This is a genomic window from Mesorhizobium sp. P2_E7, assembly GCF_056403855.1.
The window spans coordinates 1-56,391 of sequence record NZ_JBFUER010000008.1 but is presented as its reverse complement, the minus strand read 5'-3'; the positions used below and the strand labels follow the sequence as shown (position 1 = coordinate 56,391).

The following is a 56,391-nucleotide window of genomic DNA, read 5'->3' as shown; positions in this document are numbered from 1 at the left end:
ATTTCACGAATTCGACCGGGATCTCGGTCTCGGTGATCTCGATCGGCGTGTTCTTGAGATAGGCGGCATCGGCGCCCGATCCGTTGGTCCCGTCGCGATGCGGCATCGCGCCGCCGCCCCCCACCACGGGGTTCACCGCCGCGATGACGGTCCGGCTGGTGCGCTCGTCCGTGGTCATGACGTTGACGATGCAGTTGTTGCCGGCAGGTGCCGCGGGCAGGCGCTCCGGCACCGCTTGCGAAAAGGCGCCGAAAATGACCGACCGCAACCGGGCGCAGGTGAGCGAGCGCATGCCCACGGCAGCGGGGAATACCGGATTCAGCACCGAACCCTTGGGTGCGATACAGGTAAACGGCCGGGTGAGGCCCGTATTGAGCAGGATCTTCGGATTGAGCGTGTACAGCACGTAATAGACGCCCACCAGCAGCATGGTGTGTCGCGGGTCGCCGCCTGAAGGTACGTTGAGCGAGGAGCCGAGTTGCGGATCGGAGCCGGTGAAGTCGAGCACCGCCTCGTCACCCTCGATCGTCAGCGTCAGCTTCAGCCTGCAGGGATTGGCCTCGACCGAATCCTCGTCGGCATAATCTGCGAACTGCCATGTGCCGTCGGGCATGGCGCGCAGCACGTCACGCGCCTGCGCCTCCGCATGGTCGAGAAGCGCGGAAACGCCCTCGATGAAGCCGGCCTTGCCGAACTTCTTCACCATCGCCTGGATCTTGCGCTCGCCGGTGTTGAGCGCGCCGACCAGCGCCTTGATGTCGCCGATGTTGAGGTCGGGCTTGCGCACATTGGTGCTCATGATCCGCAGGATCGTTTCATCGAAGACGCCCTCGTTCACCAGCTTCATGGGCGGAAAGCGGATGCCTTCCTGATGGATTTCGGTCAGCGCCCGGCTGAGCGAAGCCGGCACCGCGCCACCCATGTCGGTGTTATGGATGTGCCCTCCGGTCCAGGCGACGATCTCGCCGTCGACGAAGACCGGCTTCCACAGATGCGTGTCGGGCGCGTGCGTGGCGACGTGGCCGGAATAGGGATCGTTGGTGAACGCAACGTCGCCCGGCCTGTAGTCGTCGACCATCGCGATCGCGCGGTGATATGAAAGCCCCGGATACCAGGTGGCGCCGAGTTCCATCGGCACGGCGAAGGTCGCGCCTGAACGGTCCATCAGCATCACCGTAAAATCCTGCGTCTCCTTGACGAAGGCGGAGTGCGCGGTGCGGTGCAGCGTATGGGCCATGTTCTCGGCCGCCGCGCGGGCGTGGTTCGCCAGAACCTGAAGGTTTGTCCGGTCAAACATGGCTTTACTCCGGGAAGGTCAGCAAAAGGTTGAGGTGACGGTCGACCCTTGCCTGCGCTCCCGCGGGAATAGCGAAGGTGGTGTCTTCCTGCACGACCACGGCAGGACCGTGGAACGTGCTGCCGGATGCGAGGGCCTGCCGCTCGTAGAGGTCGACGGTCTCGACGCTCAGGCCGGTGTAGACCGGGGGCCGACGCGCTGGGATGGCCGAGCCGCCGATCTCGTCGATCTCCGGGAAGGAGAGCTTCGGCCCCGCGCCTACGGCGGATAGCCGGACATTCACAAGTTCTATCTCGCCGTCCGGGTCGTGGAAATCGTAGAGCTGCTGATGGGTGAGGTGGAAGGCCTGTGCGATGGCGGCCGCATTCCCGTCCGTCAGCCATTCCGGCTGAAGGGCGACCTCGATCTCATAACTTTGTCCGACATAGCGCATGTCGCAGGAGAGGTTGAGCTCCGCCTCCCCGTCATGACCTTGCTCCGCAAGCCAGTCGCGCCCCTCTTGCGCAAGGGTCTCGAAAGTCTCGCGAATTCCGGGGAGCGACGTGCCCGACAGGGGGCTGAAGATGGTGCGAATGAAGTCTCCGCGCAGATCAGCCACCAGCCCGCCCAGCGCCGACACCACGCCAGGGCGGCGGGGCGCAATGACGCGCCTCATCCCGAGTTCGCGGGCAAGGAAGGCGCCGAGCATGGGGCCGCCGCCGCCGAAGGGCATCAGCGTGAAATCGCGCAAGTCGACGCCGGCGCGCGAGGCGAGTTTCTCGACCTCGACGAACATTTCCGACACCGCGATGTCGAGGATCGCCTGCGCGGTCTGCTCGATCGGGCGGCCGAGCCGGGCGGCAAGGTCGCCGACCGCGCTAAGCGCCAGTCCGGTATCGATCCTGAGCTGGCCGTATGCCATCTCGCTGTGGCCAAGCCATCCGCACGCCACCATGGCGTCCGTCACCGTCGCCCGCTCGCCACCGCGGCCGTAGCATGCCGGTCCTGGCGTCGAACCTGCCGACTCCGGCCCGACGCGCAACACCCCTTGCGCGTCGACACTGGCGATCGAGCCGCCGCCGACGCCGATCGAGCTCACCGACACGGAAGGGATATGCAGTGGAAATTCGCCGATCAGTTCGCCGGTTCCGAATTGCGCCTCGCCGCCGATGATCAGCGCGAAGTCGGCCGATGTCCCGCCAATGTCGAGAGTAAGAATCTTGTCTTCGCCTGCCTGGCGCGCCAGCCACGAGGCGCCGATGACGCCAGAGGCCGTTCCCGACAAGAGCATGTTCACGCAGGCACGCTTGCCTTCGGCAGCGTTCATCAGCCCACCGTTCGACTTCGTCAGCATCGGGCGGGCCGGCACGCCGCGGTCCTTTAGCCGCTCTTCCAGCGCCGTCAGGTAGCCCGAGACGCGCGGATGGACATAGCCGTTGAGAATGGCGGTCGAGCTGCGCTCGTATTCGCGGATGACCGGCCACACCTCAGCCGAGGAGAAGACGAAGAGGTCTGGCGCGAGACGCGCGATCGTCGCCTTGACGGCGGCCTCCTGCGCGGCATTGCGCCATGAATGGAGGAAGGAGACGATGATCCCCTGCGCCCCATTCGTTTTCGCCGCCGCCACCGCCCTGGCCACCGCCGCCATGTCCGGTGCCTTGGATTCGCTTCCATCGGCACGCATGCGAACCGGAATGCCGAACACCATGTCGCGAGAGATCAGCGGGTCCGGGCGCGAGCAGAACAGTGAATACATGTCCGGCATTCGCAGCCGTGCGAGTTCGATCACGTCCTCGAAGCCCGCATTGGTGAACAGCGCCAGCGGCGCGCCCTTGCGCTGGATGATCGTGTTGATGCCGACGGTGGTGCCGTGCACGAAGCGCGTCATGAGCGTAGGATCAAAACCTTCGCGTTCGGCCAGAAGGGTGAGGCCGGTCATCAGCTCGGCACCTGGATCTTCCGGCGTCGTCAGCACTTTCAGCGAGGCGACCCGACCGGAACGGGCTTCGAGCGCGCAGAAATCGATGAATGTCCCGCCAATATCGACGCCGACCTTCCAGTCGGCCCCGTTTTGCGCTGCATCCGCCGCGATGGCACTGTCCATGATGCGTCCCTTCCTGTCTGCCACACGCAAAACTGGCATGACCGGCTGGTGCGGGTCCAAGACGTATGATGAGCAAAGACATAAGTCTTGCTTATGCGTTCGCGCGATGCTCATCCAGGACGGCGGAACAGGCGGCGCGGATTTCGTCGCGCATCATCTCATCGGCCCGCGAAAGAGCCCGTGTGCGCGAGGTCAGCAGAGCGATCGGAAATTCCGGCCCCGCGGCGAGCGGCCTGACGGCAAGCCCGGCAAACTGGTGCCACGGCAACAGCGCATCGACCAGCGCGATGCCCAAGCCAGCCTGGACGAAGCCGACGGCGGAGATGGATACGTCGATCTCGAGCGACGGCGAAAGCACCACGCCCTGTGCGCGGGCCGCATGGGCCAGTTCGTCGGCGGGACGGGTGTTGCCACGATAGGATATCAACTCCTCGCCGGCGAGATCGGCGAGCGTCAGCTCGGTTTTCCCGACCAAAGCATGCCCTGCGGGCAGCAGGCATGAGAAGCCGACGCTGCCGATCACTTCCGCCTCGACATCGGGAGGCAGGCGGTCGTCCATGGCCACGCCGAGGCTGGCATCACCAGCGCGCAGCATGTCGATGATGGCGGAGATCGGCGCGCTATGAGCACGCAACATTATGTTGGGATGCTGGACCCGGAATTCGGTGAACGCACGCGGCAAGATAGCCATGGCCGGCGGCGGTGAAGCCGCGACCCGCACCAGCCCGGTCCGGCCCAGGCGCAGGTCGGTGGTCTTGCGGCGCAGGCCCTCCAGCCCCGCAGACAGCCTCTCGGCATCAGGGAAGATCTCGAGCGCCTCCGGGGTCGGTCGTAACCGACCCTTCACCCGCTCGAACAGGGTGAAGCCGAGTTCGTCTTCGGTGTGGAGCAGGATCTGGCTGAGCGCGGGCTGGGAGATGTTCAGCATCCGCGCCGCAGCGGTCACGGTACCCGCGCGCATGACGGCGATGAACACTTCGAGCTGCCGGGCCCGCATAGCCACTCCATAGGTAAAGCTTATGGCTTCTGTCCAAACCCATCTTTGACGCAATGCCGGGGCACCGACAAGATGGATACATCCAAGGATCAGCTGCTCTACGCTAAGGAACGACTATGGATGTGATCGTGCTGGGCGGCGGCCTGATGGGGACGGCTTCGGCCTATTTCCTCGCCAGGCGCGGGGCGCGCGTGACGCTTATCGAGCGCAACCGGATCGGCACCGGAGCAACGGTCGCTTCCTTTGGCAACATCCGGCGTACGGGGCGCCATCTCTCCCAGCTTCCGCTGGCCCACCGCTCGCTCAGGCTGTGGGGCGAGGCCGAGAAGATGCTTGGCCGCGACGTGGAATTCCGCGCTACCGGCCATATCAGGCTGATCTTCGATGAAGATAGCCTCGCCGACATGCGGGCCTACGCCAAGGCGGCGCGCCCCGAGGGGCTTGAACTGGAGGAACTCGGTCCACGCGAGATTCGTGCCCGCTTTCCCGGCCTCGGTCCCGAAGCGATCGCGGCGTCGTTCTCTCCGCACGATGGCAGCGGCAATCCGCGGCTGATCGCGCCTGCCTTTGCCGAGGCAGCCCGCAAGCTCGGTGCGAAGATCATCGAAAGAGCGGAGGTCGAGAAGATCACTCACACGGGCTCCGGTTTCCTTGTCACGAGCTCGAAAGGCAAATTCGCCGCCGGCTGCCTGCTCAATACCGCCGGAGCCTGGGGCGCGCGCATCGCCGCGCAGTTTGGCGAAGAGGTCCCGCTGGACGCCTGTGGCCCGCAGATGGGCGTGACCGAGCCGCTACCGCATCGGATCCTGCCAGTGGTCGGCATCTGGACGCGCGACAAGGACTATGGCGCTTATCTGCGCCAGGTCGAGCGCGGCAACATCGTCTTCGGCGGAGCGGCCGAAAGAGTAGCGGTGGAGCTTGACCCAGGCCACGCGGCCGCCGACCCTATGCGCCTGCCCATGCAACTGCGCGCCGTGGCGCGGCTGCTGCCGGCGATCGCGCAGGCTACGGTCATCCGCACATGGTCCGGTTGCGAGGGCTATGTCAAGGACATGCTGCCGGTCATGGGGCGCTCGGCGACGACGCCAGGCCTGTTCCACGCCTTCGGCTTTAGCGGACACGGCTTCCAGCTCGGTCCAGGTGTTGGCGACGCCATGGCCGAACTCATCATGACCGACCGTTGCGAAACTCCGCTCGATGACTTCAGGGTCGATCGCTTCGCCCGCGCCGCCTGAAGGAGCAACTTCCGACATCCGCGCAACGACGGCTCCTCTGGCCGCCAAAGGCGGGATCGTCGGTCTCGCCGGCGCCTTCGAGTATGAGGATCTCAAGCGGGCGTTGCCCGCTTCGCCGGGTTTGCCTCATTCGAACGCCTTCACATCAGCATTCCATCGGACACCTTGGAGACAATACAACACAGGCGACAAGGCAAGCTGCAGAACAATCAGAACCGGGCCGTCAGTGCGAGCTTGATCGCCGTTGGGGTGTCCACGCGCTTGTCACCTCACCGACAGCTGCTTTCAGGCCGTCGACAAACATATCGAGCTCGTCCTTGCGCATGTAGATATGGGGCGAAACACGCAGTCCCGCGACATCCTCGACGCTGCGATACTTGACATGAATCTGGTACTGCTCCCGCAGGACTTTCTCGAGTTGACGCGAATCCACGCCGTCGATGGAAAACAACGCCACGGCGCCAGGCGGTGTGGCATTGGGGGGCGTTTGCAGGCGAAACCCTGGAATGTCGCGCGCACGCTCGATCCAGTAGAGTGTGAGTTCGTTGAGGCGCTGCTGGACCCTCCCGACGCCGATCCGGCGATGCAGACGAATCGCGGGCGCGATGCCCGCCTGGATGGCGGAGTTGTAAGTGCCGAGATTCCAGTGATCGAACTTGTCGATTCGCAGCGGCGGTGTGTCGAATGGCGCGAGCAGCGGCCATGTCTCATCGATCAGACCTTCCCTGACGACCAGCATTCCGTTGCCCACCGGCGCCCCAAGCCATTTGTGCAGGCTCGTCACGAAGATGTCGCAGCCGAGCTTGCGGAAACTTAGCGGCATCTGGGCGAAGGTCTGCGCTCCGTCGACCACGGTGACGATGCCGTGCGCGCGCGCCAGGGCGCACAGGCGCTCGACCGGCAGGAGCCTGCCGTTCCAGTGGTACATGTGCGTCAGTAACATCACCCGGGTGCGCGGCGTAATCGCCCCGGCATAGGCCGCAACGATCACCGCGTCATCATCAAGGAGGCCGAATTGGCAGGTAATCGGCACAATGCCCTCGCGCTGCTGGCGTTGGAGCCAGCCGGCGCGCGCGGAGGGATAATCCCAGGGCGACATCACTACCTGGTCGCCCGGTTGAAGCGGTATGCCGAAAATTGCCGTCGACAGACCTTCCGAGGAATTGCGATTGAGCGCGATTTCGGTGGGTGAGCAGTCTATGAGTTGCGCGAGCTCCGCCTTGATGTCCGGCAGCGCGGCGTCGAGCTTGCTCCACATATTGACGTCGGGATTGCGGCTGACGAACCGATAGGCTTCAATCACTGCCTGCTCGACCTCGAGAGGCGGCGGACTGACTGCGGCATTGTTGAGGTTCAGCAGCGGCTCCTGTCGCGGATAGGCGGCGCGCACTTCCTGCCAAAACGCCTCAGGAGCGCCAGCAGCGGGAACATCCTCTGCAATGAGGCTCATATCCTTCTTCGATCCCTTGCGACCTGCGATGCCCTGCCTGTCAACGGTACGAGACAAGCCGACGGGTCAGTGTTCGACACCATATCCGCCGGCCTGCCCGATGGATGCCAATGTGGCTTCAATTTGATAGCGATTGTGCTGAAAGCCTGACGCGTTTCAGCACATTTCGCCGTGCTCTCAATTGCGCATTTGGACCTCGTTCAGCTGCAGCGTAAACGCTGACGCGCTGTCGCAATGAGTCGCCTGAGGTAGAGTCGGGCAATGCCAGAAACGAAAAGCTCTGACTAACAGGCCGGTGTCCAACGCCAAGGGCGCGTTACACGGACCGAGGTCGCAGGCAGCTTCACTGACAATGACATAGCCAGACACCATCCTGCCGTCAGCGCCATACCGTTCTGGCATCCACATAATGCTTACTATGCGCTTCCCATCTGCCGACAGGGTTCTCAATTCGCGCTCAAGATAGGCAGGGCCGTCTGAGGCGGTCGTTACATGATGCCTTTTCACCATTGGATTCTCTCATGGTTGTCGGAAGCCGTCTGCTTGGGCCGGCGCCGCAGGCAATCGCAAGATCACAGTTGTTCCTGACCCGACTGCGCTGTCGATTTCGACACTTCCGTCGTGCTGCTCGGCAAAATGCTTCACCATCGGCAAACCGATTCCGCCCAACCCTGGGCACTTGGTGGTGAAGAACGGATCAAAGGCACGGGCCATGGTCTCTTGGGTCATGCCGATACCGGTGTCTGTGACGCGGAGTTCGACAAGGGCGCCATGGCCATTATCCGCCAATGCGGCGTCTATCGAGATCGAGCCGCCGTCGGGCATCGCGTCGCGCGCATTGAACGCAAGATTCAGGATCGCGTTCTGGAGGCCCAAACGGCCACATATCGCGAGAGGCAAACCGGATTCGATACGGACCTCGAGGCGGATCTGCAGTTCCCATGCGCTTCGGATGAGAGTTTCAACCTCAGCCAGACAGCTCCTCAGATCCGTGTGTTCGATTTCTTTTGGAGCCTCCAAGGCTCTGGCCATTGTATCTCGGACGAGCGCGCCAGCGCGCTGCAGCGCCGTTCTGGCACTTGCGATCACGGGCTCAAGGTCCGGAGCCGTTGAGACGCTTGAGTCTCGCGCGACGCGATTCACCGCGGATGACGCGACCTGGATGAGATTGCCCAGATCATGAACGATGCCGGCGGTCGGCTGCTCCGTGCGACGCGCGTTGGATGCGCTGTCGGGATTCCGACGAAAGTCATTGTCGCCTGCCGTGCCTGGTCTTGCTTTTGCGCGTGACAATTGGCGTCCCCTGAGTGCGTAGCTGATCTGGTCCTGCCAAACGCTAAGTGCGAGGGGTACGCGCGGTCGATTGGATCGAGGATCAGGACGGCATATCCAGCGGACCAGGGTGGCCTTGTCGCAAGCCTACCGGGATGCGTTTTCTTATGTGCGGGAGGGTCGACCACTTACCCGAGAGCCCGGTCAACCAATCCACACGCATCTAGCCCTCCTCCTATCGCCCTATAGGACTCCCGATCTTTAGGCTCATCGGTCCTAGACCTTCGCATCGAACGACAGATGCTTCCGTTCGATAGTTTGGCCGGCAGCTCCGTCGCATTGTCTACAGCGATGAAAGGCCAATCGCCAACTCAATCCATGGAACGCGAACGAGGAGTTTCGACATGAAAATCGTGGTTATCGGCGGCACCGGACTGATCGGGTCGAAGACGGTCGAGAGGCTGCGCAAGAAGGGCCATGACGTGCTTGCAGCGTCGCCGAATTCGGGCGTCAATACGATTACCGGCGAGGGCCTGACAGAGGCGCTGGCAGGAGCACAAATTGTAATCGACCTGGCGAATTCGCCTTCATTCGAAGACAAGGCCGTTCTGGAGTTTTTCGAGACCTCCGGCCGAAACCTGCTTGCAGCAGAAAAAGCTGCTGGCGTGAAACACCACATTGCGCTTTCGGTCGTCGGTACCGAACGGCTGCCAAAGAGCGGCTATCTGCGCGCCAAGGTGGCCCAGGAAAAACTGATCAAGAGCTCCGGCATCCCCTACACCATCGTTCATTCGACGCAGTTCTTCGAGTTTCTGGGCGGCATCGCCCAGTCGTCGATGGTCGGCGATGCCGTCCATCTGCCGGCAGTCTCCTTTCAGCCGATCGCTTCCGATGACGTCGCCGATGTCATGGCGGATGTAGCGCTTGCACCTCCGGTCAACGGCACGATCGACATCGCCGGGCCTGAGCGGGTGCGTTTCAATGAGTTTGTCGCGCGGTTCCTGAAAGCGACGAACGATCCGCGCCAGGTGATTGCCGATCCTCGCGCACTCTACTTCGGTACGGAGCTGGAAGACGGGTCGCTGGTTCCTGCCGGCAACGCACGCATCGGCGCCATCCGTTTCGAGCAGTGGCTCCCCCACGCTTCGCTCCAGCGCCACTGATCCGCACCCGCGACGATCCGACCTCGTCCTGGATTGGCGAGGCCCTGCGCCCAAACGCGAAGGAGCACGTGATGAGCAACAACGTTCCCACCCCTGCCGAAACGACGCGGCGCGATGTTCTGCTGGGCACGATGGCCGCCGCCGTTGCAGCCGGTCTGCCCAGCGCAGCGCTCGCGAAGGTTGAGCGGGGGAAGAAACTTCTCTCTTCCACCTCAAGCAAAGGATCCACGACCATGAGCACGATCACCACCAAGGATGGCACCGAAATCTACTACAAGGATTGGGGTCCCAAAGACGCTCAACCGATCGTTTTCCACCATGGCTGGCCACTGAGCGGCGATGATTGGGATACGCAGATGCTCTTTTTTCTCGGCAAGGGCTACCGGGTCATCGCCCATGACCGGCGCGGCCATGGCCGCTCGGCCCAGGTCAGCGAAGGTCACGACATGGATCACTACGCCGAAGATGCCGCCGCGGCATTCGAGCACCTCGACTTGAAAAATGCCGTTCATGTCGGCCACTCCACCGGCGGCGGCGAAGCCGCTCACTATGTAGCGCACCATGGTCAGCGCCAAGGCCGCGTTGCAAAGCTCGTGCTTATCGGCGCCGTGCCGCCGATAATGCTGAAGACGCCTGCCAACCCAGGCGGCCTGCCAATCGAGGTTTTCGACGGGTTGCGTAAATCGCTCGCCGACAGTCGTGCGCAGTTCTATTCGGATTTCGCCGGTGGTCCCTTTTACGGGTTCAACCGGCCCGATGTTAAGCCAATCCCAGCCGTGATCCAGAACTGGTGGCGGCAGGCGATGATGGGCAGCGCCAAGGCACAGTATCAAGGAATCAAGGCCTTTTCGGAGACCGATTTCACCGAGGATCTGAAGGCCATCGACGTGCCGACGCTCGTCATGCATGGTGACGATGACCAGATCGTTCCGATCGCCGACTCGGCACTGCTGTCATCGAAGCTTCTGAAAAAGGCGACGCTCAAGGTCTACGAGAAATTCCCACACGGCATGTGCACCACCCATGCTGATGCGGTGAACCCCGACCTGCTAGCCTTCATCAAGTCATAGGCTCGCGCCGCTTCCCCCCCCCGCGAGAGCCCGATCGCCGGTCGTCCCTCCCCGGCCGGCGATCCCCATCCACCCCCAAACCGGAGCCAAGACAATGATCAAGACGATCCTCTGCACCGCTGCAATCGCAACCAGTCTCGCAATGGGCTCTGCACTCGCCCATGATTCCCACGGCGACAAGGCCACGCTGATTTACGACCACACGCTGCCCAATGTGCCGGGCAAGAGCATGCGCGCCGTGCTCGTCGAGTACGAACCGGGCGGCACGTCGGCAGGACATACGCATCCAAAATCGGCCTTCATCTTTGCGACGGTTCTCGAGGGCGGTATCCGTAGCCAGGTCAATGGCGGGCCGGTCACGACATATCGCGCCGGCGAGAGCTTTTCCGAATTTCCGGGCGACGTCCATGGCGTCAGCGAAAATGCCAGTACGACCGAACCCGCCAAGCTTCTGGCTGTGTTCGTCGTCGATACCAGTGAAACCGAGCTAACCACATACAACGACGACTGAGGTCGAACATCGCACGGATCGGTTTGAACATAGAGGATGGCAGCAATGCTTGTCGACAAACTGCATGCCTTGACTTCACCGCGCCTTGCGGTGATCGACGTCAACGCCACTGTGCAAGCGGCCGCCTTCTCGCTTTCCAGGCCCTGCATCGGCCTTGTCGTGGTCTGCAATGCTAACGGCGGCGCCGAAGGTGTGCTGAGCAAATCCGACCTCGTCCGCCATCTCGTCAGTTCGGCGTCGTCAGTGCCGCCAGTTTCAGCTCTGATGAGCAGGCAAATCGTTTCGTGCACGCCGCAGGATGATCTGCATCAGGTGTGGCAGACAATGGCTGCCACCAACCTCCAGAACATGCCCGTGGTCGACACAGGCGCCAGGCCTGTCGGTATTCTCGACATACGCGACGCGATGAAAGTTCTGTTCGAGCGGGAGGAGATCCAAGAGCAAATACTCTCCGATTACGTTGCCGGTGTCGGCTATCGCTAACCGAGATCGCCAACCTTCGGCGCAACGAACACCAAGGCCTGCGAGAAGAGAAACCCTTAATCGACATCATGGAGTCTCATATGACCAAGCGTCTGAATTTCCTGGCCCGCAAGAACGGTGGCATCGAGGGGCTCGTCGCCGTCGAGAGCTGGCTTGCCAGCAGCTTCGACCCAAAGTTGCTCGAGCTCGTCAAGTTGCGGGTCTCGCAAATGAACGGCTGCGCGCATTGCCTGCATATGCACCGGCAAGACGCCATCAAGCTGGGCGAGACCGACGACCGGCTGCTGCTGCTCGACGCCTGGCGCGAGTCTGCGCTCTACACGGAACGCGAGCGAGCCGCACTGGCCTGGGCAGAGGCCCTCACCCGCATCGCCGAGACCCATGCGCCTGACGCGATCTACGAGGAAGCTCGCAACGCTTTTTCGGAAGATGAACTCGTCGCGCTCTCGATCGGCGTGGCTACGATCAACGCCTGGAACAGGCTGGCGATCGGCTTTCGCCTGCAGCATCCCGCGGATCGTATGCGCGCCGCCGCCTGAAGCCGGCGACGACACGGCCCAGCGAAACCGTCGGAATGCGTTGAGGAGACAATTCGACATGAACGGAACCACCAGCCGGATACTTGCAGGGGTCTCGGTACCCGACACCCCGCTCGTGCAGCAGGCTCTCGAATACGCGCGCAGAGAATGCGAAGACTATCTGTTCAATCACGTCGTCCGCTCTTGGTTGTTCGCAGCACGGCTCGGCCAGTTGCGCAACATCGACCACGACGCGGAAGTCGTCGCGGTTGGGACCTTGTTGCATGACATCACGCTCAATGAGCATTTTGACGGTCCGCGCCGTTTCGAGGTCGAAGGTGCGGATCTGGCCAGGGCCTTCTCACGACAAAGCGGTGTCGACGAGCGCCGGGCCCAGCTCATCTGGGACAGCGTGGCCCTCAATTCGACCCCGTCGATCGGCCTCTACAAGGAGGCGGAGGTAGCCCTTTGTACTGCCGGCATCTGCCTGGATGTTGTCGGTCTCAAGTACGAGACCATCCCTGAGGCTGAAATCGCCAGGATTGTAGGTGAATTCCCGCGGCTCGAGATGAAGCGGCGCATGACGAAGTGCTTCTGTCACATCGCCCAGACGCACCCGGAAACGACCTACGACAACTTCGCCCGGGACTTTGGCGAACGCTTCGTGCCAGGATACCGGGCACCTTCTTCCGTCGACTTCGTGGCGAGCGCGCCCTTTGAAGAATAACCACCTCCAAGCGCCGGACTTGTCCTCTTTCATTCGTCGCACTCGACGAATTCGGCTTCAGCTCGTCGCCCCTCGCCGGCGACGAGTTGCTGCGCCAGGCGCGCTGGTTGACCCCATTGGGCGGCGTGGGGAGTGGGTCACGCCAAAGTCTTGGTCGAGCCCGTATCGCGCACCGCAGCTGGCAGCGTTTCCCATGCCCGGATCAGCTCGCCGATGGACGCGACCTCCATCTTGCGCATCACATTGCCGCGGTGGAGCTTGACGGTGATCTCGCTGATACCAAGGTCGAATGCGATCTGTTTGTTGACTCGCCCCTGCGCGACTTCGCGCAGGACCTGACGTTCGCGTGGCGTCAGCGTCTCAAGCCGTTCGACATTACGCTTGACGACCACTGCAGCCGCCCGCCGAGCGGCGTCCATCGCAATCCCTGCAACCACCGCGTCAAGCAGGGTTTGGTCGCGTGCTGGCTTTGTGAGAAAGTCGACAGCGCCGGCCTTCATCGCCTGGACAGTCATCGGAATATCGCCATGCCCGGTCAGGAAGATGATCGGTTTGGGGTTGCCGCTTTTTGCCAGGCGATCCTGCAGATCGAGACCGCTCGCTCCCGGCATGCGCACATCGAGGACCAAGCAGCCTGGGACGTCCAATACGTCGGCGTCGAGGAATTCGCGGGTCGAGGCGAAACAGATCGACTGGAAGCCTGCCGACAGGATCAACTCGGACAGCGCCTCGCGTACCGACGCATCGTCATCGACAATGATGACGAGCGGCTGCTCCGTGTCCCGCTGCTGCGATAACGGTGCCGATCTCCGCGCAAGCGGCTGCTCACTCATGATCATCCTCCATTTTTTGATTGCGCAAGGAGTCGCCGACCGCAGCAAGCAGGGCCTGGGCATCGAAGGGCTTGCGGAAAAATCCGCTGATGCCCTGCGCGCGGTGCTGATCGGCTATCTCGTGGCGGCCTGTGATCAGGAACACCGGCAGCTCCGGACGCGTCCTCCTCACCAGGTCACGAAGTTCAAAACCGTTCATGCCAAGCATCCCGATGTCGGTGATGAGCACGTCCAGGCCCGACAGGCCGCTGATAAGCAACTGTCGCGCCGATGAGAAGCTGCGGGCCACATAGCCGGCGGACTCCAGAAGTTCCTCCAGCGACTCGAGCAGTCGTGGATCGTCGTCGACAACCGCCACAACAGGCCTGATGTTGCTCACGCTCAGTTCCTTCCTGCCCTGCGCGAGTGGGTGATCGGTATTTCCAATCGCTCCGCGATACGAACGAGATCGGCGAGCGACGCCGCCACCATTTTCTGCATGACATTCCTTCTGTGGATTTCCAGCGTGACCTCGCTGATCCCCAGTTCGGCGGCGGCCTGCTTATTGAGCAAGCCACTCACCACCAGCGGCAGCACGTCGCGTTCGCGCGGCGTCAGGTCGAGATACCGTTGCCTCAGCACGCCAAGCTCGGCACGCTCTGACCTACTTGCCTGATCCTGGGCAATCGCGGCATGGATTGCGGCCATGAGGTCCGCATCACTGAAAGGCTTCGTCAGGAAGTCCACGGCGCCGCGCTTGATCGCCCGCACGGATGACGGGATGTCGCCGTGCCCTGTTATGAAAACGATCGGCGGATGGTCCCCTTCGGCGATCTGCCTCTGCAGTTCGAGGCCGTTGATATCCGGCAATTCGACATCGAGGATGAGGCAGGCCGGCACGTCCGGCTTGTCCATGCCAACATAGTCGCCGGCCGATGCGAACGCGATAGCGTGGATGTCGTGTGACGCCAGGAGTTCGCCGAGCGCCTCGCGAATGCGTTCATCGTCATCGACGATGTAGACAATATGGTCTTCAGTCGTCATGGCGCCGCTTCCGCTGTAACCGGCAACGTGAAGAGGAATGTCGCTCCGTGCGGTTCGTTCGTCTCCACCCATAGCCGGCCGCCATGGGACTCGACAATCGAACGGCAGATCGCCAGCCCCATGCCCATCCCGTGCCCTTTCGTCGTGAAGAACGGCTCGAATATTCTCTCTGGAAACTCGACGCCCTGCCCGCGATCGCTGATCTCCGTCTGGACCACATCGCCCAGTCGGCGCACGCGGACCCCAAGAACTCTGTCGCTCGCAACAGAGTCCATCGCATCCATACCGTTGCGTATGAGATTGACCAGGACCTGCTGGATCTGAACGCGATCGAGTGCCAGAAGCGGAAGATCGCGTTCGATGCCCGTATTGATGCGGACACGATGCCGCCCCGCCTCCTCCGCCATGAGATCCAGCGCCTCGGCAATGACGCTAGACAGCGTTGTGTCGGTCCTCCGAGTTTCTATGGATTGTTTGAACAAGGCGCGGATGTGGCTGACGACATCCGCCGCCGAGTTGGCGTCCCGGATGATGCGCTCCACCGTTTTCTGCGCCCGCTCGATATTTGGGGGGTTGGCCGTGAGCCAACGCTGGCATGCATGCGAGTTCGCCACAACGGCCGCCAAGGGCTGGTTCACCTCGTGCGCGATCGACGCGGAGAGCTCGGCCAGGCTGGCCGCCTGCGTCTGACGCGCAAGGTTCTCCTGGGCAAGGCGCAGTTGTTCCTGCACCCGAACCTCACTGTCGATGTCCAGGCAGATCACGTTCCACTGCACAACAGCGCCTTCGGCGTTGCGCATCGGCGCGGCACGTGTCTCAACCCAGCGATATTCGCCATCGAAGCGCCGCAGACGATGCCTGCGCGCATAAGGTTCGCCGGTGGACAGCGAATGGGCATATCTCTCCTTGACGCCCGCCACATCGTCGGGATGAACGCCGGCGTCGAGTGTGCCGGTCAGCCGGGACTTTCCTGTCCCGTCCAATTCCTCAAGATTGTATCCGAGAAATTCGCGGAGCTGCTGACTGCGATAAACCGGCTCGCCATCCGGCGCGGCGCAATCGATCATCGCCGGCAGTGTTTCGACGAGCTGCCAGAGGAAGCGTTCTCTCTCGCGCAACGCCTCCTGTGAAGTCACATGATCGTGGATATCAACATTGGCGCCGTACCACCGGATAATGCGGCCGCTCTCGTCGCGAAGTGGATCCGCGTGCCCCTCTGTCCAGCGGTATGAGCCATCCCATCGGCGGTTGCGAAACTTCAGTTCGAACGGTTCACCCGTGCTGAAGGAATGGGTCAAGGCAGCAAGCAACGCGGCCCTGTCATCCGGATGGACGATGGTTTGAATAGCACTCGGCAATCCGCCTCCAGCCTCAAAATCCTCCAGCTTCAGACCGATATAGTCCACCATGGTTTTGTTGATGTAGGCTGGCTCTCCGCCGGGCGTGACGCACCACATCTGAACCGGCACGGTGTCAATGAGCTGCTGCAGCTGCCGCTCGCTACGACGCAGCGCCTCCTCGACGAGCAGCTGATCGTGGATGTCATGCGTGAGCCCGTACCACTCGACGATGCGTCCGGTCTCATCTCGCAGCGGCTCCGCGCTGCCCTCCACCCAGCGGTAGACGCCATCCGCACGCCGCAGGCGATACTTCTTGGAGAAACGCTCGCCCGTAACGAAGCAATGCTTGAGCGCCTCCGCCAGGCCTGCAGCATCATCGGGATGAACAGCCGTCTCTATGACAGCTGCCAGCCGGGTCATCCCCGGCTTGTCTGAATCTCCTATGTCCAGACCGAGAAAATTCATTAGGCGCTTGTTGAAGAAGGTCGGCTCGCCCTCCGAACTCAGCCGCCAAAGCAGGCTCGGGACCATATCCACGAGTTGCGCGAGCTCCCGCTCCCGGTCGCGCAATGCTTCCTGCGCGCGCACCTCATCGTCGATGTCCATGGCAGCTACGTACCATTGCACGATCGTTCCTGCTTGATTCCGCAGCGGCTCCGCGCGGCCCTCCATCCAGCGGTACACGCCGTCTGCGCGGCGTCGGCGATACTTCATGGTGTAGGGTTCCCCGGTAGCGAGGGCGTGGCCAAGAACCTCCCTCATGCGGGGTCCATCTTCAGGATGGACGGTTGCCGCTATCATGGCTGCCACGCGGCTCATCCCTGGCCTATCCAGATCCGCAACGTCACCCAGGCCGATAGATTCCAGCGTGCGCTTGCTGAAGAAGGTCGGCTCGCCGTCAGGCGCCATGCGGCCAATGTTAACCGGGACCATGTCGACCAACAGTGACAGCTCCCGCTCACGCTCACGCAACGCTGCTTGCGCGCGCACCTCGTCGTCGATGTCGAGGGAAACGCCGTACCATTCGGCAACCGCACCGTCCTCATCACGCCGTGGTTCTACCCGGCATTCCGCCCACCGGTAGTCGCCGTCCTTCTCGCGCCAACGAAACCGCATCGTGGAGGCGTTGCCGGTTGCGAAGCAGTTCCCCAGCGTCCGCTGCACCTCGGGAGCGTCCTCCGGATGAGTTAGTTCCTGCACCAATGTCTCGATACGCGGGGACTGGAGAGGATCGAAGGTCGGGATAACGGCGCGGAAATGGTCCTGGTATCGCTTGTTGAAGTACAATGGCTCGCCTGTTGCCGTCGCGCTCCACACGCGGACCGGGAGTGCATCGATCATCCGCTGAAGTTGGCGCTCGCTTTGCCGCAATGTGCGCAGCGCCAGCTGATGCTGCCTGGATATGACGGCAACGATGAGCGCCGAGAATGCCGAAATGGCCAGAAACAACTGCAGCATGATGTGCTTCTGCTTCAGCGATTCGGGATCGCCGGCAAATTGGCTGGCGCCGGATATCGTGAATACCGCCGTTATCAGCGCGAGGAGGACCAAGGCGACCGCAGCGCCCTTGAACTCGAAGCGCACCGCGACCCAAAGAAGAGGTGGCATGATTATGTAGGCGAAGGGCAGGTAGCCGCTAAGTGAAAGAGTGGCTACGCCAAGAAAGATCGATCCCAGGACGCAGACTTCCATCCAACGCGCCCTTGAGAGCTGAGTCACGTCACGCCAATTCTGGAACACGACCAGCGCCATTGGCGCCACGATCAGGACCCCTGTGGCGTCACCGATCCAGAATAGCGGCCAAGCCGCCGTGAAGGTTTGCGATTGCATACCAAACCACGCAAGAGTGGCGCTTCCGACCGTCGCGCTTACGACAGGCGCGATCCCGGCGGCCAACACCACGAATGCGAGAACTTCCTGCAAGGTTTCCAGCCGGACCGGCCGCTTGCAGGTCAGGTTCACGAGCCATGCGCCAACCACCGCTTCAAGAGCGTTGCCGGCATAGATCAGGATAGCTGCAGGCAGCGGACTGTGGAACCACAGCAAATTGCTGAACAGTTCGGCCAGACAGCCCGCCGCTACCCACCAAGGCCAGCTGGGCCTGGAGGCGAGGACAAGCGTAGCGATGAAAAGTCCGCTCGGGGGCCAGATGGAAATACCTGTTCCAGGCACAATTGCGAGCAACTGCGCGAACCCGCAGCCCAGGACATATGCAGCGAAAAAAAGCCCCAGGTGCAACAATCGGGGGCGATGCGACCAGACGTGCATCATTTGCTGCTCCTCCAGCACAGGTAAAGCATGGGAACTATCAGTGCTGGGTATAGCACTTGTTCTTGGTGTCAGGATCTGGGCTGGCGAACTCACGCCCCACCCTAGTCCCACCATACCCCGGCCGCACCTCATGGAAATCCATGAGCCGAGACGAGCTGAGTGGCATGTCCGCTTGGCCTCCGCAGTGAGGCACCCCAAACTATCCGAGCGGATATATCCCGCTCCCTGTTGGTTGGTAAGAATGCGAATCCCCGTGCTCATCTCGCCAGAGTGCGCATCTTTCCATCCGGCCGATCGGCTGTTGGCCGGCGCGGCCGATTGGCGTTCGCGTTTCGACAATCTATGCCTGAGCATAGGGTATCCTCTGCCCGAGTCTCATAGACTGCCAATGGTGGGCCGTCGTATGGTGCAACCAGGCAGCGTATTGTCTGACCGCCAGCGCCGCTGTCGAGCGACGAAGGAAAGCCTCGATGGCATCGGCGATGCTGAGTTGAACAAGGGCATAGACGCCCTCTTCGGCTAAGGATTTGAGTACATATGGCTTGCCGCAGTCCCTCGCCAAAAGACCAGGCCAACGGGGACAATTGATGCAGACGTCCTGCTCTCGCCCGGCCAGACAATCTTCCAAGCTCAGCTTTGGCCTGACTATGATGGGACTCGCGCTCGGTCTGCTGCTTTGGGTGGCGCCGGCGTTCGCTCAGGAGGTATTGCGCATTCCGTATGTGACCGATGTCGGCACTTTCGATCCGGACAACGGCTTTGAGACCGGCGCAATGAGCGCAATCAACAACGTCTACGAAGGCCTTGTCGAATACGAGCCGGGTTCGACCAGGATCGTTGGTTGGCTCGCCAGGAGTTGGGATATCTCGGACGACGGGCTGACTTACACATTCCACCTGGTCCAAGGCGTCAAGTTCCACGACGGCACGCCATTCAATGCGACAGCTGTCATAAAGTCGTTCGAAAGGCGCCGCGATCGTGGGCTGAGCCTGAGCTACTTCCTGGCCAACGTAAAGGACATGAGGGCGCCGGACGCTGCGACGGTCGTGCTCACACTGGGCCATCCTCAGCCTTCGCTCCTCGATGCTCTCTCCAGTCCGTGGGGGCCCAAGATCATCAGTCCCGTGGCGCTCGCTGAGCATGACAACGGCGACTTCGCGAAGACCTGGCTCAATGAGCACGCGGTCGGTACTGGTCCATTCAAACTGGCTGAATTCAAACGCGGTCAGCGCTATGTGCTCGAACGCAACGACGACTATAGGGGTGACAAACCGTTCTTCCGGCAGATCCAGATTTCGGTCGTGCCCGATATCAGCCAGCAGATACTTCAATTGCAGGCGGGTACGATCGATGCCGTGCCGATCAACTATCCGTTTGCGCAACTCACCAGCCTGCCGGGGGGGCTGGAGATCACCGCCGCCCCGAGCATGATACCGTACTATCTCTTCGTTAAGCCGAACTCGCCGCTAGACGACGCGGAGGTCCGCAAGGCCGTCTTGACAGCGATTAACCCGGCGCTGTGGATCAAAGACGCCTTTGGAGAATTCGCAAGTCTGTCAAGGTCGGTCTATCCGAATGTGATGCTCGACCCGAAGAATCCGATCCGGTTTCCCACCGATTTCGAGGCAGCGAAGGCCGCGATCGCCAAACATGGCGCGGTCAATTTGGTCATTGGCCTCCATAGCGCTGCCCCGAGCTACAGCCGCATCGCCGACCTGATGATAGCGCAACTGGCGTTGATCGGCGTAAAGGCAACGGCTTATGTGCTGCCTTCCGGCGCTGCTTACACCTTGAAAGACGACCCGAACCCTCCCGATTTGCTGCTCACGATCGCTGGCCCGGATGCCGCTCATCCGGAGAGCCAGGCAAGGGTGTTCTTCACAAAAGGCGGTCCCCTTAACTTTTTTGGCCGGGTCGTGCCGGAAGCCGATGCCATCGTGGATCAGGCCGGGAAGTTGACTGACGTCAAAGAACGCGACGCTCTCTACGAGAAAGCGGGGCAGATGTACTTCGATGCCGGCGTCGTGATCCCGCTTGTCGACGTCAACGATGTGGTTGTCCACGCGAAGGGTCTGAAGGACCTCGGACTCCGTCCCGTATACCCGCCTGGCAACATCGATTTCAGCACGGTTCGCTGGGTACACTGAACTCCGGCTGTCCGGTTCGTTCCGGAAAGCAGGTCAGGCTCGGACCGCAAATGATCAAGTTTTCGCACCGAATGTCCGAACCTGTGACCGAGTCCGTTCTCGCCGTCAAAGACCTCTCCGTCTTCCTCAGCCGCGAAGGCCGCCCTTCCCGCGTCCTCGATGGCATCAGTTTCGACATGTTTCCGGGCGAGATCATCGCGCTGGTCGGGGAAAGCGGCTCTGGCAAGACAAGCATCGGGCTGATGCTTCAGGGGCTCTTGCCGCGCGAATACCTGCCGCAGGTTGCAGGCTCGATCCGGCTTGCGGGGATCGAGCTTGTCGGCGCTGGAAGGCGCACCTGGCAGTTGGCCCGCCGCCAACTCGTCCGTGCCATCTCGCAAGATCCGATGGGGGCGCTCAACCCCACGATGACGATCCGCCGCCAGATGCGAGAATCCAATCGGGGGTCCGAGGGATTGATCGAAGACTGGCTCAGCCGAACCGGGCTGCCTGACCCGGATCGCATCGCCGATGCCCTTCCGCATCGCCTGTCGGGAGGGCAGCGTCAACGCGTGCTGATCGCCATGGCAATGATGGCAAGGCCGAAGGTGCTCATCGCCGATGAGCCGACCACCGCGCTCGATGTCACCATGCAGGCGCAGATCCTCGACCTGTTGCGCGATCTGGCCCGCGAGCAGGAGACGGCAATTCTGTTCGTCACGCACGATCTGGGTGTGGCGGCCTCACTGGCCGACCGCGTCCTCGTTCTCTACGCCGGACGCATCGTTGAAATGGGCCGCATACAGGACGTGGCCCGCAATGCCGCGCACCCCTATTCCGCTGGCCTGCTCGCTGCTCGATACGATCTGGACTCTGATCGACGGCGCCCGCTTCCCACGCTTCCCTCCGAGCGCACGCCCTCCATAAATACGGAGAACGCCTGCGCTTACGCGACACGTTGCCCGATCGCCCAGCCAGATTGCACGGCGATCCGCCCACCGCTGGCGCCTGCTTCCGTCCACGGTGGCGCGGTCGCCTGCCTTTACCAGGAACAAACCCCGTCTCTCTCAGCGCAGCGCGCTGGTGCGGAACAATGGCCGGCCCAGGCGATCCAGCAAACCGCCGCCTTGAGGTTGTCCAACGTCGGAAAAACATATCCGACAGGCCCCCGATCGTTTTGGGGACGTCGCCAGCCGCGGCCTGCTCTTAGGTCGGTCAACCTCTCGATCAAGCTTGGCGAGTGCGTGGCGCTGGTAGGCGAGAGTGGCGCGGGCAAGTCTACCCTTCTGAGGATTGCCGCCGGGCTCGTAGTACCGGACAGCGGCACCGTTACGCGATTCGACAAGCTTCCTCCGCAAGTCGTGTTCCAAGACCCCGTGGCGGCGCTGACGCCCTGGCTCACGATAGGCGAGCAGATCGGCGAGCGCCTGCGGACCATTTCGCTCGACAGTGACTACGGCCGCCGTCGCGTCGGTGAGGCAATGAAGCTGGTCGGACTCGATCCGGTCCTGATGGACGCGCTGCCCGCCGAGATGTCGGTCGGACAATGCCAGCGTGCAGTTCTAGCTCGCGCGGTTATCGTCCCCCCAAGGCTTCTGCTCTGCGATGAGCCGATCAGCGCTATGGACGTGTCGCTGGCGGCCACCACATTGAACCTTCTTAGCGACCTTCGGCGGCGGCTCGGCATGGCGATGATGTTCGTGACCCACGACCTGGCGGCCGCCAGGATCGTCGCCGACCGTGTCGCAGTGCTGAAGGACGGCGAGTTGGTCGAGATTGCCGATCCAGATGCCATCATCGCCGCACCACAGTCCGCCTACACGCTTTCCCTCATCGCGGCTATGCCGGGCCTGCAGACGGGAGGCCTACGATGACCGGCAAGCCGAGCCGGGACACGCTGCCTGCGCGACCTCGGTTCAACTGGCGTGATTTCTTCCGGCGTGCCGGTTGGCTTGAAAGCGTCGGCATTGTCGGCGTGCCTGTCGTCACCCTTGTGGCCGTGCTGGCGCCCTGGATCACCCCGTTCGATCCACAACTGCGCGTCGCCGGAGCCTACCTGCCGCCTTCGGCCGAACATTGGTTCGGCACCGACGAGATAGGCCGCGACCTGTTCTCGCGGGTGATCCTCGGCGTTCGATATACATGGCTGCCAGGGCTTGCTGTTATCGGTTTCAGTCTCGCTTTGGGTTCCCTGGTCGGACTGATTTCGGGCCTGGTGGGCGACAGGGTCGATCTGGTCATCGAGCGGATCGTCGACTTGTTCTTGGTCCTTCCCGCAACGCTTATCGCGCTGGCTGTCGTGGCGGCGCTTGGTCCCGGACTCGTGAACACGATGATCGCGCTCGCTATTTTCTGGTGGCCCTGGTACGCGCGCATATCCCGTGATGAAATTCGTCGCCTCAAGGCCCGTCCTCATGTCGAGGCAGCGCGTATGGCAGGGGTCCGCGGTCCGCGCCTGGTGTTGCGTTACTTGTTGCCGGGAGTGGTCCCGGCGTTGGTCATCGGGGCGTCATTGGATGTCGCCAACATCATCATGACATTGTCGCTGATGTCGTTCCTTGGCCTTGGATTGCCGGCACCGGCGCCTGAACTCGGAGCTATGACGTCACGCACCCTCGACAGTCTCACCGTCTATTGGTGGCTGCCGATCCTGCCGGCCGCGATCATCTTTCTCCTCTGCCTCCTCGCCAACCTTGCGGGCGACGGCATTCGCGCGGCGCTGAGGGGGACCTAGATGCTGGCATATCTCACCAAAAGCATCGTCGGCGCTGTCGTCGTCGTCCTCGTGATGAGCTTCATCGTTTTCGGTCTCCAAAGCATTATACCCGCCGATCCAGCGCGCGCCATTGCCGGGCCGAGCGCTCCGCCACAAACGGTCGAAGCGATGCGCAAGCAGCTTGGACTGGACGACCCGGCTGTCGTTCAGTACGGGCGCTTTCTATTGCGCCTCGCGCATGCGGATCTGGGCACATCGGTAAGAACCCGGCGGCCAGTGGCTGACGACATACGGCAATATCTTCCCGCCACGCTTGAACTCGGACTGGCGTCAATCGGTTTGGGAGTGGCGCTCGCCGGCGTCATGGCGGCACTTCAGTTTCTGATTCCGAGATCAGCCGGCATAAGGCTCGCCATGGTCGGGGTGGGCTCCACGCCGATCTTTCTGTCGGCCTTACTTCTCGCCTACTTTTTCTGGTTCCGCCTCGATTGGCTTCCCGGAGCGGGGCGGCTTGCCGACCGCGACTTCGCAGGCCCCACGGGATTCAACCTCATTGATGGAATACTGGCCGGCCGGCCTGACGTCAGCGCCGACGCGCTGCTGCACTTGATCTTGCCGGCGCTCGCTCTGGCGTTGCCCATCGGCGTCGCTGTTGGGCGAAGCCTAAACGGTGCGCTCCACGACGTTATGAGTCAGGCGTATGTTAGGACAGCACGCGGCAAGGGTCTCAGCGAGACGAAGGTGCTATTGCACCACGGTTTGCGCAACGCCGCCACGGCCCCTCTGTCCATGCTCGGCCTGCAGGTCCGCCTTCTCTTCGGCAATTTGCTTATCGTCGAGCGCGTCTTCGGATGGCCTGGCTTGGGTCTTTACACAGTCCAAGCTTTTGCCAGCGCCGATCTCCCGGCAGTGCTGGGCGTCGCTATGGTCTTCGGAATCTTGTACATCATGGTCAACACGCTCATCGAGATCGGGCAGTCGATAGCCGATTCCCGGATCAGCCTCTGAAAGCGCCCACTCCGACGCCAACTGTCGTGGCGTTGGGTGTGTTGGCCAAGTTGGCAGCGCTGGTGGGGAGGCTGAAGCTGATCGATGCCCCACCTGTCTCTACATTTTCCGCCCAAAGCCGTCCGCAGTGTGCCTCGACAATCGAGCGGCAGATTGCCAGGCCCATTCCCATTCCATCCGGCTTGGTTGTGTAGAACGCCTCGAAAATCAGTTCCGGATTGCTAAGCCCGCGGCCGCGATCTCGCACTTCGACCTCGACTGTTCCGTCATTCTGTCGCCGTGACATGATCCGCAGGCTTCGCACGTCAGGAGCGACGTCCTGCATCGCTTCGATGCCATTGCGGACGAGGTTGAGGACGACCTGCTCCATCTGAACGCGATCGGCAGCCACCTCAGGAAGGTGGGGATCGAGGTGAAGGTCCAGCTTGGCGCTGCTCGACGCGAGCTTGTCACCCAGCAGATCACACACTTCGCGGATCACGGCGTTCAGATCGAGCGCGTGCGGTTCGGCTTCGGTCTTGCTGAACAGCGCCCGGATGCGGCTGATCACCTGTGCCGCCGCATCTGCGTTTTTGATGATTTTTTGGGCGACCCGGTTGGCGTGATCGAAGTTTGGCGGATCGGCGTCCAGCCATCTCTGGAACGCGCCGGCATTGGACACGACTGCCTGCAGTGGCTGGTTCAGCTCGTGCGCAACGGACACCGACAGTTCGGACAGGCTGGCTGCGCGCAGGGCGCGCGCGAGCCGTTCGTCCGCCAGACGCAGGGATTCCTGAGCGCGGACCTCATCGTCGATGTCGAAGTTGACGACGTACCAGCGAAGGATAGTGCCGTCTTCGTCGCGTAGCGGTTCGAAGCGCGAATCGATCCAACGATATTCGCCATCCTTGCGGCAAAGCCTACCTTTGTGCTGGAGTGGCTCTCCACGGGCAAAGGACTTCTGGAACACGGCCTTTACGGCCGCCCGGTCATCGGGGTGGAACAACTCCACATGCGAGGCGAATTGCCGCGTTCCGCGCGGTTCCATCTTGGTCGAGTCGATACCCGCCCAGTCGACGAACTGCTTGTTGAAATAGTACGGCAATCCCGCCGGCGTCATGAGCCAGATCATGGTGGGAACTGTGTCGACCAGGAGCCTGAGTTCCCTCTCGCTCTGGCCCAGCGCGGCTTCCGCCTTGCGCCGGTCGTCGATGTCCTCGGTATGGCCATGCCAGCCGATAATTCGCCCCTGCTCATCGCGCGAGGCAACAGCGGTATCGCGAAACCATCGATAGGTGCCATCGAACCGGCGCAAACGCTGCTCTTCGATCATCGGCTCGCCCGTCTCCAGGCTGTGGCGCCATTGCGCCATGCTCGTCTCGAGATCGTCGGGATGGACAAATCTCAGCCACCAGGAAAAGTCGTCGGCATCCAAGATCTCGCGCATTTCTTCGGCGGTGACGCCAACGTATTCGAGGGCCGCAGCATTGGGGAACCGAAGGCGTCCGTCCGGATTGGCGGACCAGCCGAGGCCCGGAATATCGGCGATACTAGGTCCAACTCCCTGGTAGTCAAAAAAGCTCATCCTTCTGAATATGTTCACCACCAGCCAAATGCCAAACGCGGCGGCAACAAACGCCGCCAACCTGACGGGGTCGTTCTCGGCCCCATATGCCGGCAGGACCACAGCAGAAAGCAGACTGCCGGCGGCAATTGCCGCCAATCCCATCTTCCATCCCACGCAGATGGATGCGACTGCAATGGCGACCAGCAGGCCGGTAGGCTCACCGGCAAACAATGAAAACAAGACTGTCGCAGCGCCGATCGCCACAGCCACGGCGCGGCGTTGTGTCATTGACGTCAGTTTCATTTCAGGCCCTCTCGAAACCGCCTATGCGGCGGTTTCGGCAACCACAGTCCGGCCGACCACTGCGCCTCGCTTTGCACATATCGTCCCTAGAGCGAGAGCCGCACCTCGAGTGGCGTCCGGCGCATCTCGGCTGGCAGAGACTGCCAAGCATTCAAGAGATGCGTAAGGGACCTGGCATTCATCTTCTTCATCATGTTGCTCCGATGGAGCTTCACGGTGATTTCGCTGATGCCAAGATCGAATGCGATCTGCTTGTTCATCGCCCCGGAGACTACAAACCTAAGCACCTCTCGCTCGCGGGGAGTGAGCGTCTCGTAAAGCGCCATGGTCTTGCGCGATACGGTCGCCGCAGCTCTGCGGGCAATATCGGCAGCGACGGCTACCGATATTGCGTCGAGGAAGGTCTGGTCGCGCACAGGTTTGGTCAGGAAGTCAACCGCTCCCGCTTTCATCGCCTGCACGCTCATGGCGATGTCGCCGTGGCCAGTCAGGAACACAACAGGCGTCTGTATGCCCTTTGTCAGAAGGAGATGGTGAAGATCGAGGCCGCTCAGACCCGGCATACGCACATCGAGAACCAGGCAAGCCGGGCGATCGGGAAGCTCTGCATCCAGGACTTCCTGGGTCGAAGAGAGCGATATCGACTCAATGCCGACCGAATTCAGCAACTCCTCCAGGGAGTCCCGGACCTCTGTGTCATCATCGACGAGAATCGCTATCGGGCTGCCTTCGCTTTCTGAAAATCCTCCAGATGCTGAATCTAGCGCGCCCATGATCCTCGCCTCAGGGAGATCTGCTGGCCGCACGTCGGCCACCACGTCAACCAATGACCTGCGCTTGATGCCTGCCGTTGGGAGCCGATCGAGCGATAGATAGTCCCGTACATGCCCCACCCAGGTCGCCGTCGGAACTTAGATAGCGGAATTAGGATCGGCAGCGCTACTACGCCAAGGTGCGATCGAGCAGAGAGGTTTCGATGCCCCACCTATACTTCGGTATGGGTCTGCATAACCCACGGAAAGCCACGCTGTGACCGGCGCCTGCGCCTGTGCCTGACCAGCCAACAGGAGGGCGATCCCCAAAACGAGCGGCCTGGCAATCAGCACAAACATCGCAGTGGGTTTCCGAGACGTCGTGCCGGGCGCGCCAGGTTCCTGACTCTAACCTCGCAAATCCTGATCAAAAAGTGCTCAGTGCTCCCGGAAGGTCTGGCCGGCCGCAGCCGAATCAGGATTGCGAGCACCGCGCGCAGCCTCTGCACGATGCAGACGGGTGGTGCCCGAGCACCTCGTCCATGACGCGGCGGATGGTGAGCGCGCAGCGGCCGCATTTGGGGCTGCAGCCGAGACGGCCGTAGACCTGGCCGGTCGAGTGCGTCCGCCCCGCCTTGATGGCGGAGCGGACATCCTGATCAGTCAACACATTGCACGAACAGACGATCATGGCGCTATGTTTCTCGACAGCGACGTCATCCAGGCTGGTTCGTTCTGGTCCAGCGAGCGTTCAGTAGTCCCAGACCGCCGGCACGCAACGAAAGGCCTCGCCGTCCACCGCCACATGGCAGAGAGACGGGAACGGCAGGTGAGTGGCCACCAGCGGCTCGCGGTTCGCAGCGAGCTCCCGCATAAGACTGACGCGGACGCGGGCCGCCTCCTCCGGGTCGTGTTCGAAGCCATTGTGCCAGTCGGGATGGTCGAACCCGACCTGGAATACGAGGTCCCCGGCGAACGTCAGCCGGTCGCCGCCGGACGCCAGGCGGACCACGCTGTGCCCGGGGGTGTGGCCGCCGGTGCGACGGACGACTACGCCTGGCGCCACCTCGTGCTCGTCCTCGAACGTGCGTAGCTGGCCGCGGTAATCCTGCACGAATCGCTTGGCAGCACGCCGAAGCGCGTCCGGGAACCCCTGTGGCATGGAGACGCGAGAGAAATCGGGGGACTCCCAGAATTTGACCTCGGCGGCTGCCACGTGGATCCGCAGGTCTGGACGCAGCCGCTCCTTCACTCCGTCGATGAGCAGCCCGCCAATGTGGTCCATGTGCATGTGGGTCAGCACCACGTCAGTCACCGATGCAAGATCGATGCCGGCGGCCTCCAGTCGATGAAGCAACTGCCCGGCTCGGGGCAAGTGCAAGTCCGGGTCCGCTCCTAGTCCAGCGTCGACCAGAATGGTCTGGGCGCCGCTGCGCACCACGGCCACGTTCAGCGGCCACTCGAGCATCTCCGGTGACAGGAACTCGTCCTCCAGCCAGGCTGACCGGACGGCCGGGTCGACATTGTATGCCATAGTCTGGGATGGAATTGGTAGTATTCCATCGCTGACAATCAACACGTCGATCTCGCCGACCTTGAGTGCGTAGCGCGACGGAACCAGCTCGTCAGGACCCGGTCGGCCGGCGTGTGAAATGTTGTCCATGCTTATGTTTGTGTTCATGTTCGTCTCCTTCTGATCGCCTTACCCACGGCCGTATCGGCCACCTCCGCCGTTGTCCCCGTGGATCGGCACATGCCTCCATGGACGGCCACCCGGCGTCTGCTGAGGAGATTGCGCCGCCGCGGCCTGCACGACCATCGAACGGAAGGGTCGGTCATGCCATGCAAAGGTCTAGGGCAGACCCTTCGCGAGCTTGGGTGACCCCGCGCAAACATCAGAAGTCGCGCTAACGGCGGCAGTGGGACTGCATGCCCGGCTATCTAGCGTAGACCGCGCTCGACAAATGATTGCAATCTGCTGCGCGCGCGATGGGGGCAAGGCTCATTGGCACGTCCAAGGCGCGCCTGTCAGGCCCAATCCAAAAGTATAGCCTATACCAACGTGCAATGGCACTTCGTTCTTTGAACGGGCATCTGTCTGGGCATCATAAGCAAATGATAAGGAGAGAAGTCATGATAAGGATTGCCATCTCAAAGCGTGGCATTCGGCGAGCAGGCATCGCGATGTTTGCAGCAGCCACGCTCCTCGCTGCCGCCGGCGGTTCGACACCGGCGCTGGCGCAGACTGCCCCGACGACAGTCGTTCTTGTCCATGGCGCATTCGCCGACGGCTCGTCCTGGGACAAGGTCATTCCACTGCTTCAGGCAAAGGGCCTGAACGTTGTCGCGGTTCAAAATCCGCTGACCTCGCTTGCCGACGACGTGGCCGCCACGCAGCGCGCCATCGCCCAGCAAAAAGGCCCTGTCGTTCTGGTCGGCCATTCCTGGGCAGGGACCGTTATTACCCAGGCCGGCAATGACGACCACGTCAAGGCGTTGGTCTATGTCGCCGCTTTCTCTCCTGGCGATGGGCAGTCGACGTCCGATCTCAACAAAAACTACCCGACCCCGCCCGGATTGGCGCACCCGCAGGTTGATGCCGCGGGCTTTCTGACGCTGTCGCACGACGATATCGCCAAATACTTCGCCCCGGATGTTCCGAAGGCGGAGTCCAATCTGATCGCGGTCACACAAGGCCCAGTGCGCGGTGCGAACTTCGACGAGAAGGTGACGACGGCGGCTTGGAAGTCGAAACCGAGCTGGGCAGTGGTCACCAAGAATGACCAGATGATCGATCCCAAGCTGCTTGCAGACAGCGCGAAGACCATGAACGCCCATGTCAAAACCATTGCGTCAAGCCATGTTCCGATGCTGTCACACCCAAAAGAAGTAGCCGCGGTCATTCTGGAAGCGGTCGAAGCCGCCAAATGACATATGGCAGCGCGGGCAGGTAGGGCGCTTCCTCCCGGCCAACAGGAACCTGCCGAGGCGTCAGGCAGATCGTCGCGATCATAGCGCGACCTGGCATTGCAGAACTGAAAGCGCAGCGGGCGCCTCGACACCCGCTGCGCTGACGTAACGTCGCGAAACCGAATTGTAAAAGCCAGACATCTGCGCGCGGGGTGTGGGCCGGCTCCAGCGCCGACACGCGCACATTGCGTTTCGCAATCAGGCGTCGAACCGATCCAAAAGTATGACCGATACCTTCGTGCAATAGCTGGTGACCGGCGCGCCGAAGCGACGATCGCCCGCAACTGAAATGTGCGAGGCATTCGTCATGAACCCGGACAAGATTCTTGCAACCATTGCCTTTCGTCGCCGCCATCTGATTGGCGCCACGGCGATGATTTTGGCGGCCGCAGAACTAGGGCTCATCGCGCCGGCTAAGCCTGTGCCCGCCGCGACGGATGCAGCACCTTATTGACTCTGACAGTACTCAGAAAAAATCGGGTGGGCAATATGCGGAAGGTCCGTCAGCGGTCCGTCAAAGCCAATCCTAGCGCACCGATTGTCGCTGATTGTCGCTGGAAGGATTTATATTTGTTTTCAGTACGTTACGTCGCAGATTGGCGTATTTTCGGCGGCGTTTGAGTGGGCCAGAATCATTCCCACTCGATCGTGCCCGGCGGCTTGGACGTCACGTCGTAGACCACCCGGTTGATGCCGCGGACCTCGTTGATGATACGGGTGGCGGCGGCGCCGAGGAAGGCCATGTCGTAGTGGTAGAAATCCGCCGTCATGCCGTCGACCGATGTCACGGCGCGCAGCGCGCAAACGAATTCGTAGGTGCGGCCGTCGCCCATCACACCAACGGTCTGCACCGGCAGAAGCACGGCGAAGGCCTGCCAGATGGCGTCGTAGAGGCCGGCCTTGCGGATCTCGTCGAGATAGATGGCGTCGGCCTCGCGCAGGATCTCCAGCTTTTCGCGCGTGATGCCGCCTGGGCAGCGGATCGCCAGGCCAGGGCCTGGGAAAGGATGGCGGCCAATGAAACTTTCGGGCAGGCCGAGCTCTTTGCCGAGCGCCCTCACCTCATCCTTGAACAGTTCGCGCAGCGGCTCGACCAGCTGCATGTTCATGCGCGCCGGCAGGCCGCCGACATTGTGGTGCGACTTGATGGTCACCGACGGTCCGCCGGTGAAGGAGACGCTTTCGATGACGTCGGGATAGAGCGTGCCTTGCGCCAGGAAATCGGCGCCGCCGAGCTTTTTCGCCTCTTCCTCGAACACTTCGATGAACAGCCGGCCGATGGTCTTGCGCTTCTTTTCGGGGTCCGACTCGCCTTCCAGCGCCGAGATGAATTTTTCCGACGCGTCGACCAGAATCAGCGGCAGATTGTAGTGCTGGCGGAACATCGCCACCACGCCCGCCGCCTCGTCCTTCCTCATCAGGCCATGGTCGACGAGGATGCAGGTCAACTGGTCGCCGACCGCCTCGTGGATCAAAAGTGCTGCGACCGAGGAATCCACGCCACCCGACAGTGCGCAGATCACCTTGCCCTTGCCGACCTGCTTGCGGATCGCCTCGACCGCGTGCTCGCGGTAGGCGCGCATCGTCCAGTCGCCTTCAATGCCGGCAATGTTGTGGACGAAGTTCCGGAGCAACCTGGCGCCATCAGGCGTATGCACCACTTCGGGGTGGAACATGATGCCGTACATCTTGCGCGCGATATTGCCGAAGATGGCGAAGGGCGAGCCTTCCGACTTGCCGAAGACCTCGAAACCCTTGGGCAGCGAGATGACGCGGTCGCCATGGCTCATCCACACCTGATGGCGCTGGCCTGGCGCCCACAGGCCTTCGAACAACGGACTGTCCTTTTCGATCTCGACGAAGGCGCGGCCGAATTCGCGATGGTCGGAGCTTTCGGCGACGCCGCCCATCTGCACGCACATGGCCATCTGGCCGTAGCAGATGCCGAGCACCGGCACGCCGGCATCGAAAACGATCTGCGGCGCGCGTGGGCTGCCGATATCCGTGGTCGAGGCGGGACCGCCCGACAGGATGACGGCTTTGGGATTGATGCGCTTGAAGGCAGCTTCGGCCGATTGGAACGGCACGATCTCGGAAAACACGCCGGCCTCGCGGATGCGGCGGGCGATGAGCTGCGTAAACTGGCTGCCGAAATCGACAATCAGGACTGTATCGGGATGATTGGCTGTCGTCATGGCGAGCCTTTAGAGAAAGAAACGAGTCGACGCAATGGGGTGCAAGGCCGCACTGTCACTGAACTTCGGCGTCTTTGTCACCGGCATTCGAGGAGTCTGCATCGAGGGCTCGCAACGCATCCATCAGTGCCGCGAAGCGCTGCTTGCCTATGCGCTCGACATAGCGCCGCTCGATCTCAAGCTTGATGCGGTCACCGTCGCGCAAGGCGTCAAGGCCCTTCCTTGTATAGCCAACAAGCTTGCCGCGCCCGTCGCGCGGATCGGGCAGGCGCTGTACCACGCCTTCCGCCTCCAGCCCGTCGAGCAATTGCTGGACCGCCTGCTTGGAAATCGCCGAGCGATCAATCAGAGCAGCCTGGCGAATCCCGTCGCGAGAGATGTGCCCCAGCAGCCCGGCGCGTGCTTCCGTGAACCAGCCATGGCCGGCGGCGCGCATCGCGGCGGCGAATTCGGCCTGCCAGGCCCGGCTTGCCTGCCACAGCCGCCAGCCGACGTGTGCGGGCAGTGCTTTGCTTTTTTCGTCAAGCTCCTTGACCATCTTATCGACACTCCATATAGTCAAGATACTTGACGACCTCCATCGCGTCGAGCGATTTCGAACTCAAATCTGGGACCTCGGACCATGACAATTCTGAACAAGGACACGCTGGCCATTATCATGATCGGCACCACGCATGTCATCGACATGGGCGGCAAGAGCGCCTTCATCCACTACGAAACCACTGAAAAGGCGCACATGCTGCTGCCGGACGGCAGCCGCTTCCATGGACGATGGGACTTGCTGGACGACGGCTACAAGGTCGAATGGGCGGATGGCCCCTCAGGTTCCTGGAAACTCGAGCACACGACCGGCGCAATCGACTATGTCGATGCAACCGGCACGGTGCGCGGGCGCATCTCGCGCATCGATTTCGGCGACCCCGCGGGCTTGGCGGCTTGACCGGTACAGTCAGGCGCCCACCAAACCGTCGCTTATCGCGTGTTCGAGCAACCCGACCGCCTCCGCCAGCTTCTCGTCGATGACATGGAGATATTCGGTCCAGTCGCCGACATGCCGCAGGTCAGCGGCGCCGTCGGAAATGCCGCGCAGGCCAATCAACGGGATATCGAACAGCTGGCAGGCGCGCAGGCAGGCGAAGGTCTCCATGTCGACCATGTCGGCGGCGATTGCGTCGTAGGCGGCGCCGGTGATGATGGCGCCGCCGGTCGACAGCGACGCTTGCCTGATACCCGGAATCTTTAACGGCAGCGGCACGGTGACCGGCAGGTCGAGAAACGGCGTCGCGCCCTTCTCGAAGCCGAGCGGCGAGGCGTCGATGTCGCGATAGCTGACCGAGACCGCCTGGTAGATTTCGGTCTGCTCCAGCGTGCGGCTGCCGGCCGAACCAAGGGACACGATGAGGTCCGGTAGCGCCTTCTCTGACTTCAGCCGGGACAATTCGGCGCCCAGCCTGACGCCGGCCTCGACAGGCCCGACGCCAGTCATCAGCGGCGTGAACAGACGCTGCAAATGCGGGCCGTATTCTGCGTGCGCCGCCATGACGAAGAGGACATTCTTGCCGCCAATGCGCACAACGCGGGCCATCAGCCTGCTATCCCGTCGCGGCCAACCACCGTCATCATCGTGCCGGTCATGGTGGCAATCAGCTTCGCCTCACCGTCGGCGGCGAAGGCATAGGCCTGGCCGTCGGCGACGATGATGGTGCGGCCGGGTTTGGTCACCGAGCCGCGGAACAGGAAGCGCTCGCCCCTGCCCGGCGCCAGCAGATTGACCTTGAACTCGATGGTCAGCACGCTGGAGCTTTCCGGTAGCAGCGAAAACGCGGCATAGCCGCAGGCCGAGTCGAGCGCCGTCGAAATGACGCCGGCATGCAGGAAGCCATGCTGCTGGGTGAGTGCTGCCGAATAGGGCATCTCGATCTCGATGATGCCGGGCGTCACCAGCGTCAGTTCGGCGCCGATCGTCGCCATGGCCTGCTGGCGCGCGAACGACGCCCTGACGCGATCCTCATAGTCGGGAGCCGGTACGATCTTTGCTGCCATGGCCATCGCCCTGATTTTTCTGCGAAAAGCTTATCGCAGACGCCGCAAGATCAGGCAAATGCTTTTGCTGCACTGCAACAAAAGCGCCTCAGTTCAGCAGCAGAAGCGACGCATTGAGCAAGGTGGCGAAGGCGACCCATGCCGCGTAAGGGGCAAACAGCCAGCCGGAAATCCGATCGCGGTTCCACACCGTGGCGATGAACAGCACAATGCTGGCGAGAAGAGCCAGGATCACCATAAGCGCCGGCCCCATCAGTTTGGCGCCAAAAAAGGTCGGCGACCAGCCGAAGTTCAACACAAGCTGGACGCCCCAGATCTTCATCGCCGCGCCGGCCGGCTCGTGTAGCCATGTCCGCCAGCCGGCCACGGCGATCAGGACATAGAGGAGCGTCCAGGCCGGTGCGAAGACCCAATTGGGCGGGTTGAAGGGCGGCTTGATGAGAGATGCATACCAGGCGCCTGGGAGCGTCGCGTAGCCGATCAGCAGGCCGCCGCCGAGCACCAGAACAAGAAAGAGCAGAAGCGACGCATATCTTTGCACGATTGTCCCCGGCGGCTTGAGCGAGACTGAGCATCTGCAACTGGGGCGCTGGCGCCGCCAGTCAACGGCAGCGTCAATTCGCCCGGCGAAGCGCGCAGAAGTAGAACCCGTCGGTGCCGCTGAGCGCCGGCGACAGCGAGATGTCGCTTGTCTTGCCGATCCGCGCGGCCGCCGCGTGGCCGGGAAAATGGACGTCCCAGAGTGTGCGATGGTCGACCGGAACAAAGCCTTCGTGCCGCTCGCGGAAGGCGGCGATCTGCTCGCCATTCTCCTCGTCGAACACCGAACAGGTGATGTAGACCAGCAGCCCGCCTGGTTTGACATAGGCCTTGGCGGCATCGAGGATCGCCGACTGCTCGCCCTTGCGGGCGTCGAGTTGTCTCTGTGTCAGCCGCCATTTGGCGTCGGGACGGCGCCGCCAGGTGCCGCTGCCGGTGCACGGCGCATCGACCAGCACAATGTCCATATGGCCCGCGAGCGGGCTGAGTTCGGCCGGCTTGGTGACCACCTGCACATTGCGGTTTTCCGACCGGCGGATGCGGTCGAAGATCGGCGCCAGCCGCGCCTTTTCGGCGTCGTGGGCGAAAACCTGGCCTTTGTTGGCCATCGCCGCCGACAGGGCCAGCGTCTTGCCGCCGGCGCCGGCGCAGAAGTCGAGCACCTGCATGCCGGCTTGCGCCCCGGCGAGTGCGGCGACGATCTGCGAGCCCTCGTCCTGGACCTCGAACCAGCCCTTCTGGAAGGCGGGCTCGGCCTGCACGTTCGGGTGCCGGCCATCGCCGTCGATCGGCGGAATGCGAATGCCTTGCAGCGCAATTGCAGCCGGTTTGGCGCCGGTGTCGGCGAGCTCTGCCAGCACTTTGGCGCGGTCGGCCTGAAGCGTGTTGACCCTGATGTCGAGCGGCGGGCGGGTAGCAAGCGCTGCGCCTTCTGCGACCCACTCTGCGCCGAAGGCTCGTTCGAACAGCGGCGCGCACCAGTCGGGTACGTCCGCCCGCACGGCCTCCGGCGCGTCATCAGGCCGGCGCTCGGCCAGCGCCTGCAACTCGGCGGCGCTGAGCAGCGGCGGCGCGAACTTGTCGCCGTCGAGCGCCTGGTTGAGCGATTGCGCCGTCTGGCCCCATTCGACGAGCAGCGCACCGAAGCCGATGGCGCGCGGCGTGTCTTCACCCAGCAGCCAGCCGGCTGAACGCTTGTGGCGCAACGCGTCGTAGACGATGTTGCCGATCGCCGCGCGGTCGCCGCCACCGGCGAAGCGATGCGACAGGCCCCAATCCTTCAGCGCATCGGCCACCGGCCGATGGCGCCGGCCAATGTCTTCCAGCACTTCGATGGCTGCCGCCAGCCGTCCGCCCAGTCGCATTCGTCATTCCATCTATCGAGCACAGGATCTTCCGGCCTGCTCTTAGAGCCTTTCACGTCGAGATTGAACCCCGCTTGCGTTTGGCGACGACAAAGCCATTCCGACCGCAGTTGGCGAATTTCGGCAAATGTCTGACTGCGGGCGACAACAAATTCCCCAATAGATGCAGGGTCTCTAATGTTGTTAACTGGCTGCCGCAAGCATGGCCTGTGGCGCAACTGCTCTGCTTTCCAAGCTTTTGCGTTGGGAATACTCTCTGCCCCATGATTCGCGGCGCAGAAAACGCGAACCCGCGGATCGATACGAGGAGAGGGCAATGAAAACGTATCTTGCGGAAGTTCTAGGGACATTTCTGTTGGTGTTCATCGGCACGGCGTCGGTGGCGACGGGCGGCTTTCTCGCCGACCTGCCGCTCGGCCAGGAGGCCATCGGCCTGGCGTTCGGCATCGGCCTGATTGCGGCGGCCTATGCGGTCGGCCCGATTTCCGGCGCGCATCTCAATCCGGCCGTCACGCTCGGCGTCTTCCTTGCCGGCCGGCTGCCGGCCAAGGATGTCATCCCTTACTGGATCGCGCAGATCATCGGCGCCATCCTGGCCTCGCTGGCGCTGTGGATCATCGTCTCCGGCCAGACCGGCGGACACACAACCGGCTTCGGCGCCAATGGCTGGGACGTGGCGAAATGGGGGATGAGTTCGGCCTTCCTGTGGGAGCTGATCGGCACCTTCACCTTCGTCACCGTCATCCTCGGCGTCACCGCGGAAAAGCACTCGACGGCATTCGCCGGCCTGGTCATCGGCCTGACGCTCGCGGGGCTGCACTTCGCCATGATCCCGGTGACCGGCACCTCGGTCAATCCGGCCCGTTCGATCGGCCCGGCGCTGTTTACCGGTGGCGCGGCGCTCAGCCAGCTCTGGCTGTTCATCGTCGCCCCGCTGATCGGCGGCGCGATTGCCGGCGTCGTCGCCAAGGCCCGCATCTTCGAAAAGGACTGATTTTCGAAGCCTGCAAAAACAAAAAAGGCGCGAGCCTCGGCCCGCGCCTTTTTTGCTTGGGAGGTAATGCGATCAGCGAGTGATGTCGAAGCGGTCGGCGTTCATCACCTTTGTCCACGCCTTGACGAAATCGCCGACGAATTTCGACCCGGCGTCCGCCGACCCGTAGACTTCGGCCAGCGCGCGCAACTGCGCGTGCGAACCGAAGATCAGGTCGGCGCGGGTAGCGGTCCACTTGACCGCCTTGGTCTTGCGGTCGCGCGCCTCGTAGACCTCGTGCGAGCCCGGCTCGGAGGCCGGGTCCCAGACGGTCGCCATCGACAGCAGGTTGACGAAGAAGTCGTTCGTCAGCGTGCCCGGCCTGTCGGTCAACACGCCATGCTTCGAGCCGCCGGCATTGGCGCCGAGCACGCGCAGGCCGGCGACCAGCACCGTCATCTCCGGCGCCGTCAGGTTGAGCAATTGCGCGCGGTCGACCAGCAACGCTTCGACCGACATCGGCAGCTTGCCGCCGACATAGTTGCGAAAGCCATCGACTTTCGGCTCGAGCGCGGCGAAGGAATGAACGTCGGTCTGCGCCTGCGAGGCGTCGGTGCGACCGGGCGTGAACGGAACCTTCACCGCGTTGCCGCCATCCGTCGCCGCCTTCTCGACCGCGGCGACACCGCCAAGCACGATGAGGTCGGCCAGCGAGACCTTCTTGCCGCCTACGCTGAACTCCTGCTGGATAGCCTCGAGCTTCGCCAGCACCTTGGCGAGTTCAGCCGGCTGGTTGACTTCCCAGTCCTTCTGCGGCGCCAAACGAATGCGCGCGCCATTGGCGCCGCCGCGCTTGTCGGAGTTGCGGAAGGTCGAGGCCGAGGCCCAGGCGGTCGAGACCAGCTGCGAAACGGTGAGGCCCGAAGCCAGGATCCTGGCCTTCAGGGAAGCGATATCCTGGTCGCTGACGAGTTCATGGTCGACGGCCGGTACCGGATCCTGCCAGATCAGCTCTTCCTTCGGCACCAACGGGCCGAGGTAGCGAACGACCGGACCCATGTCGCGGTGGGTGAGCTTGTACCAGGCGCGGGCGAAGGCGTCGGCGAACTGCTCGGGATGCTCATGGAACCGGCGCGAGATCTTCTCATAGGCCGGGTCGGCACGCAGCGCGAGGTCGGTGGTGAGCATAGCCGGTGCATGACGCTTCGAGGGATTGTGGGCGTCCGGCACCGTGACAGCGCCGGAGCCGCCCTTCGGCGTCCACTGATGGGCGCCGGCAGGGCTCTTGGTCAGCTCCCATTCAAAGTTGAACAGATTGTCGAAGAAGTTGTTGCTCCACTTGGTCGGCGTCGTCGTCCAGGTGACTTCGAGGCCCGACGTGATCGCATCGCCGGCAATGCCTGACGCATGCTTGCTCGACCAGCCGAGGCCTTGCGCCTCGATGCCGGCGCCTTCCGGCTCGGCGCCGACAAGGGCTGCATCACCGGCGCCGTGGGTCTTGCCGAAGGTGTGGCCGCCGGCGATAAGCGCCACCGTCTCTTCGTCGTTCATCGCCATGCGCCCGAAGGTCTCGCGGATATCGCGCGCCGAGGCCAGCGGATCGGGCTTGCCGTTCGGCCCTTCCGGGTTGACGTAGATCAGGCCCATCTGCACCGCGCCGAGATGGCCGTGCAGTTCACGGTCGCCGGAGTAGCGCTTGTCGTCCAGCCACTTGGTTTCGGAACCCCAGTTGACGTCCTGCTCGGGCTCCCAAACGTCGGCGCGGCCGCCAGCAAAACCAAAAGTCTTGAAGCCCATCGATTCCAGCGCGACGTTGCCGGTGAGGATCAGCAAATCGGCCCAGGAAATCTTGCGACCGTATTTCTGCTTGATCGGCCACAGCAGCCGGCGCGCCTTGTCGAGATTGGCGTTGTCCGGCCAGCTGTTCAGCGGCGCGAAACGCTGCTGGCCGGCGCCGGCGCCACCGCGGCCGTCGCCGATGCGATAGGTGCCGGCGCTGTGCCAGGCCATGCGAATGAACAGCGGCCCGTAATGGCCGAAATCGGCCGGCCACCAATCCTGCGAATCCGTCATCACCTTGTGCAGGTCCTTGATCACCGCATCGAGGTCGAGGGTCTTGAACTCCTCGGCGTAATCGAACGCCTCGCCCATCGGGTCCGAAAGGTTCGACTGCTGGTGGAGAACGCCGATGTCGAGCTGGTTCGGCCACCAGTCACGGTTGGTCCTGCCGGAGGTTCCATGCGCGACCGGGCATTTGCCGGCGCTGTTGTCGTCGGTGTTCGCGTCCATCTTAGCCTCCGAATTGCTGATTTTCTGTGTTGGTTTTCCGGGCCGGCCGGGAGCCGCGCCACTCTGGAACAATTCCAGACTAGGCCGTCTCTTCGATAAAAACAAATTGCCTTTCCTGTTTGTTGCGATAGGTTTTCCTTATGATTGGTCTCACCGTCCGGCAGATGCAATATTTCGAGGCTTTGGCGCAAACGCTGCATTTCGGCCGCGCCGCAAAACTGGCCGGCGTCAGCCAGCCGGCACTGTCCGCGCAGATCGCCGAGATGGAACAAAGGCTGAGCTGCCGGCTGTTCGAACGCGGCGGCAAGACCGTGCGGATGACCGAGGAGGCGCTCGCCCTGTTGCCACGCATCGAGCGCATCCTGCGCGATATCAGCGAGGTCGAGACGACGGCGCGGCGCGGCCGCCCGGCGATGGAGGGGCGCTTCCGGCTGGGCATCATTCCGACCGTGGCGCCCTATCTGCTGCCGCATGTTCTGCCGGAGCTGAAGCGGCATTTTCCGTCCCTGCAGCTCGAACTGCGCGAAGCAGTGACCGCATCGCTGGTCGAGGACACGGCGACGGGCCGGCTCGACGCCTTCATCGCCGCCCTGCCGCTCGACCAGCCAGGCCTGGTCACCGAGGAACTGTTCGCCGACCGCTTCTTCCTCGCCGTGCCGGCGGGCGACCCAGCCTTCGCCTCGCCGCCGGTGCCGCCGGAAAGCCCGGCGCTGGAGCGGCTGATGCTTTTGGAGGAAGGCCATTGCCTGCGCGAACAGGCGCTGGCCCTGTGCGGCAGCGTGCGCCCGGTGGCGATGGCAAGCTACGGCGCCACCAGTCTGACGACGCTGTTGCAGATGGTGGCGCATGGACTCGGTGTCACGCTGGTCCCGGAAATGGCGACAAGGCCGGCCAGCGCCATGCCGGACCTGAAGATCGTGCCGTTCCAGGAGCCGATGCCGCAACGCACGATCTGCCTGGCCTGGCGCCGCAACAAGGTGCGGCATGACGAGTGCGTGGAACTGGCGAAGATCATTCGTGGGCTGGATGCGGCGGTGCTGGCGGCGTAAATGCCAAACATCCCGTCACGATCGCCAGATCGCACCCAAGCCTCAAGGTATAAATATCAGAAATACATACGTAAAAAATACAACAGCATGGACCATTCCGGTCAGGAACGTCGTCCTTTCGTTGCTGAAACTTACGCCGCATATGAAAAGCGCTAAAACCAAAAGGACTGCGTCAGCCTCCGGGAGCCCCAGGGTTAGCCCTCGTCCCGTCAGCAGGCTGGCTGCTGCGACCGCCGGTATTGTCAAACCAATCGTGGCGCAAGCCGAACCCATTGCGACATTCAGGCCGCGCTGCAGCTCATTGTTGAGTGAAGCGCGGACCGCCGAAATGGCCTCCGGCATCAAAACCAGACCCGCGATCATTGCCCCCACAATGCTGTCAGCCTGGGTCACCTGGTAAGCAACGAGCGCATCTTCAACACTTGCTGCGACCTGCTCGGCGAGCATGACAATTCCGATCAGACCGATCACCAGGAGCAGAGCGCTGGAAGAGACGCTTTCGTGAGTTGCGGCTCGCGCTGAAACGTCATGTGCCAGTTCTTCGATGAAATCGTCCCGATGCCGGACTGTCTGCGCGAACACAAAACTTGCATAGAGCAGCACAGAAAGAACGCTCACAAGGCCAAGTTGGGCTGCTGAAAATGTGCCGGGATCGGTGGTTCGCGTGTAGGTCGGCAGGATAAGCGTCATGACGGTCAGTGCGACCAGAACCGCCAGATATGCGCTGGTCCCTTGCCGGACAATTGCCTGCTTGCGATGGCGCCAGCCGCCAAACGTGAGACACATTCCGACAACGCCGGTGGAGGTAATCATCACCGTCGAGAAGACGGACTCACGTGCAAGCGTGGGGTTGTTCTCTCCATGCAGCATCATGGAAACGATGATCGACACTTCGATTGCCGTCACGGCAAAGGTCAGCACCAATGTGCCGTAGGGCTCCCCCACACGGTGGGCGACCGCCTCGGCATGATCGAGCACCACGAAAATGGTGATGAACATGATCGCACTCGAAAGCGCTCCGACGAGGATTCTGACGCTCTGCGAACCTTCATCCACCGACAGCCCGCTGGCTCTGACCGCAACGGCCATTGCCACAGCGGCCAAAGGCATCGCATAGGAAATCACCGATCGTGCGAAACCAGTCATTCAAGCCCCCATCAAGCCCCCATGCGCTTTTGCAAACCTTGCGGAAAGCCTGTGCGGAGCACCCCAATGTCATTGCGAAGCCGGCAATCCCCATCACCCGGCATTCGACCCTCAAGCTGTCTTCTGCACCACCAATCCCAACTCCTCCACCATCGCCTCGCGCATCAGGAACTTCTGCGGCTTGCCGGTGACCGTCATTGGCAGTTCGGTGCGGAAGCGGATGTAGCGGGGGATCTTGTAGTGGGCGATCTGGCCGGCGCAGAAGTTCTTGATCTCCTGCTCGGTGGCGATCTGGTTGGGTTTCAGCACGATCCAGGCGCACAGCTCCTCGCCATATTTGGCATCGGGAATGCCGAACACCTGCACCTCCTTGACCTTGGGATGGCGGTAGAGGAATTCCTCGACCTCGCGCGGGTAGACGTTCTCGCCGCCGCGGATGACCATGTCCTTGACCCGGCCGACAATGTTGCAATAGCCCTCGGCGTCGATGGTGGCGAGGTCGCCGGTGTGCATCCAGCCATCGGCGTCGATCGCCTCCGCTGTCTTTTCCGCGTCGTCCCAATAGCCCTTCATCACGGAATAGCCGCGCGTGCACAGTTCGCCCGGCGCGCCGACGGCGACGGTGGCGCCCTCGGTATCGATGGCCTTGACCTCGACATGCGGGTGGATGCGGCCGACGGTGGAGACGCGCTTTTCCAGCGGGTCGTCGACGCTGCTCTGGAAGGACACCGGGCTGGTCTCCGTCATGCCGTAAGCGATGGTCACCTCTTGCATGTGCATCAGCGACACCACCTTTTTCATCACCTCGATCGGGCAAGGTGAACCCGCCATGATGCCGGTGCGCAGGCTGGAGAGATCGAAAGAGGCGAAGTCGGCATGGTCGAGCATGGCGACGAACATGGTCGGCACACCGTACAGGCCGGTGCAGCCTTCCTGCGCCACCGCCTTCAGTGTCGCGCCGGCGTCAAACCCCTCACCCGGGAACACCATCGTCGCGCCCTTGGTGACACAGCCCATGGTGCCCATCGACATGCCGAAGCAGTGGTAGAGCGGCACCGGGATGCAGAGCCGGTCGTCGACGGTGAGCTTGATCGCCGCGGTGACAAAATTGCCGTTGTTGACGATGTTGGTGTGGGTCAGCGTCGCGCCCTTGGGCGCGCCTGTCGTGCCCGAGGTGAACTGGATGTTGATGGCCTCGCCGGGCTTCAGGCCTTCGGAGATGCGGTCGAGGCTGTCATGCTCGTCGCGGCCGGCCATCGACAGCACATCGGCGAAATTGAACATGCCGGGCGAGTTGTCGTCGCCCATGCGGATGACGATCTTCAACGTCGGCAATTTCTGCGCGTTGAGCTTGCCGGGGGTCGCATTGGCGAGTTCCGGCGCCAGCGTCTCGATCATGCCGAGATAGTCGGAGGTCTTGAAGCTGGCGGCCGTCACCAGCGCCTTGCAGCCGACCTTGTTCAAGGCATATTCCAGCTCGGTCAGCCGGTAGGCCGGGTTGATGTTGACCAGGATCAGGCCGATGCGGGCCGTTGCGAACTGCGTCACCAGCCATTCCCAGCGGTTGGGCGACCAGATGCCGACGCGGTCGCCTTTTTCGAGGCCTAGCGCCAGGAAGCCGGCAGCGAGTGTATCGACCGTGTCCGACAGTTCGCTCCAGGTGAAGCGCTTGTCCTGCCCGACGAAGACCGCAGCATCCTGCGTGGCGTATTTGCTGACCGTGTCGGAAAACAGCTCGGGGATGGTCTTGTCGAGCAAAGGCGGGGTGCGCTCGCCGGAGACATGTGCCCGGCCGTCGAGCGGGGCGATGAAGGTCGCGCCCTTGCCGCGCCCGCGCAGATTGGTGGCGTTCTTCAGTTCGTCGAGATTGATCGCCATCGCCGTCTCCTCCCGGGATATGGCGAGCCTATCAGCCTGATGGGGCTGTGGAAATCCCGTCGATGGTAGCGACGGCGCGAAGGCCCCCTCTCCGTCTCGGGCTTCGCCCGAGCCACCTCTCCCCCGCTTTGCGGGGGCGAGGAAATCGCTCATTGTTGAGGTCGCGGCCTTCGCAGAACTTGGGTTCCTCGCCCCCGCAAAGCGGGGGAGAGGTGGCTCGGCGAAGCCGAGACGGAGAGGGGGAAAGCGTCGACGTTATGCGATTATGGAAGCCATCTTCGCTGCGATATCGCGCAACAACGCTTCATCGGCGGCCGCACGGCCCTTCTTCGAAGCCACCAGACAGGCCTGCGACTTCAGCACCACCCCATCCGCCAGCACCTTGAGGTGGTTGGCGCGTAGCGTTGAGCCGGTGGTGGTGATGTCTACGATGACGTCGGCAAGGCCTGCCGCCGGCGCGCCTTCGGTGGCGCCGAGGCTTTCGACGATGCGGTAGACCTGGATGCCGTGCTTTTGCGAGAAGAATTGCTGCGTCAGCCGCCAGTATTTGGTGGCGATCCTGAGCCGCCGGCCGTGGCGCTGGCGGAAATCGGCGGCGACATCGTCGAGATCGGCCATGGTGTCGACGTCGAGCCAGATGCCGGGCACCGCGACGACGACATCGGCATGGCCGAAACCGAGGCGCGCGACGATCTCGGCGCGTGCTTCCCAGTCGGCGAGGTTTTCGCGTAGCAGGTCCTCACCGGTGATGCCGAGATCGACCGAGCCTTGGCCGATCTCGCCGGCAATTTCGGACGCCGACAGGAACGCCACCTCGATGCCCTCAGTGCCGTCGATGCGGGCGCGGTACTGGCGCTCGTCGCCGGGCAGGCTGACGGCAAGCCCGGCTTTGGCCAGCACCTCCAGCGCCTGCTCCTTGAGCCGGCCCTTCGACGGGATCGCCAGCGTGATCATTTGGGCTCTCCCCGCAGCGCTTCGATGCGGTCGAGCCAGACGGAGAAGCCGACGCCGGGGATCGGCGTTTTCGCGCCAAGCAGCGTCAGCAGCCGGTCGTAACGGCCGCCACCGGCCAGCGGCCGCTCGCCGCCTTCAGCCGCGATCTCGAAGACGATGCCGGTGTAGTAATCGAGCGGACGACCGAAAGCGGCATCATAGCGGATTGTTTGCATCGGCAGGCCGTGCGCCTCGATCGCCTTGGCACGGGCGGCGAATTTTTCGAGCGCCGCGCCCAGCGAAAGGCCGGCAGAGGCGGCGAAGCTTTCGAGCGCAGCACTTGCGCTGTCGAGCGGCACGTCGATGGCCAGAAAATCCTTCAGCGCCGCAAACGCCTCATTGGACAGCCGCACGCTGCGCAGTTCGGCCTTCTCTATCAGCCGCCGGGCAATGTCGGCCGGCGCGCGCCCACCGGATGCCAAGAGGCCTGCCTCTTCCATGCCGCCGGCGATGTGAGCGGACAGCGCTTCGAGATCGCCGTCGAGGACAAGGGCGGCGACATCGTCGTCAAGCTGGCCGTTGCGCGGCGGGTTGGCGAGATCGGCGAGCGCTGCCTGCAGCATCGGCGCCGAGCCGAAGGCGCGGGCAAGCCGCATGCGCCAGCCGCGCGGCAGGCCGAGTGCTGCCAGCACCGCCTCGAAGATGGTCTGGTCGCCGAGCGTGATCGCCAGGGGCTGCGCCGGCAGCACCAGTTGCAGCAGCGCATGCGCATCGGCCAGCGAGCGGGCGTCAGCCTCAGCCGTGTCGCGGTCGCCGAGATCCTCGATGCCGGCCTGGAAAAACTCGTTGCCGCCCTCGCGGCGCTGGCGAAACACTTCGCCCAGATAAGAATAGCGGCGCGGCGTGCCGGCCTGCGAGGCGATGTGGTCGAGGCAGACGGGGATGGTGAATTCGGGCCGTAGGCACAGCGTCTTGCCGGTCTCGCTTTCGGTCAGGAAAATGCGGCGGCGCAGATCTTCGCCGGCCATGTCGAGGAACGGGTCGGCCGGCTGCAACACGGCGACCTCCACCGCATGGGTGTTGCGGGTGGCGAAGAGGTTGGTGATTTCGGTGGAGATGGCGGGGTAGCGGGAGGTCATGAGGCGCGCCCTTCCCTTCTCCCCTTGTGGGAGAAGGTGGCCGAGCGAAGCTCGGTCGGATGAGGGGTGCTGGACGGAATGAGGCGTTGGCGTTCCCTGGAACACCCCTCATCCGTCTCGGCGCTCCGCGCCGATCCACCTTCTCCCACAAGGGGAGAAGGGAAGAACAGCGCGGCGCTCATCATTTCGCTCGTTCCTCGGCCTGCGCCGCCAGAATCTTCTTCACCTCGGCAACCAGTTCACTCTCCGCCACAGTCACCTGCGCGGGCCTTGCGGCGCGCCATTCGGCGTTGTCGGTGATCTCCGCCGACATGCGGGCGCCTTCGATCAGATCCTTGATCTGCAGCTCGCCCCTGGCGCGCTCGTCGCCGCCCTGGATGACGGCCACCGGGCTGCCGCGGCGGTCGGCGTATTTCAGCTGCGCCTTCATGCCGGCACCGCCGAGATACATTTCGGAGCGGATGCCGGCGGCGCGAAGCTCTGCGACCATCTTCTGGTAGCGGCCGAGGCTTTCAGTGTCCTTGTCCATCACCAGCACGACGACCGGCGCGATGACATCGGTGGTGTCCAGCTTGCCGAGGTTCTTCAGCGCCGTCATCAGCCGCGACACGCCGATGGAGAAGCCGGTCGCCGGCACCGGCTCGCCGCGGAAGCGCGACACCAGCCCGTCATAACGGCCACCGCCGCCGACCGAGCCGAAGCGCACGATCTGGCCATCCTCATTCGGAATCTCGGCCAGAAGCTCGGCCTCGAAGACCGGGCCGGTGTAGTATTCGAGGCCGCGCACGACAGAGCGGTCCATGGCGATACGATCTTCACCGTACCCTGCCGCCCTGACCAAGGCTTCAATGGTCGAGAGCTCACCTACGCCTTCCTGATAGATCGCGTTCGCACCGACATTGGAATCCTGGCGCGCCTGTTCCTTCGCTGTCGCGAGAAGAACGGCCTCGGCTTGCACCTCATTCAGTCCGGCGCCCTTGGCAAAGTCACCCTCGCCCTCCTTGCCGCCATCCCATCGGCCAGGCCCAAGCAGAAGCTTCACGCCTTCCGGCCCGAGTTTGTCCAGCTTGTCGATGGCGCGCAGCACCGTCAGCCGGCGGCCGGCATTCTCATCGCCGCCAAGGCCAATCGCCTCCAGCACGCCATCCAACACCTTACGGTTGTTTACGCGGATGACGTAGTCGCCACGCTTGATGCCCAGCGCCTCCATGACATCAGCCATCATCATCGCCATTTCGGCATCCGCTGCCACACCGGGCGTGCCGATGGTATCTGCGTCGAACTGCATGAACTGGCGGAAGCGCCCGGGGCCTGGCTTTTCGTTGCGGAACACCCAGCCGGAACGGTAGCTGCGATAGGGCTTTGGCAACCGTTCAAAGTTCTCGGCGACGAAACGCGCCGTCGGCGCGGTCAAATCATAGCGCAACGACAGCCACTGCTCGTCATCGTCCTGGAACGAGAACACGCCCTCATTCGGCCGGTCCTGGTCGGGCAGGAATTTGCCGAGCGCATCGGTGTATTCGATCAACGGCTGGTCGGCCGGCTCGAAACCATAGAGCTCATAGACCGAGCGGATGGTCGCCATCATCTTCTCGACGGCGCGGATATCGTCGGCGCTGCGGTCGGCAAAGCCGCGCGGCAGCCGCGCTTTCGTCTTCTCCGATTTGTCGGCCATGGGATGGGTCTTTTCGTTAGGGAATGCTGACTTGCTTCAAGTGGGCGTGTCCTAACCGAAGCGGCTTTGTGCGGCAAGGGTTAGCGCCCCCTGCCTTCTCCCCTTGTGGGAGAAGGTGGATCGGCGCGCAGCGCCGAGACGGATGACGGGTGTGCGAAGGATCACCGTCGGTGCCAAGCTGGAGCACCCCTCATCCGACCGAGCTTCGCTCGGCCACCTTCTCCCACAGGGGGAGAAGGTAAGGGCACCAAGTTCCGAAACAAAACGCACCAAAAAGGAAACAATTCCGCCATCGGCGCGGCATCGTGCGGACACAATCAGAGCCGATAAGCGCGCCGAAACAAGGGGTTGGGGCCATGACCGCGGCACGGAAGTTCGAGATCAGAGACGACCGCTCGCATGAGGTCCGGCTGCGGCCGGCCGAGAGCCGTGCGCCGGCGACGGCGAGCCTCGGTCCGTTCGAGATCACTGCCGACGAGCGCAAAGGCTCGACGATGCGCGAGGCGCTGATGACCGGGCTGCTGGTGATCTATCCGGCCTTTGCAGCGCTGGCGGCGATTGTCGCAGGGCTGTTCCTGACCGGAGCCAGCGCGACTTGAGTTTCTTTACCCTCCCCCTTGTGGGGAGGGTCGACGCGCAGCGTCGGGGTGGGGGTGCGGCGCCGAGATCCCCCACCCGCGCCTTCGGCGCGACCTCCCCACAAGGGGGAGGTAGGGGGCAGCGCTACTTCGGCCGGTTGAACGCCTTGCGTTCCTTCTCCACCTGCTCCCGGCACACACAGCCTTCGAGGTGGTCGTTGACCAGGCCCATCGCCTGCATGAAGGCGTAGACAGTGGTGGGGCCAACAAAGCTCCAGCCGCGCTTCTTCAGTTCCTTCGAAATCCGGACCGAGACCGCCGTCGTTGGGTTGGCGCGCAAATGCGTGAGGTCGACGACCGCCGGCCGCTCATCAGGCCCCGGCTCGAACTTCCAGAACCAGGCGGCGAGCGAGCCGAACTCATCGACCATTTCGCGGGCGCGTTTGGCGTTGTTGATAGTCGAGACGATCTTGCCGCGGTGGCGGATGATGCCGGCGTTGCCGACGAGGCGCTCGACATCCTCGTCGGTGAAGGCGGCAACCTTGTCGAAATCGAAGCCGGCGAAGGCCTCGCGGAAACTTTCGCGCTTGCGCAAGATGGTCAGCCAGGAGAGGCCTGACTGAAAGCCTTCGAGGCAGATCTTTTCGAACAGCCTGCGGTCGTCGGCCACCGGCCGGCCCCATTCATGGTCGTGATAGTGCAGATAGTCCGGCAGGTTGCCGTGCCAGAAGCAGCGGGTGACCCCGTCGGGGCCGGCGAGCAGACCGGTGTTGTTTTGTGCCATGGCCAATCCATTCGTTAATGCGCTGTCGCGCCGCATTTACCGCGGCTTTACCAGATTCCTGAACGCGGCGGTAACCACACCAAAAGGTTTACTGACAAAGCGGCATTTTACGCATTCCGATTCATGTTTCGGTTGCGGCTTCGCGCCAAGGATCGCGCAACAGGGGGCACGTTCCGCCTCCGTCCGTTCGACGATCAAGGTGCGTTCCGATGAAGATCTTTTTGCGTTCCCTGCTCGGCGCCGTGGCCATTCTGGCCGCCGGCGTCACCTCGTCTGCCGCCAACGACCGCTATGCCGACAGGCCGCCGGTGATGGTGAGCCCCGACCTTTCCGCACCCTGGGTGCTGCAGCTTGGCCGAGCGCCCGGCATCGTGCGGCAGAGCCGCCAGGTGATCCAGCAGCCGCGTTTGCGCTATGCGCAGCCGGTGCAGCCCGACCGGGTGCGCACCGCTTCGGTGCAGGCGCCGGCCAAACGCATGGTGATGCGGCCGCAGATCAACCCGCTCTATCTGCCGCAGGAAGTCGCCTATGACGGCCCGCAGAAGCCGGGCACCATCGTCATCGACACGACGCAGAATTTCCTGTTCCTGGTCGAGAACAACGGCAAGGCGCGGCGCTATGGCGTCGGCACCGGCAAGCCGGGCTTCGAATGGTCGGGCACGCACAAGATCACCAACAAGCGCGTCTGGCCGGACTGGCGCCCGCCGGCGGAGATGATCAGGCGCGAAGCCGCCAAGGGCCGCTACCTGCCGACCTATCTGGCCGGCGGCGAAGAGAACCCGCTCGGCGCCCGCGCGCTCTATCTCGGCACCACGGAATATCGAATTCACGGCACCAACCAACCATGGACGATTGGCGGCGCGGTGTCCTCCGGCTGCATCCGCATGCGCAACGAGGACGTGGTTGACCTTTACGAGAGGGTCAATGTTGGAACGACCGTGGTCGTGATATAGTCGGCTACCGAATCATCTGGTCCAGAAGGCTAGGTCTTCAGGGATCGGCGAGGGTTTACGGGGGACGGGCCGTGTGGGGATGCGGCCAGTCAGGAAAGGGCAGCACGGGAAACCGCGCTGCCCTTTCTCTTTGTCGAGAGACCGATGGCAGGCGAGCCAAGCTGCGCCAGAACGTCGCGGCAGGGGGATGACGGTTCGCTTTCACGCTGCCCTTGCCACATTTGCCCTGCTATAGGGGCGACCAAACTCCCCTGCAAAGGTCCAGCCATGTCTCAGCCAGACGACAGCCGCTATCTCCGGGGCGGCCCGGTCGCCCAGCGCATCATCGCCGCTGTGCGCGAGGATGCCGCTATCGCCACCGCCGAAGGTTTTCCACCCAAGCTGGTGTCGATCACCGTCGGCGATACCGATGCCGTCGACGTCTATGTGCGCAACCAGCGCGCCAAGGCCGCGCTTGCCGGCATCTCCTTCGAGGAGCGGCGGTTCCCCGCCGACATAACCGCCGGCGAACTCGAGGCCGCGATCCATGGGCTGAACGCCGATCCGCGCGTCACCGGCATCATCATCCAGCGGCCGGTGCCGGCGCATATCCCGATCAAGACGCTGCAGGCGGCGGTGCATCCGCTCAAAGACGTAGAAGGCATGCATCCGGCCTCGATCGGCAACATCGTCTACAACCAGCTCGACCTCGCGCCCTGTACGGCGGCGGCCTCGGTCGAGTTGCTGAAGGAAACCGGCCTCGATCTCAAGGGGCTCGAAGTCGTCGTCGTCGGCCATTCCGAAATCGTCGGCAAGCCGATCGCCTTTCTGTTGATGAGCGAAGGCGCGACGGTGACGGTGTGCCATCACATGACGCGTTCGGTGGCGGCGCATGCGCGCCGCGCCGACGCGCTGTTCGTCGCCGTCGGCAAGCCCAGGCTGATCAAGGCCGATATGGTGAAGCCCGGTGCAGCCGTCATCGACATCGGCATCAATTCCGAGATCGGCCCGGACGGACAAAGCCGCATCGTCGGCGACGTCGACACCGAGAGCGTCAAGGAGGTTGCGTCCTGGATCACACCTGTGCCGGGCGGCGTCGGCCCGATCACCGTGGCGATCCTGCTGCGCAACACAATGGTCGCGCTCAGCCGCCAGCGTGCGCGCTACCAGGCGACGTATGGAACGGTGGACAGGCTGGCGGCGGAGTAAGATAGGGCAGCAGCAGTTCGCTCGCCCGGGACCGGACAATCGCATAGGGCGCTCCCCCTCTCCGTCTCGGCTTCGCCGAGCCACCTCTCCCCCGCTCTCGCGGGGGCGAGGAACCCAAGCTTGTAAAGGCGCGACCTTTGCTATTAGCGTTTCCTCGCCCCCATGAAATGGGGGAGAGGTGGCTCGGGCGAAGCCCGAGACGGAGAGGGGGCTGGCGCAACCCTCGGAGCGGCACGCAGCCTTACTCAGCCGCGACCAGCTTTTCCTCGGAAACACCTTCCGGCTTCGGCCCGCCATAGGCCCAGTCCAGCAGCTTGATCGTGTGCACCACAGGCAGCTTTGCGGCCGAGGCGATCTGGGTGATGCAGCCGATGTTGCCGGTGGCGACGATTTCCGCACCCGTCGCCTCGATATTCCTGACCTTGCGATCGCGCAGCTTTGCCGAAATCTCCGGCTGCAGGATGTTGTAGGTGCCGGCCGAGCCGCAGCACAGATGGCTCTCGCGCGGCTCGCGCACGACGAAGCCGGCTTTGGCCAGCAACTCCTTCGGCTGGCGGGTGATCTTCTGGCCATGCTGCATCGAACAGGCAGAGTGATAGGCGACAATGGTGCCCGGCTTGCGCACCGGCTCCGGCAGGTCGAGACCAGAGAGATATTCGGTGATGTCTTTGGCCAGCGCGGAGACCTTCGCGGCCTTCTCAGCATAGGCCGGATCGAGGCGCAGCATGAAGCCGTAATCCTTGATGGTGGTGCCGCAACCCGACGCGGTGATGACGATGGCGTCGAGCCCGCCCTGGTCGATGGCACGCGTCCAGGCATCGACATTCTGCCGTGCCGAGGCAAGGGCGGCCGCCTCGCGCCCCATATGATGCACCAGCGCACCGCAGCAGGCCTCGCCCTTGGGCACCACCACCTCGACGCCAAGCCTGGTCAGCAGTGCAATCGTCGTCTCGTTGATGGCGGGATCGAGCACCGATTGCGCACAGCCGGTAAGAATGGCGACGCGGCCCTTTTTCGTCCCCTGCCCGGCATGGATGCCGGGAGAAGCCATCGGCGAGGCCGCCGGGATCGAGGCCGGCGCCAGCTTCAGCATCGCGCCGAGCGGCTTCAGGGCCGGCAGTTTTTCGAACAGGCCGATGAACGGCTTGCCCACTCTCGCCAGTTTCAGCGCGGTGCGAAAGCGCGCGGGATAGGGCAGCACGAAGGCCAGCATGGCGCGGGTCAGCCGGTCGAGCAGTGGCCGCCTGTAAGTCTCCTCGATATGAGCGCGGGCATGGTCGACCAGATGCATGTAGTTGACGCCCGACGGGCAGGTGGTCATGCAGGCAAGGCAGGACAGGCAGCGGTCGATATGGGTGACGATCTCCTTGTCGGCGTGGCGGCCGTTCTCCAGCATGTCCTTGATCAGGTAAATGCGCCCGCGTGGTGAATCCAGCTCATTGCCGAGCGTGACATAGGTCGGGCAGGTGGCGGTGCAGAAGCCGCAATGGACGCATTTGCGCAGGATCTTCTCCGATTCCGCAACATGGGGATCAGCTAGTTGGGCAAGGGAGAAATTGGTCTGCATAATCTAGCTCTGGGTCATGCGGCCGGGGTTGAGGATGGCCTTGGGATCGAACTCGGCCTTGAGCCTTGCCGACAGCGCCGCCAGATGCGGCGCCTGCGGCTCGAACACCGGCACGGCGGCGCGATGGGCAGGCGCGGCGCGCACCAATGTCGCGTGGCCGCCGCCATGTTTTCGGATCAGCCCGCGCAGCAGGCCGGCCTCGGGGTCGCCCTCCTCCATGCGCAGCCAGACCAGTCCGCCCTGCCAGTCGTAGAAGGCGCTGACACCGATCTGCATGCGCAATGTCAGCACCATCTGATGGGCCTGGGAGGGTGCCATGGAGACACGCCAGACCGGCTTTTCGCTACCATCGACGAAGGGCGCGCAATCCCTGATGTCACGCCAGACGGCATGCGAGGCTTCGCCCGCAATCTCCTGCAGCAGACCGGCGTTTTTCAAAAGGGTCTTCAGCGCGCCGATGCGATAGGCGACCGACGGACCGAACCCTTCGACGCGCAGCAGTGTCGCGGCGTCTGCACCAAGCGCGCCGCCGGCAACGCGCGCAGCGATGCGCTCGGGCAGGTGGGCCGCACTCGACACTTCGGCGCTGGAGCCGAGCGCCAGCGCCATGGCGCTTGCCGCTGCATCGTCGAGCAGGCCGCGGACGGCAAGCGTGACCTCGGTCTCGGCCGCCGGCAGCACCTTGAAGGTGACGTCGGTAAACACGGCGAGCGTGCCCCAGCTGTTGGCCATCAGCTTCGACAAATCGTAGCCGGTGACATTCTTGACGACGCGGCCGCCGGACTTGAAGGCCTCGCCACGCCCGGCCACCGCATTGATGCCGAGGATGTGGTCGCGTGCGGCGCCCGCCTTCAGCCGGCGGGGACCGGACAGGTTCGCGGCAAGCACGCCGCCGATCGTGCCTTTGCCGGGCGCGCCACCGAGCAACGGCCCGTAATCCATCGGCTCGAAGGCGAGCTGCTGGCCGTTCTGCGCAAGCAGGCTTTCGATCTCGGACAGCGGCGTGCCGGCTTTCGCCGACAGCACCAATTCGGCGGGCTCATAGAGGGTGACGCCGGTGAGCTTCGATAGGTCGAGCGTGTGCTCGCTCTGCTGCGGCCGGCCAATGCCGCGCTTGGAGCCGTGGCCAATGGTTTCCAGCGGCGTCTCTTCCGCCGCCGCCCATTGCACGGTGGCGAGAACTTCGGCCGATGAGGTGGGTGTAAAAGTGGTCAAAGCCTGTGTTCCCGCAGTTTTCCGAGCACCGCCTCGCCTCTTGGCGACAGACGGTAGCCGACCTCAAGACTCTCGGTGAGGCCGAGTTCCTTGAGCTTGCGAACGTCCTGTTTGAATTTCAGCGTCTCGACGCCGGCATTGGCAGCCAGGGTCGCCGCCCGCACTTCCGGGTGCGCGGCGATTGCCTGCAGGATCGACGGAAAATAGCCAGGAGCCGTCTTGTCCCAGCGCGCAAAGCGGGCGGTGAGTGCATGCCAGTCCGCATTAGACAGCAGCGCCTCGTCGCGCAAGGCAACGCGCTCGTCGGCTTCGATGCCGTTGAGCTCGATGCGGTAGACCGGGGTGCCGTCATCCGGGCCAAGCATCTGCCGGAGGGCCGCAAGCGTGGCAAAGCCCGCGGAGATCGCATCCTTCTCGATCAGTTCGGTCATCTCCACGATGGTAATGCCACCGATCCGCACCACGCCCAATGCCGTCCTCACCCGCCCGCCGGCCTTGACCGTCGGCCGCTTCCAGCGGCGGAAGGCGAGTGTCACCTCATTGCGTGCGATCTTGTCCAGCGAGGATTGTTTGAACAACACGTCAGGCCTCGACAGAACTTGGGTTCCTCGCCCCCGCAAGGCGGGGGAGAGGTGGCTCGGGCGAAGCCCGAGACGGAGAGGGGGCCGTCATAAAGCACTATCTCCCGTCTTCCTGGCAAAAACGAACCTGAGGTCCGCAGCAACTACGTCTTCGGCAAGCCGCCCTTCCAGCGCCGCAAGGATCGTTTCGCAAACGCTCCTCGTGTTCTTCAATGCATCAAGATTCCAGAAGCGCAACACCGAGAAGCCTTCGCCACGCATAAACTCATCGCGTCGCCTGTCGTAACTGCTTTCAGCGTGCTGGCTGCCGTCCAACTCCACAATCAGCTTTTGGCTTCGACAAGCAAAATCCGCGAAATACGGACCGATGGGCATCTGGCGCACGAACTTGTATCCACCCAGTCTCTTGGCTTTCAGTTCGTTCCAGAGGGCGGCCTCGGCCTGATTGTCGCCTTGGCGAAGTTCGCGTGCACGGGCGATCTTTTCAGGCGAGCGGCGGCTCGGCGCATCGGGCGTCCCCCTCTCCGTCTCGGGCTTCGCCCGAGCCACCTCTCCCCCGCTTTGCGGGGGCGAGGAACCCAAGTTTTGAGAGGCCCCCATCAAAACCTCGGAATATCCGGAAAGGCCACCTGCCCGCGATGCACATGCATGCGTCCAAGCTCGGCGCATCTGCGCAGTTGCGGGAACACTTTTCCGGGGTTGAGCAGATGGTTGGGGTCGAAGGCGCATTTGACGCGCATTTGCTGGTCGAGGTCGATCTGGTTGAACATTTCCGGCATCAGGTCGCGCTTCTCGACGCCGACGCCGTGCTCGCCGGTCAGGACGCCGCCGACCTTGACGCAGAGCCGCAAGATGTCGGCGCCAAAGCTTTCCGCCTTGTCGAGTTCGCCCGGCACATTCGCGTCGTAGAGGATCAGCGGGTGCAAATTGCCGTCGCCGGCATGGAAGACATTGGCGACGCCGAGCCCGTATTTTTCCGACAATTCACGCATGCCGGCGAGCACCTTCGGCAGTTCCTTGCGCGGGATGGTGCCGTCCATGCAGTAATAGTCGGGCGAGATGCGGCCGACCGCGGGGAAGGCTGCCTTGCGGCCAGCCCAGAAACTCAGCCGCTCCTGCTCCGACTGCGAGATGCGGCAGGTGGTGGAGCCGTTCCTGTAGGCGATCGCCTCGACCAGGCCGATCAAATGATCGACCTCGACGCCAGGCCCGTCGAGTTCGACGATGAGCAGCGCCTCGACATCGAGGGGGTAGCCGGCATGGACGAAGTCTTCCGCCGCATGGATCGCCGGGCGGTCCATCATCTCCATGCCGCCCGGAATGATGCCGGCGCCGATAATGTCGGCGACGCACTGGCCGCCCTGCTCGCTGGTCGGAAAACCGATCAGCAGCGCGCGTGCCGTCTCCGGCTTCTTCAGGATGCGCACGGTGACTTCGGTGACGACGCCGAGCAGGCCTTCCGAGCCGGTCATGACACCGAGCAGGTCGTAGCCTTCACTGTCGAGATGATTGCCGCCGAGCCGCACCACCTCACCGTTCATCAGCACCATCTCGATCCCCAGCACATTGTTGGCGGTCAGGCCGTATTTCAGGCAGTGCACGCCGCCCGAGTTTTCCGCGACATTGCCGCCGATCGAGCAGGCGATCTGGGAGGATGGATCAGGGGCATAATAAAAGCCCTCCTGTTCGACGGCGGTGGTGATGCCGAGATTGGTGACGCCGGGCTGGGCTACGACGACGCGGTCGGGACAGTCGATCGCGAGGATACGGTTGAAGCGGCTCATAACCAGAAGCACGGCATCTTCGAGCGGCAGCGCGCCGCCGGAGAGCGAGGTGCCGGAGCCGCGCGGCACGACGCGGATGTTGCGGTCGTTGCAATATTTCAGGATGCGCGACACCTGCGCCACCGTCTCGGGCAGCACGACGACCAGCGGCAATTGCCGGTAGGCGGTGAGACCGTCGCTCTCGAAGGCGCGCATTTCGTTGGTGGCGTCGACAACCCCCTCGCCCGGCACGATGATGCGCATGTCGGCAACAATCTCGCCGCGCCGGCGCAGCGTGGCGTCGTCTGGCTTGGGCATGACAAGGCCGGACATCGGCAGCGTCCTCCGCTTGACTGGTAAAAATCTTTTACCAGCGGAGCGAAGCTGTTGCAAACACTGCTTTGGTCGGGGCTGCGAAGAAGGGGCTTCCGCAGCGGCAATCTGCCGCTGGCGCACCCTCCCCCCTCGAGGGGGAGGTGGCCGCGAAGCGGCCGGAGGGGGTCCTTGCGCATGAAGCGCCTACATCGTCTTTCGCCGCGTAACGAGGCTAGTGCTTCACGCGAGACGACCCCCTCTGTCGCCTTCGGCGACATCTCCCCTCAAGGGGCAGGGCTATCGCATATGGCTTAGAGCGTTGATGAGATAGTCGTCATTCCAAGCGCATTTCTTGATGCGATGGCTGATGGGGACTTTGTCTGCATCGGCGAGTTGGAGGATGTTCCTGGCGAGACGGTTTAGGAGCGCGGTGTTGGCAGGGGCGTTGTCTTTGCGGGCGCGGCTGAGGTCCTCATCCAGATGAACATCGAGCATCCAATGCAGGCCGTTCTCGATCTGCCAATGGGCT

50 protein-coding genes and 1 pseudogene (1 of these 51 only partly in view) are annotated in these 56,391 nt (G+C 63.0%); 19 read left to right on the top strand and 32 right to left on the bottom strand.

From position 1 onward, the window contains the following. The 3 genes from AC1DYC_RS27880 to AC1DYC_RS27870 form a co-directional block, all read right to left on the bottom strand. Window positions 1–1,297: the 5' portion of a hydantoinase B/oxoprolinase family protein gene (locus AC1DYC_RS27880; RefSeq protein WP_477410916.1), read on the bottom strand. It extends 689 nt beyond the left edge of the window; the window shows 1,297 of its 1,986 coding nt (coding positions 1–1,297); its start codon is at window positions 1,295–1,297; its stop codon lies beyond the left edge, outside the window. A 4-nt stretch (window positions 1,298–1,301) separates the two neighbouring features. Next, window positions 1,302–3,380 (bottom strand): hydantoinase/oxoprolinase family protein, encoded by a 2,079-nt coding sequence (locus AC1DYC_RS27875; RefSeq protein ID WP_477410915.1) that lies wholly within the window; start codon window positions 3,378–3,380, stop codon window positions 1,302–1,304. A gap of 91 nt (window positions 3,381–3,471) precedes the next feature. Beyond that, window positions 3,472–4,377 (bottom strand): LysR substrate-binding domain-containing protein, encoded by a 906-nt coding sequence (locus AC1DYC_RS27870; RefSeq protein ID WP_477410914.1) that lies wholly within the window; start codon window positions 4,375–4,377, stop codon window positions 3,472–3,474. A 116-nt stretch (window positions 4,378–4,493) separates the two neighbouring features. Here AC1DYC_RS27870 and AC1DYC_RS27865 point away from each other — a divergent pair, with 116 nt between their 5' ends. Next, a complete protein-coding gene (locus tag AC1DYC_RS27865) occupies window positions 4,494–5,612 on the top strand; it encodes an NAD(P)/FAD-dependent oxidoreductase (RefSeq protein WP_477410913.1) in 1,119 nt (372 codons plus the stop codon). A 223-nt stretch (window positions 5,613–5,835) separates the two neighbouring features. On the opposite strand, the gene AC1DYC_RS27860 is transcribed toward AC1DYC_RS27865, so the two are convergent. Beyond that, window positions 5,836–7,062 (bottom strand): aminotransferase class V-fold PLP-dependent enzyme, encoded by a 1,227-nt coding sequence (locus AC1DYC_RS27860; RefSeq protein WP_477410912.1) that lies wholly within the window; start codon window positions 7,060–7,062, stop codon window positions 5,836–5,838. A 519-nt stretch (window positions 7,063–7,581) separates the two neighbouring features. Continuing rightward, complete coding sequence (locus AC1DYC_RS27855) at window positions 7,582–8,355, bottom strand: sensor histidine kinase (RefSeq protein ID WP_477410911.1); 774 nt, start codon at window positions 8,353–8,355, stop codon at window positions 7,582–7,584. A 383-nt stretch (window positions 8,356–8,738) separates the two neighbouring features. Here AC1DYC_RS27855 and AC1DYC_RS27850 point away from each other — a divergent pair, with 383 nt between their 5' ends. The 6 genes from AC1DYC_RS27850 to AC1DYC_RS27825 all read left to right on the top strand — a co-directional run bounded on the left by AC1DYC_RS27850 (window position 8,739) and on the right by AC1DYC_RS27825 (window position 12,806). Next, on the top strand, window positions 8,739–9,497 hold the full coding sequence (locus AC1DYC_RS27850) for an SDR family oxidoreductase (RefSeq protein ID WP_477290638.1): 759 nt from the start codon (window positions 8,739–8,741) through the stop codon (window positions 9,495–9,497). A gap of 233 nt (window positions 9,498–9,730) precedes the next feature. After that, window positions 9,731–10,567 (top strand): alpha/beta fold hydrolase, encoded by an 837-nt coding sequence (locus AC1DYC_RS27845; RefSeq protein ID WP_477411037.1) that lies wholly within the window; start codon window positions 9,731–9,733, stop codon window positions 10,565–10,567. Window positions 10,568–10,661: 94 nt separating this feature from the next. Next, a complete protein-coding gene (locus AC1DYC_RS27840; protein WP_477410910.1) occupies window positions 10,662–11,078 on the top strand; it encodes a cupin domain-containing protein in 417 nt (138 codons plus the stop codon). A gap of 45 nt (window positions 11,079–11,123) precedes the next feature. Beyond that, window positions 11,124–11,561, top strand: a complete 438-nt coding sequence (locus AC1DYC_RS27835; RefSeq protein ID WP_477410909.1) for a CBS domain-containing protein — start codon at window positions 11,124–11,126, stop codon at window positions 11,559–11,561. Between the two features lie 80 nt (window positions 11,562–11,641). Further along, window positions 11,642–12,100, top strand: coding sequence for a carboxymuconolactone decarboxylase family protein (locus AC1DYC_RS27830; protein WP_477410908.1), 459 nt, complete (start codon window positions 11,642–11,644; stop codon window positions 12,098–12,100). 58 nt (window positions 12,101–12,158) lie between these two features. Then, complete coding sequence (locus AC1DYC_RS27825) at window positions 12,159–12,806, top strand: HD domain-containing protein (protein ID WP_477410907.1); 648 nt, start codon at window positions 12,159–12,161, stop codon at window positions 12,804–12,806. 137 nt (window positions 12,807–12,943) lie between these two features. On the opposite strand, the gene AC1DYC_RS27820 is transcribed toward AC1DYC_RS27825, so the two are convergent. Genes AC1DYC_RS27820 through AC1DYC_RS27805 form a run of 4 tightly spaced genes read right to left on the bottom strand, consistent with a single transcriptional unit; the run spans window position 12,944 to window position 18,273 of the window. Beyond that, the gene (locus AC1DYC_RS27820) at window positions 12,944–13,645 is read right to left on the bottom strand and encodes a response regulator transcription factor (RefSeq protein WP_477410906.1); all 702 of its coding nucleotides are present in this window, start codon (window positions 13,643–13,645) and stop codon (window positions 12,944–12,946) included. Then, window positions 13,632–14,018 (bottom strand): response regulator, encoded by a 387-nt coding sequence (locus tag AC1DYC_RS27815; protein ID WP_477410905.1) that lies wholly within the window; start codon window positions 14,016–14,018, stop codon window positions 13,632–13,634. Before AC1DYC_RS27815 ends, AC1DYC_RS27820 begins: the two co-directional genes overlap by 14 nt. A 2-nt stretch (window positions 14,019–14,020) precedes the next feature. Then, window positions 14,021–14,662, bottom strand: a complete 642-nt coding sequence (locus tag AC1DYC_RS27810) for a response regulator transcription factor (protein ID WP_477411036.1) — start codon at window positions 14,660–14,662, stop codon at window positions 14,021–14,023. Beyond that, on the bottom strand, window positions 14,659–18,273 hold the full coding sequence (locus AC1DYC_RS27805) for a PAS domain-containing protein (protein WP_477410904.1): 3,615 nt from the start codon (window positions 18,271–18,273) through the stop codon (window positions 14,659–14,661). The genes AC1DYC_RS27810 and AC1DYC_RS27805 overlap by 4 nt, the downstream gene beginning before the upstream one ends. 587 nt (window positions 18,274–18,860) lie before the next feature. Between AC1DYC_RS27805 and AC1DYC_RS27800 the strand changes: the two genes are divergently transcribed. From AC1DYC_RS27800 to AC1DYC_RS27785, 4 genes are read left to right on the top strand one after another with little or no spacing between them, the layout of a single operon-like run. Beyond that, window positions 18,861–20,420, top strand: a complete 1,560-nt coding sequence (locus AC1DYC_RS27800; RefSeq protein WP_477410903.1) for an ABC transporter substrate-binding protein — start codon at window positions 18,861–18,863, stop codon at window positions 20,418–20,420. Window positions 20,421–20,470: 50 nt separating this feature from the next. Continuing rightward, window positions 20,471–22,273 (top strand): oligopeptide/dipeptide ABC transporter ATP-binding protein, encoded by a 1,803-nt coding sequence (locus tag AC1DYC_RS27795; protein WP_477410902.1) that lies wholly within the window; start codon window positions 20,471–20,473, stop codon window positions 22,271–22,273. Beyond that, window positions 22,270–23,133 carry an ABC transporter permease gene (locus AC1DYC_RS27790; protein ID WP_477410901.1) on the top strand — a complete coding sequence of 288 codons (864 nt, stop codon included), beginning with the start codon at window positions 22,270–22,272 and terminating at the stop codon, window positions 23,131–23,133. Before AC1DYC_RS27795 ends, AC1DYC_RS27790 begins: the two co-directional genes overlap by 4 nt. Beyond that, window positions 23,134–24,123 carry an ABC transporter permease gene (locus tag AC1DYC_RS27785; RefSeq protein ID WP_477410900.1) on the top strand — a complete coding sequence of 330 codons (990 nt, stop codon included), beginning with the start codon at window positions 23,134–23,136 and terminating at the stop codon, window positions 24,121–24,123. Here the strand turns inward: AC1DYC_RS27785 and AC1DYC_RS27780 are convergent. The 4 genes from AC1DYC_RS27780 to AC1DYC_RS27765 all read right to left on the bottom strand — a co-directional run bounded on the left by AC1DYC_RS27780 (window position 24,113) and on the right by AC1DYC_RS27765 (window position 28,405). Then, window positions 24,113–25,972, bottom strand: a complete 1,860-nt coding sequence (locus AC1DYC_RS27780; protein WP_477410899.1) for a PAS domain-containing sensor histidine kinase — start codon at window positions 25,970–25,972, stop codon at window positions 24,113–24,115. The genes AC1DYC_RS27785 and AC1DYC_RS27780 overlap by 11 nt on opposite strands. A gap of 86 nt (window positions 25,973–26,058) precedes the next feature. After that, on the bottom strand, window positions 26,059–26,745 hold the full coding sequence (locus AC1DYC_RS27775) for a response regulator transcription factor (RefSeq protein WP_477410898.1): 687 nt from the start codon (window positions 26,743–26,745) through the stop codon (window positions 26,059–26,061). 454 nt (window positions 26,746–27,199) lie between these two features. Next, the gene (locus AC1DYC_RS27770) at window positions 27,200–27,415 is read right to left on the bottom strand and encodes a (2Fe-2S)-binding protein (protein ID WP_477410897.1); all 216 of its coding nucleotides are present in this window, start codon (window positions 27,413–27,415) and stop codon (window positions 27,200–27,202) included. 60 nt (window positions 27,416–27,475) lie between these two features. Beyond that, window positions 27,476–28,405 carry an MBL fold metallo-hydrolase gene (locus AC1DYC_RS27765; RefSeq protein WP_477410896.1) on the bottom strand — a complete coding sequence of 310 codons (930 nt, stop codon included), beginning with the start codon at window positions 28,403–28,405 and terminating at the stop codon, window positions 27,476–27,478. A 452-nt stretch (window positions 28,406–28,857) separates the two neighbouring features. Between AC1DYC_RS27765 and AC1DYC_RS27760 the strand changes: the two genes are divergently transcribed. Further along, entirely contained in the window at window positions 28,858–29,655 is a 798-nt protein-coding gene (locus AC1DYC_RS27760; RefSeq protein ID WP_477411035.1) for an alpha/beta fold hydrolase, read from the top strand. 346 nt (window positions 29,656–30,001) lie between these two features. Continuing rightward, on the top strand, window positions 30,002–30,148 hold the full coding sequence (locus AC1DYC_RS27755; RefSeq protein ID WP_477410895.1) for a hypothetical protein: 147 nt from the start codon (window positions 30,002–30,004) through the stop codon (window positions 30,146–30,148). Between the two features lie 178 nt (window positions 30,149–30,326). Here AC1DYC_RS27755 and guaA read toward each other — a convergent pair whose 3' ends face one another. Together guaA and AC1DYC_RS27745 are read right to left on the bottom strand one after the other, a co-directional pair. After that, complete coding sequence (gene guaA / locus AC1DYC_RS27750) at window positions 30,327–31,889, bottom strand: glutamine-hydrolyzing GMP synthase (RefSeq protein WP_477410894.1); 1,563 nt, start codon at window positions 31,887–31,889, stop codon at window positions 30,327–30,329. 55 nt (window positions 31,890–31,944) lie between these two features. Then, a complete protein-coding gene (locus AC1DYC_RS27745; protein ID WP_477410893.1) occupies window positions 31,945–32,427 on the bottom strand; it encodes a MarR family winged helix-turn-helix transcriptional regulator in 483 nt (160 codons plus the stop codon). Between the two features lie 84 nt (window positions 32,428–32,511). Between AC1DYC_RS27745 and AC1DYC_RS27740 the strand changes: the two genes are divergently transcribed. Then, the gene (locus tag AC1DYC_RS27740) at window positions 32,512–32,829 is read left to right on the top strand and encodes a hypothetical protein (protein ID WP_477410892.1); all 318 of its coding nucleotides are present in this window, start codon (window positions 32,512–32,514) and stop codon (window positions 32,827–32,829) included. Window positions 32,830–32,838: 9 nt separating this feature from the next. Here AC1DYC_RS27740 and AC1DYC_RS27735 read toward each other — a convergent pair whose 3' ends face one another. The 4 genes from AC1DYC_RS27735 to AC1DYC_RS27720 form a co-directional block, all read right to left on the bottom strand. Beyond that, entirely contained in the window at window positions 32,839–33,474 is a 636-nt protein-coding gene (locus AC1DYC_RS27735; RefSeq protein ID WP_477410891.1) for a 5'-methylthioadenosine/S-adenosylhomocysteine nucleosidase, read from the bottom strand. Next, a complete protein-coding gene (locus tag AC1DYC_RS27730; protein WP_477410890.1) occupies window positions 33,474–33,932 on the bottom strand; it encodes a PaaI family thioesterase in 459 nt (152 codons plus the stop codon). Before AC1DYC_RS27730 ends, AC1DYC_RS27735 begins: the two co-directional genes overlap by 1 nt. An 88-nt stretch (window positions 33,933–34,020) precedes the next feature. Further along, the gene (locus AC1DYC_RS27725; protein WP_477410889.1) at window positions 34,021–34,473 is read right to left on the bottom strand and encodes a TspO/MBR family protein; all 453 of its coding nucleotides are present in this window, start codon (window positions 34,471–34,473) and stop codon (window positions 34,021–34,023) included. Between the two features lie 73 nt (window positions 34,474–34,546). Then, window positions 34,547–35,836 carry an RsmB/NOP family class I SAM-dependent RNA methyltransferase gene (locus tag AC1DYC_RS27720; protein WP_477410888.1) on the bottom strand — a complete coding sequence of 430 codons (1,290 nt, stop codon included), beginning with the start codon at window positions 35,834–35,836 and terminating at the stop codon, window positions 34,547–34,549. 316 nt (window positions 35,837–36,152) lie between these two features. Here AC1DYC_RS27720 and AC1DYC_RS27715 point away from each other — a divergent pair, with 316 nt between their 5' ends. Next, window positions 36,153–36,830: an MIP family channel protein gene (locus AC1DYC_RS27715; protein WP_112396212.1), complete on the top strand. Its 678-nt coding sequence runs from the start codon at window positions 36,153–36,155 to the stop codon at window positions 36,828–36,830. 72 nt (window positions 36,831–36,902) lie between these two features. On the opposite strand, the gene katG is transcribed toward AC1DYC_RS27715, so the two are convergent. Next, complete coding sequence (gene katG / locus AC1DYC_RS27710; protein ID WP_477410887.1) at window positions 36,903–39,098, bottom strand: catalase/peroxidase HPI; 2,196 nt, start codon at window positions 39,096–39,098, stop codon at window positions 36,903–36,905. A 140-nt stretch (window positions 39,099–39,238) separates the two neighbouring features. Here katG and AC1DYC_RS27705 point away from each other — a divergent pair, with 140 nt between their 5' ends. Beyond that, window positions 39,239–40,147 carry a hydrogen peroxide-inducible genes activator gene (locus AC1DYC_RS27705; protein WP_477410886.1) on the top strand — a complete coding sequence of 303 codons (909 nt, stop codon included), beginning with the start codon at window positions 39,239–39,241 and terminating at the stop codon, window positions 40,145–40,147. A gap of 42 nt (window positions 40,148–40,189) precedes the next feature. On the opposite strand, the gene AC1DYC_RS27700 is transcribed toward AC1DYC_RS27705, so the two are convergent. The 5 genes from AC1DYC_RS27700 to hisS form a co-directional block, all read right to left on the bottom strand. Then, window positions 40,190–41,293: a calcium:cation antiporter gene (locus AC1DYC_RS27700; RefSeq protein ID WP_477410885.1), complete on the bottom strand. Its 1,104-nt coding sequence runs from the start codon at window positions 41,291–41,293 to the stop codon at window positions 40,190–40,192. A gap of 111 nt (window positions 41,294–41,404) precedes the next feature. Further along, complete coding sequence (locus AC1DYC_RS27695; protein WP_477410884.1) at window positions 41,405–43,171, bottom strand: AMP-binding protein; 1,767 nt, start codon at window positions 43,169–43,171, stop codon at window positions 41,405–41,407. Window positions 43,172–43,426: 255 nt separating this feature from the next. Then, window positions 43,427–44,125, bottom strand: a complete 699-nt coding sequence (hisG, locus tag AC1DYC_RS27690; RefSeq protein WP_477410883.1) for an ATP phosphoribosyltransferase — start codon at window positions 44,123–44,125, stop codon at window positions 43,427–43,429. Next, on the bottom strand, window positions 44,122–45,243 hold the full coding sequence (locus tag AC1DYC_RS27685; RefSeq protein WP_477410882.1) for an ATP phosphoribosyltransferase regulatory subunit: 1,122 nt from the start codon (window positions 45,241–45,243) through the stop codon (window positions 44,122–44,124). The genes hisG and AC1DYC_RS27685 overlap by 4 nt, the downstream gene beginning before the upstream one ends. 181 nt (window positions 45,244–45,424) lie before the next feature. Then, on the bottom strand, window positions 45,425–46,918 hold the full coding sequence (gene hisS / locus AC1DYC_RS27680; protein WP_477410881.1) for a histidine--tRNA ligase: 1,494 nt from the start codon (window positions 46,916–46,918) through the stop codon (window positions 45,425–45,427). 356 nt (window positions 46,919–47,274) lie between these two features. Here hisS and AC1DYC_RS27675 point away from each other — a divergent pair, with 356 nt between their 5' ends. After that, a complete protein-coding gene (locus AC1DYC_RS27675; RefSeq protein WP_477410880.1) occupies window positions 47,275–47,517 on the top strand; it encodes a hypothetical protein in 243 nt (80 codons plus the stop codon). A gap of 124 nt (window positions 47,518–47,641) precedes the next feature. Here the strand turns inward: AC1DYC_RS27675 and AC1DYC_RS27670 are convergent, their stop codons facing one another. After that, complete coding sequence (locus AC1DYC_RS27670; protein ID WP_477410879.1) at window positions 47,642–48,280, bottom strand: DNA-3-methyladenine glycosylase I; 639 nt, start codon at window positions 48,278–48,280, stop codon at window positions 47,642–47,644. A gap of 209 nt (window positions 48,281–48,489) precedes the next feature. On the opposite strand from AC1DYC_RS27670, the gene AC1DYC_RS27665 reads away from it, so the two are divergent. Beyond that, window positions 48,490–49,233: a L,D-transpeptidase gene (locus AC1DYC_RS27665; protein ID WP_477410878.1), complete on the top strand. Its 744-nt coding sequence runs from the start codon at window positions 48,490–48,492 to the stop codon at window positions 49,231–49,233. Window positions 49,234–49,500: 267 nt separating this feature from the next. Continuing rightward, entirely contained in the window at window positions 49,501–50,421 is a 921-nt protein-coding gene (locus AC1DYC_RS27660) for a bifunctional 5,10-methylenetetrahydrofolate dehydrogenase/5,10-methenyltetrahydrofolate cyclohydrolase (protein ID WP_477410877.1), read from the top strand. Window positions 50,422–50,662: 241 nt separating this feature from the next. On the opposite strand, the gene glcF is transcribed toward AC1DYC_RS27660, so the two are convergent. From glcF to AC1DYC_RS27630, 6 genes and pseudogenes are all read right to left on the bottom strand, one after another. Beyond that, window positions 50,663–51,988 (bottom strand): glycolate oxidase subunit GlcF, encoded by a 1,326-nt coding sequence (gene glcF, locus AC1DYC_RS27655; RefSeq protein WP_477410876.1) that lies wholly within the window; start codon window positions 51,986–51,988, stop codon window positions 50,663–50,665. A 3-nt stretch (window positions 51,989–51,991) separates the two neighbouring features. Beyond that, window positions 51,992–53,203 (bottom strand): FAD-binding protein, encoded by a 1,212-nt coding sequence (locus AC1DYC_RS27650; protein WP_477410875.1) that lies wholly within the window; start codon window positions 53,201–53,203, stop codon window positions 51,992–51,994. After that, entirely contained in the window at window positions 53,200–53,784 is a 585-nt protein-coding gene (locus AC1DYC_RS27645; RefSeq protein WP_477410874.1) for an ASCH domain-containing protein, read from the bottom strand. Before AC1DYC_RS27645 ends, AC1DYC_RS27650 begins: the two co-directional genes overlap by 4 nt. An 87-nt stretch (window positions 53,785–53,871) precedes the next feature. Further along, window positions 53,872–54,333, bottom strand: a complete 462-nt coding sequence (locus AC1DYC_RS27640) for an endonuclease domain-containing protein (RefSeq protein WP_477410873.1) — start codon at window positions 54,331–54,333, stop codon at window positions 53,872–53,874. A 50-nt stretch (window positions 54,334–54,383) separates the two neighbouring features. Further along, window positions 54,384–55,880 (bottom strand): FAD-linked oxidase C-terminal domain-containing protein, encoded by a 1,497-nt coding sequence (locus AC1DYC_RS27635; RefSeq protein WP_477410872.1) that lies wholly within the window; start codon window positions 55,878–55,880, stop codon window positions 54,384–54,386. A 279-nt stretch (window positions 55,881–56,159) separates the two neighbouring features. Continuing rightward, a pseudogene (locus AC1DYC_RS27630) lies at window positions 56,160–56,391 on the bottom strand (ISAs1 family transposase); the annotation flags it as partial.

Excerpts from the sequence above, each read along its gene's own strand:
- AC1DYC_RS27875 (WP_477410915.1), bottom strand. The coding sequence starts at position 3,380 with ATGGACAGTGCCATCGCGGCGGATGCAGCGCAAAACGGGGCCGACTGG.
- AC1DYC_RS27870 (WP_477410914.1), bottom strand. The coding sequence starts at position 4,377 with ATGCGGGCCCGGCAGCTCGAAGTGTTCATCGCCGTCATGCGCGCGGGT.
- AC1DYC_RS27865 (WP_477410913.1), top strand. The coding sequence starts at position 4,494 with ATGGATGTGATCGTGCTGGGCGGCGGCCTGATGGGGACGGCTTCGGCC.
- AC1DYC_RS27860 (WP_477410912.1), bottom strand. The coding sequence starts at position 7,062 with ATGAGCCTCATTGCAGAGGATGTTCCCGCTGCTGGCGCTCCTGAGGCG.
- AC1DYC_RS27850 (WP_477290638.1), top strand. The coding sequence starts at position 8,739 with ATGAAAATCGTGGTTATCGGCGGCACCGGACTGATCGGGTCGAAGACG.
- AC1DYC_RS27845 (WP_477411037.1), top strand. The coding sequence starts at position 9,731 with ATGAGCACGATCACCACCAAGGATGGCACCGAAATCTACTACAAGGAT.
- AC1DYC_RS27840 (WP_477410910.1), top strand. The coding sequence starts at position 10,662 with ATGATCAAGACGATCCTCTGCACCGCTGCAATCGCAACCAGTCTCGCA.
- AC1DYC_RS27835 (WP_477410909.1), top strand. The coding sequence starts at position 11,124 with ATGCTTGTCGACAAACTGCATGCCTTGACTTCACCGCGCCTTGCGGTG.
- AC1DYC_RS27830 (WP_477410908.1), top strand. The coding sequence starts at position 11,642 with ATGACCAAGCGTCTGAATTTCCTGGCCCGCAAGAACGGTGGCATCGAG.
- AC1DYC_RS27825 (WP_477410907.1), top strand. The coding sequence starts at position 12,159 with ATGAACGGAACCACCAGCCGGATACTTGCAGGGGTCTCGGTACCCGAC.
- AC1DYC_RS27820 (WP_477410906.1), bottom strand. The coding sequence starts at position 13,645 with ATGATCATGAGTGAGCAGCCGCTTGCGCGGAGATCGGCACCGTTATCG.
- AC1DYC_RS27810 (WP_477411036.1), bottom strand. The coding sequence starts at position 14,662 with ATGACGACTGAAGACCATATTGTCTACATCGTCGATGACGATGAACGC.
- AC1DYC_RS27805 (WP_477410904.1), bottom strand. The coding sequence starts at position 18,273 with ATGATGCACGTCTGGTCGCATCGCCCCCGATTGTTGCACCTGGGGCTT.
- AC1DYC_RS27800 (WP_477410903.1), top strand. The coding sequence starts at position 18,861 with ATGCAGACGTCCTGCTCTCGCCCGGCCAGACAATCTTCCAAGCTCAGC.
- AC1DYC_RS27795 (WP_477410902.1), top strand. The coding sequence starts at position 20,471 with ATGATCAAGTTTTCGCACCGAATGTCCGAACCTGTGACCGAGTCCGTT.
- AC1DYC_RS27790 (WP_477410901.1), top strand. The coding sequence starts at position 22,270 with ATGACCGGCAAGCCGAGCCGGGACACGCTGCCTGCGCGACCTCGGTTC.
- AC1DYC_RS27785 (WP_477410900.1), top strand. The coding sequence starts at position 23,134 with ATGCTGGCATATCTCACCAAAAGCATCGTCGGCGCTGTCGTCGTCGTC.
- AC1DYC_RS27780 (WP_477410899.1), bottom strand. The coding sequence starts at position 25,972 with ATGAAACTGACGTCAATGACACAACGCCGCGCCGTGGCTGTGGCGATC.
- AC1DYC_RS27775 (WP_477410898.1), bottom strand. The coding sequence starts at position 26,745 with ATGGGCGCGCTAGATTCAGCATCTGGAGGATTTTCAGAAAGCGAAGGC.
- AC1DYC_RS27770 (WP_477410897.1), bottom strand. The coding sequence starts at position 27,415 with ATGATCGTCTGTTCGTGCAATGTGTTGACTGATCAGGATGTCCGCTCC.
- AC1DYC_RS27765 (WP_477410896.1), bottom strand. The coding sequence starts at position 28,405 with ATGAACACAAACATAAGCATGGACAACATTTCACACGCCGGCCGACCG.
- AC1DYC_RS27760 (WP_477411035.1), top strand. The coding sequence starts at position 28,858 with ATGATAAGGATTGCCATCTCAAAGCGTGGCATTCGGCGAGCAGGCATC.
- AC1DYC_RS27755 (WP_477410895.1), top strand. The coding sequence starts at position 30,002 with ATGAACCCGGACAAGATTCTTGCAACCATTGCCTTTCGTCGCCGCCAT.
- guaA (WP_477410894.1), bottom strand. The coding sequence starts at position 31,889 with ATGACGACAGCCAATCATCCCGATACAGTCCTGATTGTCGATTTCGGC.
- AC1DYC_RS27745 (WP_477410893.1), bottom strand. The coding sequence starts at position 32,427 with ATGGTCAAGGAGCTTGACGAAAAAAGCAAAGCACTGCCCGCACACGTC.
- AC1DYC_RS27740 (WP_477410892.1), top strand. The coding sequence starts at position 32,512 with ATGACAATTCTGAACAAGGACACGCTGGCCATTATCATGATCGGCACC.
- AC1DYC_RS27735 (WP_477410891.1), bottom strand. The coding sequence starts at position 33,474 with ATGGCCCGCGTTGTGCGCATTGGCGGCAAGAATGTCCTCTTCGTCATG.
- AC1DYC_RS27730 (WP_477410890.1), bottom strand. The coding sequence starts at position 33,932 with ATGGCAGCAAAGATCGTACCGGCTCCCGACTATGAGGATCGCGTCAGG.
- AC1DYC_RS27720 (WP_477410888.1), bottom strand. The coding sequence starts at position 35,836 with ATGCGACTGGGCGGACGGCTGGCGGCAGCCATCGAAGTGCTGGAAGAC.
- AC1DYC_RS27715 (WP_112396212.1), top strand. The coding sequence starts at position 36,153 with ATGAAAACGTATCTTGCGGAAGTTCTAGGGACATTTCTGTTGGTGTTC.
- katG (WP_477410887.1), bottom strand. The coding sequence starts at position 39,098 with ATGGACGCGAACACCGACGACAACAGCGCCGGCAAATGCCCGGTCGCG.
- AC1DYC_RS27705 (WP_477410886.1), top strand. The coding sequence starts at position 39,239 with ATGATTGGTCTCACCGTCCGGCAGATGCAATATTTCGAGGCTTTGGCG.
- AC1DYC_RS27700 (WP_477410885.1), bottom strand. The coding sequence starts at position 41,293 with ATGACTGGTTTCGCACGATCGGTGATTTCCTATGCGATGCCTTTGGCC.
- AC1DYC_RS27695 (WP_477410884.1), bottom strand. The coding sequence starts at position 43,171 with ATGGCGATCAATCTCGACGAACTGAAGAACGCCACCAATCTGCGCGGG.
- hisG (WP_477410883.1), bottom strand. The coding sequence starts at position 44,125 with ATGATCACGCTGGCGATCCCGTCGAAGGGCCGGCTCAAGGAGCAGGCG.
- AC1DYC_RS27685 (WP_477410882.1), bottom strand. The coding sequence starts at position 45,243 with ATGACCTCCCGCTACCCCGCCATCTCCACCGAAATCACCAACCTCTTC.
- hisS (WP_477410881.1), bottom strand. The coding sequence starts at position 46,918 with ATGGCCGACAAATCGGAGAAGACGAAAGCGCGGCTGCCGCGCGGCTTT.
- AC1DYC_RS27675 (WP_477410880.1), top strand. The coding sequence starts at position 47,275 with ATGACCGCGGCACGGAAGTTCGAGATCAGAGACGACCGCTCGCATGAG.
- AC1DYC_RS27670 (WP_477410879.1), bottom strand. The coding sequence starts at position 48,280 with ATGGCACAAAACAACACCGGTCTGCTCGCCGGCCCCGACGGGGTCACC.
- AC1DYC_RS27665 (WP_477410878.1), top strand. The coding sequence starts at position 48,490 with ATGAAGATCTTTTTGCGTTCCCTGCTCGGCGCCGTGGCCATTCTGGCC.
- AC1DYC_RS27660 (WP_477410877.1), top strand. The coding sequence starts at position 49,501 with ATGTCTCAGCCAGACGACAGCCGCTATCTCCGGGGCGGCCCGGTCGCC.
- glcF (WP_477410876.1), bottom strand. The coding sequence starts at position 51,988 with ATGCAGACCAATTTCTCCCTTGCCCAACTAGCTGATCCCCATGTTGCG.
- AC1DYC_RS27635 (WP_477410872.1), bottom strand. The coding sequence starts at position 55,880 with ATGTCCGGCCTTGTCATGCCCAAGCCAGACGACGCCACGCTGCGCCGG.